Raw genomic sequence first — 53,856 nt, forward strand, 5'->3', positions numbered from 1 at the left:
AGACAAATATATAACCAACAAAAATTAGTAAATTTATAAACCGAAAATCCTCCTTAAGGATTTAAACCAAAATGTCTAAGTTGGTTTGAAGACGTACATTTAATGTACTACTACATTGTTGGTAGTCTCAAAATAACTATTAATGAGAGCGAATTGTTTTTTGAGTGGAAAAAAAAGTTTATGTTTAATTATAATCCTATTAAATCCATTAAAATTAATGATATAAAAACTATTGTTTTAGATGAAGAAAGACTTCTAAGAAAAATAAAGACAGATGATACTGTAATTCATATCAATAATTCTAAAATTAAGTCTGAAGATGCAGAAAAATTTATTAGTAGATTGAAAAATGATATTAAAATAATAGATAGTTGGGATGAATTTGCTGAAAAAGGATATTTAAGGTTAGCATATAGAATAAATTCAATAATACTCATTATATCAATTATCATTACTATAATTTTTACAATGTTAAAAGGTTTTAATCCTGTCTCATTATCTGTTTTGTTATTATTTATACCACAACTGATTTTATATCAAAAACAAATGAAAGATAAAAACTAATAGGTAATTTTTCAAAATGTGATCAAATTTCAAAAATACAATATATAAATTAGAATTAAAATAGATTAAAACTCACTATTCTTTCTAAAAATCAATAATATACTCGAACTTTCAATCATTAAAAGCAACAATTACTCAATTGCCAAAATCAAACACCCGTTAAATAATTATTCTTAACTATTATCATTTTCTATTGAAAACAGAATGTTAATTAACAAATTTTATTACCTCAAACGCAATAATAATCAGAAAATTATTACTAACTTTAAACAGAACTTTAAAACCAATTAACTATGTCACATATATTAGCTGGAGTATTTGGTCATCACAGCGACTACAAAAAACTGGAAAGTGATCTGGAAAATTCAGGATTCGGAACTTCAGATTACATTGTATACCTTAACGATGGTTCCGGTAATTCCCAATATTTGGCAAGTGTTACCGTAAATGATCTTAATCAGATAGACCTTGCACGGACTGCATTTGTTCAGAATGCAGCATTGAAATCCTATTTATTTGAAAACATGAAGATCAATGAAACCAATTATGATACCATCAAAAGGTATATTGACGCAAGAAACAGAGCTGAAATCCACAGCAGTCCCGAAATTAAGATTAAAACGTCAAGTGACGGTATGAATTCTGAAGTGAAATTCTAACGATATAAAATCTAATAGCCGGAGATCCGCAGTGCATACTGCGGATCTTTTATGTTTGAAAAAACTAAAAAATTTCGTATTTTCGTCTTATTATAGGCATGTGCACAAATGAGTTACGATTTAGAACAAGAGAATAAGGAGATCCTTGCAAGATATAAGGATCTGATTTCTAACACATACAGAACACTGGATGAGGAAAATAATAAGCTCATCCGAAAGGCATTCGATATCGCGCTGGATGCCCACAAGGATCAAAGGAGAAAATCCGGCGAGCCTTACATCTACCACCCTATTGCTGTTGCTAAAATTGTAGCAACAGAGATTGGTTTGGGAGCAACTTCTATTGCCTGTGCACTTTTGCATGACGTGATTGAAGATTCTGATTATACCTACGAAGATCTGAAGAAAATCTTCGGTGAAAAGATTGCCAGTATCGTGAATGGATTGACCAAAATATCCATCATGAATCATCAGAATATTTCTGTACAGTCTGAAAATTACAGAAAACTGTTGTTGACGCTATCCGAAGATTTCAGGGTTATTCTGATCAAAATTGCAGACCGCCTTCATAATATGAGAACGCTGGAAAGCATGGCTCCGGATAAGCAGAAAAAAATTGCCTCAGAAACGGTTTATATCTATGCTCCGATGGCTCACCGTCTTGGATTGTACAACATCAAATCTGAGCTGGAAGATCTTTCCTTAAAATATAACAGCCCCGAAGTATACAATGAAATCACGGAAAAATTGGAACTTGCCAAAGAAAATCGTGAAAGATATATTAATGAATTTACCAAAGAAGTATCAGAAAGGCTTAACGAAGAAGGTTTAAACTTTAAGATCAAAGGCCGTGCAAAAGCCATCTCCTCCATTTACAGAAAGATGCTGAAACAGGGAGTTTCCTTTGAGGAAGTTTTTGACAACTACGCCATCAGGATTATTTATAAATCGGATGCAAAAAATGAAAAATTTCTTGCCTGGAAGATCTACTCTATCGTTACGGATGTATACCACAGTAACCCTTCAAGAATGCGTGACTGGATTACACAGCCCCGTTCTACAGGATATGAAAGTTTACACTTAACGGTTTTAGGACCAGACAGAAAATGGATTGAAGTACAGATCCGTTCAGAAAGAATGGACGAAATTGCTGAAAAAGGAGTTGCCGCTCATTATAAATATAAAGAAGGATATAAACAGAGTTCTGATGACAGAAACTTTGAAAGATGGGTAACAGAAATCCGTGAAGTACTGGAGCAGCAGCAAAACCTTTCTACTTCGGAACTTTTGGATAATATTAAGCTTAATTTATATTCCAAAGAAGTATTTGTCTTTACCCCGAAAGGAGAGATTAAAATTCTGCCAACCAATGCTACCGCTCTGGATTTTGCATTCTCTGTCCATTCTGATTTGGGAATGAAATGTCTGGGAGCAAAAATCAACGGAAAATTGGTTCCAATTTCCTATATCCTTCAAAACGGAGATCAGGTAGATATTCTTTCTTCACAGAATCAGAAACCAAAATCTGACTGGCTGGAATTCGTAGTGACTTCGAAAGCCAAATCCAAGATTAAAAGTTATCTGAACTCTCAGAAAAACCAATTGGTTGAAGAAGGAAAAGAAATCCTGCAGAGAAAACTTCGTCATGCAAAAATCAATTTCAATGATGAGGAAATTAATAAACTTCAAAAGTTCTTTAATTTAAAATCTTCACAAGAGCTTTTCCTTAAATTCCAAAGTAACGAATTGGATGTAAGCAGCCTGAGAAAATATATTGAAAGTAAAAACGTATTCAATAACTTACTTTCAAGATTCAGAAAATCACCTAATAAGAGTCAGCATTTCGAAGAACATAAAGAGGAAAACCTTGATATGATTGTCTTTGGAAAAGATGAAGAAAAGCTGAATTACAGCTATGCAAAATGCTGTACAGTGATTCCTGGAGACAAAATTTTTGGATTCATTACCATCTCAGACGGGATTAAAGTTCATAGCGACACCTGTCCGAATGCTATCAATCTGAGAGCACAGTATGACTACCGTGTTATCCCTGCCAAATGGGTAAATGCAGAAAGCTTCAAAAACAGAGTAAAAATTGAAATTGAAGGACTTGACAGAATGGGGATGATTAATGATATCACAACTGTCATCAGTGGAAGTATGGGAATGGATATGAAGAGCATGTCTATTGAATCCAACAATGGTGTTTTCACAGGAAATATCAATCTCGAAGTCAAAAACAAAGGTCAGTTGGAAGAGACCTTTAAAAAACTTAAAAATATTAATGGTGTTTCAAGAGTGAGACGACTACAATCATAAACATGAATTTATCTCTTTATTTTAAAAAATTTTTCAATAACAGCCAGTCCTCAGGAATTATTCTTATTTTCTGTGTGCTTATTTCATTACTAATTGCCAACTCTTCTGCTGCAGAGAATTTTCAGCATTTTTTAGACACAGAAGTGGGCACTCACCTTTTCGGATTGGAATATCCTGTCAGCATCTGGATCAACGATGGATTAATGGCTGTATTTTTCCTTCTGGTGGGTCTTGAAATAAAACGTGAACTTGTAGAAGGTGAGCTTTCATCTTTTAAAAATGCCTCCCTTCCTATTTTTGCTGCGGTAGGCGGAATGCTTGTTCCGGCTGTTATCTACAGTATTTTCAACACAGGTACAGAATACAGCAACGGCTGGGGAATTCCTATGGCTACAGATATTGCTTTCTCGCTCGCTATTATTTCGATGTTGGGTAAAAAAATCCCGAATTCCATCAAAATATTCTTGGCAGCACTGGCTATTGTAGACGATCTGGGTGCTATCCTTGTAATTGCCATTTTTTACACTGAACAAATTCATTGGACCTATCTTTTATTGTCTTTTGGAGTGACTGCCCTGCTGTTTATTTTAAACTTTTTAAAAGTAACCAAAACGATATTTTATATCATTCCGGGATTGTTTCTATGGTATTTCCTTCATCATTCCGGAATTCATGCAACGATAGCTGGCGTTTTATTGGCCTTTTCCATTCCTACCAATGCTTCCAATGTAGAAATTTCGCCATTGGAAAAACTGGAGCATCAGCTTCATATTCCGGTAAGTTTTCTGATCATGCCAATATTTGCTTTAACCAATACCAATATCACTTTTTCCAGTGACATGGTGGCTGGTCTTACCAGTACATTAGGACTGGGTATTATTTGTGGTTTGATATTAGGAAAGCTGATCGGAATCAATCTGTTCTCACTGATCGCTATCAAATTAAAGCTCAGTTCTCTGCCTCAAAACAGCAACTGGCTTCAAATGATTGGGGTTGGTTTGTTGGCCGGAATCGGATTTACGATGTCTATTTTCATTGCATTGCTTTCCTTTAAAGGCGAACTTCATATTCAGGACGAAGCAAAGTTTGCTATTTTGATTGCTTCTTTTGTGGCAGCCATTGCTGGATTTCTCATATTGAGTGCCAGTTCAAAAGAAAACCCTGATCTGGAAGAGAATTAATCTTTCTTCCGGTTTTCAAATTTTCTTCTATGTTCCTCATCGCCATCAAAATCGGGTTCTGCAATCAGAGTGTGATAGTGCATTGTTTCTTTCTGAATTTCATCAGACAGCAGTTTCTCTATTCTGAGTTTTCTGATAGCCATATTGAGTTCGTTTCCGAATAAAAGGAGATATACATTCACATTCACCCAAACCATCAGCAGAATCATACTTCCGATGGATCCATAGAGTACATTATATCTTGCAATATCCTTTACATAAATGGCAAAGATATAAGTAGTCACCACAAACAGAACAGTCGTTAGAATAGCTCCCGGAACGGCCTGACGGAATCTGGTAATTTTTACCGTTCCCAACCAGTAAAATAAACTAAGAAGTATAAAATAAAAAAGAGGAAAAGAAACAAATCCGATGATACTTGAGAGATTATCTACAAGCCATGTAATATCATAAGCCGGCGTAAAGAGTTTCATAACAACCTCAACATAGTATACCCCGAAAAGGGCTAGAAAAACAATGGTAATAAAACCTATTGTAATAAAGAACGAAAGAATAAACTCCTTTACATCGCTCAGCTTTTCATCTGAATTTTCATTAAAACCATTGATCAGGGAAAAAGTACCATTGGTAGCAAAAACAAGCGCCAGAACGATCGTAAGATTGCTGATCCCTCTCATATTCGGGATAATATTGTTCTCGATATACCCTCTTACATCACCCTCCATATTGGAAGGAAAAACATTATGCATCAATACGTCAAAAATATAGAACTGCAGCTTGTCATAATGCGGCATATAAGGCAAAACAGAAAGTAAGAATAGAATAAAAGGAAACAAACTTATGGTAAAGCTCCAGGAAATAGCCGCCGCTTTTCTTCCTATTTTTCCTTTGAAAATACCTGAAATATAGATCTGAAACATCTGCCAAAGCGATATTCCCAAAACAGGAATATGGATGCTGTCAAAAAACTCTTGAATTTTCAAAATAAATCTGGGAACCTTTACACTCATCGATTTGGATGTCTTTATACAAATGTAGGGGAATTAAATTAAATAGGGAAAAGATAGGTGAGAGATGTTAGGTGGCAGATTGTAGGGATTAGGGGTTTTGAGTTTAATGTTCAGGGGTTAAAGTTTAAGGTTATGATTGACTAGGAATAAAAGCCACCCACAATTGATACCTCGCAACTCTCAACCAGAAACTCATAACTAAATAACCTCGCAACTAATATAACTTGCAACTCGAATCCCGAAACCTGCAACTTGCAACAAATAACCTCGCAATTCGCAACAAAAGAAACCAGCAACAAATTAACCGCGAAACCCCTATCTTTGCACTCTGAAACTTCTTACAATGCGAATCAGTTTACTTTGTATCGGTAAAACAGACGATAAGGAAATTACGTCTTTGATCAATTATTATCTCAACCGTTTACCCAAACACTGGAATTTTGAAATTACCGAAATACCGGATGTTAAAAATGCCAAAAACCTATCTTCTGATCTTCTTAAAAAAGAGGAAGCCAAGTTATTCTTAAACCATATTGATAAAAATGATCTGGTCATTATTCTTGATGAAAAAGGAAAACAGTTTACCAGTCGTGAATTTTCTCAAAAAATTGATATCTGGATGAATTCTTCTGTGAAAAAAGTACATATTCTGATTGGAGGAGCTTATGGCTTTTCTGAAGAAATTTACAGCAGAGCGAATGAAAAAATGTCTTTATCCAAAATGACTTTTACCCATCAGATGATCCGCCTTTTTATTGTGGAACAGCTTTACCGAGCTGATCAGATTTTACAGGGGAAACCTTATCATAACGATTAAAAACAAAACCCTTCTGAGCTCAGAAGGGTTTATATTTCTATAGGCTTTCGAGCCTTTTGTTTATCAGAATTGATTATTTCATGCCGATCTGTCTCTTTGCTTCCCCTATTACAAAAGCAACGGAATTGGCAATATTAAAACTCCTGATAAGCTTCGACATAGGAATGGTTAAATGGTTTTCAAAACGATCCAACACCTCTTTACTCAGCCCTACACTCTCCTTTCCGAAAACCAGCCAGTCACCATCCTGAAAATCAGTTTCCAGATATGACTTTTCAGCATGTGAGCTCATTAGAAAAACACGTGACATATCTGGAATGGTATTAACCCATTCATCTACATCTGCATATTCAGTAACATCGAGATGCACCCAATAATCTAATCCGGAACGTTTCAGATTTTTATCATTAATTACAAATCCAAACGGATGAATCAGGTGTAACCTGCTTTCGGTTCCTACACATAATCTTCCGATATTTCCTGTATTATTAGGGATTTCAGGTTCTACAAGAACAATATTCAACATCTTTCTATCTCTTTATTCGTTTTTTTAGTATGGATTTATTTAAATGATCTGGATAGGATTTTTTCAATTTATTTTTTTACACATTTAGCATAAACATCGGTCAACACAGCTTTTTCATACCCCAGGGCTACTGCTTTATCAAGGTTTTCACAACCTTCTTTAAGTTTGGAAGTATCAAATAGAATCATCGCCTTACTCACATAAGATTGTGCAAATTTAGGATCTATAGAAATCGCTTTATTTGCATCTGTAAGTGCTTCCTTATATTTTTTCATTTTAAAATAAACATCTGCCCGGCCATTGTAAAGCAGTGATTCCGGTTTTTCTGCAAGAAGTTGATTATAATCTTTTAAAGCTCCGTCAAGGTCACCATTATTCTTTTTGAGATTGGCCAATCCTGTCTTTGCAAAAAGATTATCAGGAGCAAAAGTTAAAATCTGATTAAGGTCTTTGATAGCAAGTTCTTTTTTTCCCTGACTGTCATAAATTTTGGAACGTGTAAGATATAAATCCGGAGTTTCAGCATTCACCTGAAGTCCTTTTTCTATATATTCCAGCGCTTTTACCTTATTTCCTTTCTGACTGTAAAGCGAAGAAAGATTGGCATAAACGGAAACCGACAATGGATTTGCTTTCAAGGCAGATTCATAGGATTTAAAAGCCTGAGTGGTCTTTCCAAGTCTTCTCTGAGATGTTCCGAGATAATCGTAATACTCTGATTGAAATTTTTGGATCTGTTCTTTTTCTGCCAGTTTTAAATACTGTTCTTCAGCACATTTATAATCGGCTTTGTTAAAACATTCTTCAGCCAGTTTTTTATCCTGGGCATAGAAATTAAGGGAAATACTGAGGGAAATTACTAGTAATACATTTTTTTTCATGAGGTTATAGATTGTTTATTGATCACTTTTTTGGCGAGTGCACCAAATATCACTCCCAATAAAGATCCAACAAACGCCCCCACCAAAATATCTATCGGGAAATGCACTCCTAAATATATTCGGCTGTAGGAAACCACTATAGCCCATACAAATATAGCATATGGAAACCATTTAAGTTTATTTTTCAATAAAATACTTAAAAAAGAAGCCAAAAAGAAGGTATTGGAAGCATGGGCAGAATAAAACCCAAACTGTCCACCGCATTTCACGATTCTCATATGATGTTCCAAAGTAGGATCATGACAAGGTCTCAGCCTTGCCACACCATATTTAAAAACACTAGCCAACTGGTCAGAAACTGTTGCACCAATAGCCAAAAATACAAGGATAAAAACTAAAGATCTTAGTTTATAACTTTTGTATAAAAAATAAAGAAATATAATATAAAGTGGCACCCAGATCCAGGTACTGGAAATCAGCATCCAAAACTGGTCGAAAGATGAATCGCCCAAATTATTAAGGTAAAGAAATACCTTCTTATCTTCCTGAATAATCTCCTCCATGATTATCTGCTTACTGGTCCTTCGTAAGTATCATCATCTGCCGGCTTTGGTTTCGGAGGTTCATTAGAAGCAACGGAAGAAGGCTCCGTAAGAATATCTTTTTTGATATCATTCATTGGGTTGAAATCTTTTGCTGCATCTTTTACCTTTTCAATCTCACGCTTGATTTCGGAAACAGGGTTATCTGTTTCCTTCATGATTTCAGTTTTGATATCTTCTACTGCTCCACGCATTTTTCTTACGCCTGCACCTAAGTCACGCGCAATCTGTGGCAGTTTATCCGGGCCGAATAATACAACGATTGCAATGGCAATGAGTGCCATTTCTCCAATGCTTAATTCCATGGTGTAAAATTACAAAAGTTTATTGCATTTATGGACTGTAAACTAAAAATTTAAACAAATTTTAAGATTTTATAAATGTTGTACAAGTTCAAGAGGTTATTTGTTGCGAGTTGCAAGTTTATTTTACTTCGGAGTAAGTGTTGCAGTTTTATTTTGTTGCGGGTTACCTACAGCCTTAAGCCCTGACCTTGAATCTTAAACTTTAATCCTTAAACTCTCAAACTCACTCCCTAATCTCCATTACCTAATTCCTGCTACCACCTCCTCCTACCTATTAATTAACAAATAATTAATTCAAAATAATGAGAATTACGCAGTAATTTTGTATATTTATAATACACAACCAAATAAATATTAAATATGAAAAGACTTTTGACTACTTTTAAAGTTTTCGCTGTATTATCGGTATTGGCACTCCAAAGCTGTCATGACGAAAACAACGAAATGAATCAACAGGAAACTGCTCAGGCTAAAGTAACTGCAGATGATCTAAAAAAAGAAATTACTCCTCTACCCTCACAGGCTATCCCTGATGCTGTTCAACTTCAACTGAATGAATCCGGAAAAAACCTGGAAGCCTATCTGAAAAATGATTTACAAATTGCCGGAGTAACTGTATTGGGAAAAATTTCAACCCAGAAAGGGATTGAGCTTTCCAAAAGCCTGATTACCGATAAAGATCAATTCATTGCATCCGGAAACATTATGGAGCCTTCTTCCGTAAAAATCGGAAAAATTGGTAATCTGTATACTGGTGAAGACCTTACAACAGCGCAGCAAGGATTAACAGAAGCCATCACTGAAGAAATAAAATCCGGCCCCCATGTTATGGAAATAACATGGAACAGCAAAAACGGGAAATTTACCACTGTATGTTTTTACAGTGATTCAGGAATTATCTGGGATAATATTCTCGGAGGTCTTATTATGATGGATACCCGTGGAAATTCGGAAGCTTCTAACAATCAGGCAGCAAAAGTGGTTTCTACATGGTACAAACAATGGTGGACAGCTAATTGGCTATGGGGATCTAAGAGAGGAGAAGCAGGGTACCAGATTACGATTTATTATTCCGGTTCTACGGTTTCTAACGCCGACGTAAGTGACTGGGGATATATCAGTTTAGGAAAAGCAAAAAGTGAGAGCAAAATCACAAAGAAAACCGGCGCTTACGGACAATGCCGTTATGCATTAGGACTTTGTACTCCTACCGGTTCTTTAAGTTTTAACTCCAGTAATTTCTCTGTGTCATTCTCAGGATTGGGCAGCAATGTTGTAAGTAACGGGACAAAATCCCTATATCCATAATTATTTTCATAAAAATCTGATTTTAAAAGAAACGGGAAGCTCGCTGAGCTTCCCGTTTTTTATTGTTCAAGGTAATATTCTTCGTTAAGCTTTTTCAAATCGCTGCTTTTGATTTCAAGGCTTCGATAGCATTTTCCTTTAATCCAAAAGTGTGCATCAGTATTTCATACAACTGCATATCATTTTCTATCGATATGGATTCTTTTGCACCATTGTCAGACCGGATATTTAAAACACCGTCTGTGTAGGTATATCGGGCATTTTCATCTACTTTTGAAAGAATCAGTTTGTTCTTAAAATGAGAACCAGGATGTGTAGACAAATACCAGTTGGAAATATCAAGATCAATAGGTTCTACATGTTCAGGGATGAAGCGATAGACCGGAAGCCACTGCTCTTTCCACATCCAAAGCGTATAAGTTTCTTCTTTGTGAGAAACTTTAAATATTCCATTAGGTGTTTGCTGCTGGTTTTCCTCATTTAAAAGTATAGGAGCCGTAAGGGTTGCTGTTCCAAATCCGCAGTCTACCAAATATTTTTTTCCTTCAAAATCAACAATTAGCAAGAGATGAGTCTGTGCAGCAATGCTGTCTTCCTGTCTTCCCCACACTACTCTTCCGAGCTGAAGTTTTACATTGAATCCTAACGATTTTAAAACTTCACTTAAAAGCAGGTTTTGTTCATAGCAATATCCGCCTCTGGATTCTGTAACCAGTTTTCTAAAGACATCTTCTACGTTCAAAGAAGGAACCGTTCCTGTATAAGAGTCTATATTTTCAAAAGGAATATATTTGGGATGAAGCTGATGTATTTTTCTCAACGTTTCCATATTCAATTCCGGAGTTCCGGAGAAATGAATCCGTTCGAAATACTTTCCCAGGTCTGATGTATTCATAATTTGTTTTTTGGTTTCAAAAGTGGGTAAAAACTACTTCTGTAAAATTATTGAATAGATTGAACCCGGAACAGCATATATGTTTGGAATAGAACAAATCTATTGTTAATGAAAGTCTTTTTTCGAGGTTATATCCACTACATCTTTTCCTTTTTTCTGAAAAGCAGAATACGTAATCACAACACTGATTGCCATTAAGACAAACGCTAAAAAGAAAGGTGCACCGGAAAACTTGAATGGTGCTTCATCATGCGTAAAATAATAGAACAGGTTCGTCATCATTGGAGGTCCGATAATAGACGTCGCACTCATTAAACTTGTCAACGCTCCCTGAAGCTCTCCCTGCTCATTGGAGGGAACGCTTTTTGTAATAACAGACTGCAACGCCGGACCACAAACTCCCCCTAAACAGTAAGGCACCAAAAACACAAACATCATCCATCCTTCAGATGCAAAAGCAAATAACAGCATTCCTACAGCATACAAAGCCAGTCCATAATAAATACTTTTCTGTTCTCCCAATCTCGGAGTTGTATATCGGATAAGTCCTCCTTGTACAAGGCCTACTAATAATCCTACTACTCCCAATGAGATTCCTACCATTCTTTCCGTCCAGTTGAATTTATACATAGTGAAGAAGCTCCAGTTACTCTGTACAGCATGACCCGCAATATAAATTAATATCAATGAAGCTATCAATCCGGAGATTTCAGGGTGTTTACCTAAAAATTTAAATGAACCTATAGGATTGGCACGTTTCCAATCGAATTCTCTTCTTTTATCTTTATCTAAACTTTCTGGAAGAATGAAATATCCATACAGGAAATTAAGCAAACACAAACCTGCAGCTGCATAGAAAGGAACTCTGGCGCCATAATGCCCAAGAACTCCGCCCAGAACTGGACCTATAATAAATCCAAGACCAAAGGCAGCACCTATCAGTCCGAAATTCTTAGCTCTATCTTCATCTGTGGAAATATCTGCAATATAGGCACTGGCCGTGGTGACACTTGCTCCTGTAATCCCTGCAATGATTCTTCCTAAAAACAGCCACCAGATCGTGGGAGCTAGTGCAAGGAAAATATAATCTACTGCAAATCCGAAAAGAGAAATCAGAATTATGGGTCTTCGTCCGTATTTATCACTCAGGTTTCCAACAAGTGGAGAAAAAATAAATTGTGTAAATGCATAGGCAAATCCCAGCCATCCCCCATATTTTGCAGCTTCACTGATATCTGCATGAATAAGTTCCTCAATTAATTTAGGAACCACAGGAATGATGATTCCCCATCCCGTAATATCGATCAGTAAAGTAATAAATATGAAGCCTATAGCCGCTTTTTTCTTTGAATTTTCCATGATGGTGCAAAATTAATCAAATCTGGAAAATAATGATTCTAAATTGTAGTGTATTAAAGAAGTATAATATGAAATAGTAAATTAAAACATTAAAGAAAATAAAAATCCTGCTTCATACATATTTAGAAACAGGATTTTATAATTAATCGGAAAGCATTTTATTAGTTACTGTTGAGTTTTGTATAAATCATTTTGTTGGTAATAATACACTTGATCAGGCAACTTTGCTTTAAGGTCACTTTAACCACATTACTATATTGGTAAGCAGTCGTATTGCCATTCAATACAGAACGCACTCCTCTACGATAATAAGTAGTCTGAGTAACTGGAGGTGCATCATAGGTAGCAGATGTGGCATTAGTAATATTTGTAAATGTTACATTATCAGGTGAACTTTGCCACTGATATTCTGCAGAACCACTTACCTGAGCCGCCGCAGACTGGCTAAACGCTGCAGGATCATTACTGATATCCATACATACCGTCTGATCTGCTGCAATAGTGCCGGGAACATTTACAGAATTTACAAAAAGCCGTCCTACAGTAGAAATTGCCAGGAAAGAGCAAGTGTGAAAGCTAGAGTTAGCAACTACTCTGTATTGGTTATTATTAAATCCTACGGGAACATTGCTAATGGTAAGGGTGGATGAAGTAACATTGCTGTAATTGGTGCCATTCGTGAGATTAGTCCATGTGCTGCCGTTAAGGATCTGCCATTGGTACGTAATATTATCCGGTGTTTCATCTGTAGTGGTGTTATTAATCACAGCTGTCATTGTTGTAGATCCACCGGCAGCAACAGTTTTATCAGCAGGCTGCGACAGATAAGTCATAGGAGCAAGGTAATATTCTGAAAGGATATTATACACCCTCATCTGGCTGAATGAAAACCCAATACCTATTGCTTCTCCAAAAGCAAGCTGTACTTCATCCCATGCCGCCGTAGGAATCACCTTTATAATCCGGCGCTCCTGATTGTCTCCAAAATCAAAGAAGAAATGCCCGTTAATCCCTGTACGGTAGACTTCCTGACCATTGTTGTAGAACACAAAATTTCCACCATTAAAACTGGGATTAAAATTAAAACCATCGGAAGCAAAGTCAATATAGACGGGTTTATTAGCCTGAAAATCTGCTCCGGTAGTATACGTACTGCAGAAAAGTCCAGCACCAGTACCTGGCTTTAAAGAGGAAAATGAGTTGACATCTGTATCTGTCATATTATTAGGATTAGCCGCTTCTTTTCCCAATCTGAAACAGAGAAAACCACCATCGCTTGCACTTGAAGTATTGGTATCCAGTAATCTTCCACATCCGCCATTAGGCAGAGCTACCATTTCCTGAGCTGTCATTTTGTTGTATACAAAAAACATACTGCTACAAGCAAATATCTTACTATTGAATTTGTTTTCATCATCAATAATTTTTAAAGTTAGTTATACACGGAAGGATATTCATTCTGGGTAAGAATGATCATAATGACGGTATGTCACTTAAAATTATTTGATTACAAATACAATATTCACGAAAGAGCATGCTGTAGCCGTTCCAATTACATCATAGCGTAATATCCCGTTGGCATCAATGCTTACATTGTTTAAGACTGTATTATCAAAATCAGTTACATAATAATACAGATCTGTTGCATTGGCAAAGAAAGGAATTGTACCTGGAGCTCCTGTACTCGATACCTTCGGGGTAGAAAACTGAGCTTTATAAAGCTGGAATAAATCTTTTGTTCTTGCTGTACCGGTAGTAGAAGTATCAATACTAATAGAGGGCATATAAAAGAACTTCACAATATTACCACTGATCGGAATCCAGTTCGGACTGGCAGATGTTCCGATATTTTGAGCTAATGCCTGCCTTTTGAGATCATACACCAACAAACCGTTAGCTGGAGTCGGAATTGTTGTCAGATCAAAAATTCTGGGAATCAGTACACCTTTATTGGTATTGGCAACATCTAATGCGGAACTTTTATCGGGATTAGGAGTTCCGATCCCTACCTAAGAGTAAAGGGAGCTGTCAGCACTTAATGCCACAGCAATGAATAATTTTTCGGCTTTCATTTTTGTTTTGTTTGATATAAATATAAAATAATTTATCACATAAAACTCTTATTTTTTAATAATCTTTAAACAAAACAATCATATTTTAAAAAACTCTCAAAAACCCTTTATTATTCAATAATTACACACAATAAATTATTCTCCAAAATTAGACTTATTATACATAACTCTACTTTATAATAATTTTAAAAAAAATATAATTCATAAAAATATATAAGAATAATTATTACTAAACACGGCAATAAATAATTACAAATAAAAAATATATAATATAACAAGAAACTAAATATAAATCTATTCATTTAAGCCAAAAACATACAAATACATGTATGCAGATCCAAAATTTGCTTTTAAAAATTAAGATTTATCAAAAAAAAATGCTGCGGGATAAAAAAAGACCGCTTCTTTCGAAACGGTCTTTATTAATTTATTGTAGTATGTATTACTTTGAAGCAAGTTCTTCTTTCGCAGAAGTGGATTTTCCATGTACTTCTTCTTCTTTCCCTGTTTTAAGGAAATCATAAGCAATTGCAGAAGCCACAAAGATGGATGAATAAGTACCGAATCCAATACCTATTAACATCGCAAACATAAACCCTCTCAAGTTATCACCTCCGAAGATGAAAATCGCAAGGATAACCAAAATCGTAGTGAATGAGGTGTTGAATGTTCTACCCAATGTACTTGAGATAGAATCATCAAACAGACCTGCTAATGTTAAAGATTTTTTCTCTCTCAGGTATTCTCTAATTCTGTCGAAGATAATTACTGTATCGTTGATTGAGTACCCTAATACTGTAAGGATCGCAGCAATGAAATCCTGATTGATCTCCATATTGAACGGCATATACTTATGAAGCAATGAATATGCTCCTAAGATAATAACTGCATCATGGAATAGAGCAGCAACCGCTCCAAGAGAGAACTGCCATTTTCTAAATCTTATCAAAATATAGATAAAGATCATTGCTAATGCAGCTAATACGGCATAGATACCGTGAGTCTGGATATCGTCAGCAACAGAAGGTCCTACTTTCTCAGAAGAAACAATTCCCGCATGATCTTTATCAGCAGATTTGAAATCTTTCAAAGTAGTTCCTGCCGGTAGATTTGTCTTTAAACCATCGAATAATTTCTGTTCGATAATCTGGTCAGCTTTTAAAGATTCATCCTCGATAAGGTAATCTGTAGAGATCTTTAATTGTCTGTTGTTTCCGAAAGTTTTAGCTTCTACAGAAGAGTTTTTACCATCTTCTGTTTTGAATAATGCTACTAATTTATCTTCAACGTCTTCAGCTTTTACATCTTTATCAAATCTTACCACATAGTTTCTACCTCCGGTAAAGTCGATACCATATTTGAAACCGTGAGTTGCGATTGAAATGATACACACTACTGTAAGAACAGCAGAAATGATGTATGCATATTTTCTCTTTCCGATGAAATCAATCCAGGTATTTCTGAATAGGTTCTTCGTAGCCGGAGTCCAAACAGAAAGTCCTTTTCCTTTATTTAATCTTGAGAAGATCATTACTCTGGAAAGCAATACTGAAGTAAATAATGTCATTAAAATACCGATCATCAACGTCAATGCAAAACCTTTAATAGGTCCTGTTCCGAAGAAGAACAATACAACTGCCGTTAGGAAAGTCGTAGTGTGACCATCGATAATCGCATTCAATGCATGTTTGAAACCGTCTTTGTAAGCTTCAAGAATACTTTTCCCAGCGAATAATTCTTCTTTAGTTCTTTCATAAATGATAACATTCGTATCCACCGCTACTGCCATGGTAAGAACGATACCCGCGATACCTGGAAGTGTAAGCGTAAAGTCTCCCGAATCCATAATACCGAAAATATAGAATAAGTTGATCACCATTGCAATTACCGCATATACACCAGCTCCACCATAGTAGAAAATGATATAAACAATAATAATAGCAAATGCAATAATGAACGACATTAATCCTGAATCAATAGCCTCCTGGCCTAAAGATGGACCTACAACGGTAGCCTGAACTACTTTTGCACCTGCAGGCAATTTACCAGCACCTAATACGTCTACCAATTCTTTAGCTTCTTCCTGAGAGAAGTTACCAGAGATTTGAGTTCTACCGTTAGGGATAGCGTTTACAACGTTTGGAGCTGTGTACACTCTGTTATCAAGAGTTACTGCCACTGGCTTTCCAACGTTTTTCTCCGTTAAGGTTTTCCATTCTTTAGCTCCTTTAGAGTCCATCTGCATGTCTACTACTACTCTGCTTAGTTCATCGTAGCTGATATTTGCAGTTTCCACAGCACCGTCTACCGGAGCTTTTTGGTTGATGTTACCTCTGATAGCGTATAATACTAAGCTTTCAGCATCTGTAGCTTCAGGCTTGTACCCCCACATGAACTGTGTATATTTAATGTTTGACGGACGTAAAGACTGCCCAACTTTGCTGTTTAAGATTTTGTTTACAACTGCAGTATCAGATAGTTTTACGTTGGCAACACCATTTGTTCTTAATTTGTCAAGCTGTAAAAGGTTCATGAAGTTCACATTCTTTGCAACTCCCATAGAATCTCCTTTTGCAGCAACCATCGTTGTCAAAGTCTGGAAATAAGGCGCAATTTCAGGAACCTGCTGTACTTCCCAGAACTGAAGTTTTGCGGAAGTCTGAAGCATTTTCTTCACTTTATCGATGTCCTTCATACCAGGCATTTCCACAGAAATTCTAGCAGTTCCAGGTACTCTCTGAACGTTTGGCTGGATGGCTCCAAGCTTGTCAATTCTCGTTCTGATTACCTCGAAAGCTGTTCCTACAGACGCATCAATTTTTCTTTTAACAATGCTTTTCACCTGCTCATCAGGCGTGTTGTACTTCACCTCAGTAAGGGTTGTATTTCCGAAAATTTCCGGATCTGCCAACTTAAGGTTTGTTCCTTTAGCTTTGTTAACTACATCGAACTGGTCAAAAAAGTTGTCGATGTAAGGTCTTGTAGAATTCTTCTGTGCTTCATCAGTTTTGTTTAAAGCCTCAATAAGAACAGGGTTTGTAGAATAATTGGTTAAATCATTCACAAGATCTCTTTGGTTAATTTCCAAAAGAACATTGATCCCTCCTTTCAAGTCAAGACCAAGTTTCATTTCCTTGTCTTTGGCTTTAGTGTAATAAAGTTTTGTGAATCCTAAATTCAAAGTATCCTTAGAAAGTCTTGCGATTTCTTTTTGATACTTCTCCGGATTGTCTCCTGCAATAGCAGTTGCCTGCTTTTCAATTTTGCTGGCGTACCATGTTGGTAATAGCTCGTTTAAGCAAATCAACCCTAGTACAATAGCGACAATTGTAATAAGTCCTTTTCCTTGCATTTTGTTATAACTACGTTAAATTAAGTCGGCAAATATAATGATTTTCTTGTATTTTATGAATTTTTAACAACAGAAATGGTTTATTTTCAGATATATTGGTATTGTGATTTCTATTTAAGATTTAACAATTTTTTCATACTATCATAGTGAAGTCTTCAAAATATGATTGGTATAAAATTTTCATTCACTTTTCCAACACACTAAACCTCAAAATATTATGAGAAAACTACTTTTTAGCATCAGTATTTTTTCTTCCTTAATTGTTAATTCTCAAAGCATTAATTTGGAAGAATTTGTTACAGGACTTACCAGCCCTGTAGAGATTACGAATGCCAATGACAGCCGGCTTTTTGTTGTACAGCAGAACGGTATCATTAAAATTATTCAACCCAACGGGACAATTAACGCAACAAATTTTCTGAACATTAGTTCGAAAATCATTTTTGGAGGTGAAAGAGGCCTTTTAGGATTGGCATTTCACCCACAATACACTACTAATGGATATTTTTTTGTGTATTATAACAATCCTGCAGGAAATATTATCGTTGCCAGGTACAGCGTAAGCTCAACAGATCCCAATGTGGCAGATCCTAATTCCGAAAAAATCCTGTTGAACATTCCCAAACCATTCGATAACCACAACGGAGGAAGTATTCATTTTGCTCCTGACGGAAAACTATGGATTATCACCGGAGACGGAGGAAGTGGCGGAGACCCGAATAATAATGCACAAAACAAAAATTCTTTGCTGGGAAAAATGCTGAGAATTGATGTAGATGCTACCGGACCTTACAATATTCCTCCCGACAATCCCTTTGCCGGAGCCGGTGTGGATGGTGCTGACGAAATTTGGGCCTATGGCCTCAGAAACGGATGGAAATTTTCTTTTGACCTTACTACAGGAAATGCCATGATAGCAGATGTAGGGCAAGGGGCGATAGAAGAAATCAACAAAATGCCTATTACGACTGCCGGATTAAACTATGGCTGGCGCTGCTACGAAGGAAATAATCCTTACAATACAACAGGCTGTGCAGCGCAAGCAACAATGACATTTCCCATTGCGGTATATGATCACTCTGGCGGCAAATGCTCCATCACAGGCGGCTATGTATACCGGGGAACACAGTATCCGTCTCTTCAGGGAAAATATTTCTTTGCTGATTACTGCTCTACCCAAATCGGGATTCTGGATACTAACAATGCCATCACCTGGATGCCTCCCTCTTCCGGAAACAACTTTTCTACTTTTGGAGAAGACTATCAAAAAGGATTGTATGTAGCCGCTGTAAATAGTGGAAAGATTTTTAAAATATCCACAGGAACTTTAGGGATTCAGGAAAATACTTTAGGAACTATAAAAATTTATCCTAATCCTGCTTCAAAAGAAATCTTTATTGATGGGGTTAAAGATAAAAAAGCAAGTCTGGAGATCATCAGTGCAGAGGGAAGAAAAGTGTTGGAAACTGATCAGATCATTAATGGTAAAGGAATTAATATTTCAGGGATTCCAGCCGGAGTTTATTTTATCAATCTGAAATCCGGAGAATTAAAATCTTTTAGCCAGAAATTAATTATTAAATAGTAATCATTTATTATAAACGCAACGAAACGCTAAGATATTTAAATTCTGTGAAAAGGATCGCGAAGGTGTTTCACTAAGCAAAAAACTTGCTAACACAATAGCTTTCCGAACAAAAAAGATAAAACAGCATTATAAAATCTTTGCGAACCTTGCGTTTAATTATTTTTAAATAAAGGAGTTGTTTAAACGATCAAAAAATATTGGATATTTCTTAAACCATTAAGAAGGATTTAAGCAGTAAAGCGTAGTTAAGTTAAGATAAATCATTCTGATTTTTAAGCTTAAAGCGAAACTCATCTTAATACTCTAAACACCTTAATACAATCTTAATGTTTCAAAAAAGTTTAAACAAGTTCAAAATAAGCCCATAGATCAATAAAAAAGCGGTTCAGATTTGAACCGCTTTTATTTTATATTGTCATTGAGAAAATTCTCGTTTCCGGTTTATTTCTCATCATTCTCAGGTCAAAAACCATGGCGACATTTCTTGTGAAAGCTCTTCCTTCTTCTGTAATTTTAATTTCAGTTCCGTTGATTTCAACCAAACCATCATTTTCCATTTCCTGCAGCATTTCCAATGCATTATCAAGCTCAGGGAAAGAATTATTAACGTCAAAAGTGGTTTCAAGCTGGCACATCAGATTTAGAATATGTCGTCTTACAATAAGATCTTCTTTATTCAGAACGTGTCCTTTTACAACGGGAATTTCGCCTTCTTCAACCATTTTCTGATATTCTTCCACTGTTTTTACATTCTGAGCAAATGCATACCAGGAATCTGAGATAGCAGACATCCCAAGACCTACCATCAGCTGAGTATTGCTGGAAGTATAGCCCATGAAGTTTCTGTGAAGTTTTTTATGGAGTAAAGACTGATATAGATCATCATGCTCAAGAGAGAAGTGATCCATCCCTACTTCAATATATCCTAAATCCTGAAGGAGTCTTTTACCATCTTCATACAAACGGCGTTTTTCTTCTCCACTTGGAAGGTCATTTTCATCAAAACCTCTCTGTCCAACTCCTTTCACCCATGGAACGTGCGCATAAGAATAGAATGCCAGTCTGTCTGGCTTCAGTTCCATTGTTTTTCTGATCGTGTGTTCCATTGCCTCCCAATTCTGGTGTGGCAATCCGAAAACAAGATCATGACTGATTCCTCTATAACCAATTTCTTTTGCCCATTCTGTAACATTTTTTACATTTTCAAAAGGCTGGATTCTGTTGATCGCTTTCTGAACTTTAGGATCGTAATCCTGAACTCCGAAGCTTACTCTTCTGAAGCCAAGGTCATATAAAGTCTGAAGATGTTCTTTTGTGGTATTGTTTGGATGCCCTTCAAAAGAAAATTCCGGATGTTCCGCAATGTCTACCGACGAAAAAATACCTTCCAACAATGTTCTTAAATTTTCAGGAGAAAAAAACGTAGGAGTTCCCCCTCCAAGGTGCAATTCTTTAAGTTTAGGTTTTTCGTTGAAAAGGTCAAGATAAAGTTTCCATTCTTTCAAAACACTTTCCAGATAAGGTATTTCAACGCTATGTTGTTTGGTAATACGCTTATGACATGCACAAAATGTACACAACGCCTCACAGAAAGGCAAATGGATATAAATAGAAATCCCCTCCTCTGCATTACTCTCATGAAAAGACCTGATTACGGTTTCCTTCCACTTTTCCGGTGAAAATGTAGATTCATCCCAATATGGAACGGTAGGATAAGAAGTGTAACGCGGCCCGGGAATATTATACTTATCTATTAAAGAGTTCATTTTGAAAATTAAATTTTATAAGGGTATGAAATTTAACATCATTCAAATTTCATCTTACAAAATTAACCATTAGTTATGAATTTTAACCTATGAATTATATTAGGTTCTATTTTATAATGAGTCTAAATACGCTTATTACTGAGTTTTAGGATATAATGATAAATTCTATTTCTTCTATTCAAAATTATAATTTCTTCAAACAGATAGAGCACTCCATGACTGAAGATCAGCAGTATCGCAATAAAAAACACCGAAGGAACTGCCTTCAGTGTTTTTGTATACTTTAATAGATTCAATGTATGAGTAAAGCCTTAAAATTCAAATATTTTTGCTCTCGAAAAATTATCATCCCACATAATAAAGTCATGTCCGGAAGGTGCAATTTCCGTGTCCTTAACAAGAGATGGATTAGAAGGGTATTTACCTGTTTTGGCATCCCATTTCAAATGTTTATACTTTTCATTGCCACTTATCAAAATCAAGTCATTCCACCCTGAAGTAATTCCTGCACTTCTGAAAACCGGAGGGTTCATTACTGTAAATCTGTTAATAAGCTTCAGATCATTGCTTAACAATAAAAAAGTACAGCCCCCACTTCCACAAAATGCTCTTCCGGAAAGCGAAATCAAATATTCATCTTTTTTATCATTATTAAGATCTACTGCATAAAAAGAAAACTTACGATCCTGTGCTTCAAGCGACGGCAGATCTGTTTTCAGATAATCCTGTAGATATAGCTTCAGCTTTTCAGCGGTTGCATTGTCTGTTGTTTCGGACTGGTAATCGGATTGTTCAGCAACTGTCTTTACAGAATCCTTAGTACTTCCTTCTTGAGAAGCAGCTAAGCTGTCTATTTTTACGGTTGCCTTTTCACTTTCTTTTTTGCAGGCAGAAAGCATAAGTACTACTGCAACAAAACCTGCCATCAGATGTTTATTTTTTATCATAACTAAGTATTTAAATTTACCATGATAAAGGTAATACCTTTTGCTAAATAATCTGCTTTGGATTAAAATTTTAATTTCAGGACTGCAATTCTGCTGTTTCCGGCAAAAACCACGGTACTGGCATCTGCCCATTCACAAACAAAAAAGCCTTTTTCATCAGAAATTTTCTTCCATGTCTTTCCAAAATCTGAAGAATAACTGATATGCCTGTCCCCTACCGCTATAATTTCTTTCCCTTTTGATCCTGGTTTAATTTTCACACAGGTTGTATAGCCTGCATTTTGGCCTGAAGCCTGAATCTGCCAGGTTTCACCACCGTCATGAGTAGTTGCGATATTATTGACGTTAGCTTCCTGTTTTGTATAATCACCTCCTGCTGCAATTCCAAAGTGGTCATCATAAAAATCTACAGAATACATTCCCTGAGAAGACTCTCCCTGTATAATGGGTGTATTAAAAACCTCTATTTTTCATCTTTCAGATTCATCCTCAAGATCCTTGAAGCTTTTCCTCCGGTTGCAATCCACATATATTTTTTAGTGGAGGAAATATTGGTATTACTGGCAGCAAAAGCGGCTTCGCCTTCGTTTAATCTTATATTATTCTTAAACATGTTCCATTTACCATTTTTGTAAACAGCCAACTTCAAAAGAAGGTCTTTATCGGAATCACTAAAGGTATAGGCCAATTGATCATTCACAAAATGTAAAGCATCATAAAAAGCTGTTTTGGCAGTATCTCTAAAAACAACCTGAGATTTCAGATCTTTTTTATCAATTTTAAAAAAACGTGCCGGACTTTCAATATTGATCGCATAAAAAGAGGTTTTATCCTGTGCTAATGTTCTGAACTGAAGTTTCTCTTCGGACAGCTTTATCTGCTTTTGATTCTTACTATCTTTAAAATCTACAAAGCCAAATTTGGAATCCGTCCCAGTGTACCAGACTTTATTATCATATAATTCAAGTGCTCTGATGCTGATCTTATCATTCAAAATTGTTTCAATACTTTCTACCTGTTGGGAAAATGCTGTAATTCCTAAAGACAGAGATAAAATGGAAAAAATCTTTTTCATATACATATTTTAAGACAAAAAAAACCGCCGAAGCGGTTTATATTGTTATTAATCTTGGTTTTGATATTTTTCAGGATTATTAAGTTTACTATTTGATTTTCCATAAAGGAAATATACTAAACCACCTAAAAATAGCCATACAGCTGAAAGTTCCAATGCATGAGCACTTAAGTTGAATATCAAATAAATATTGATAAATACTCCCAGTGCAACCACTATTTTGTAAGCCGGAACTTTGAAAGGTCTGATCAAATTAGGTTCTTTTTTTCTCATTACCCAAACAGCAATACAAACCAGTGTAAATGCAAACAGGGTTCCGAAACTTGTCATATCTGCCAATGTTGAAATTGGGGTAAATGCTGCAATTAACGCCACTACAATTCCTAACAAAATGATTCCTTTGTAAGGTGTTTTTGTTTTTGGGTGAAGCTGTCCGAAGAATCCAGGAATCAACCCGTCTTTTGCCATTCCGATGAAGATTCTTGACTGTCCCATCATCATTACCATTACTACAGAAATCAATCCTACAGTAGCTGCAATGGTTACTACATTACTCGCCCAGTGTTTTCCTGCAATTTCGAAAGCATAGGCTACAGGAGCTTTAATAGCATCCGGATATTTTCCTTCAGGATTAAAGTCTGTATAATGCATCATTCCTGTTAATACAAGAGATACACAGATATATAAAGCAGTACAGATCAATAGAGAAGCAATGATCGCGAAAGGCACATCTTTTTAGGATTAATAGCTTCACCAGCCTGTGTAGAAACAGCATCGAAACCGATATAAGCAAAGAAAATAGCTGCTGCTCCGGAAATAATCCCTTTAATACCATAAGCGGAAACCATATCCCCTTCAGAATTTTTGATCTTTATCGGATCCGGAATAAATGGCTTCCAGTTTTTCACTCCGTCTACGGCATTATATAGATCAGTATTAGAGAAAATGATATATACTCCTGCAATAATTACAAAGATAACAGCAGACGTTTTCATCAAAACAATCAGGTTATTAGCTCCTGCTGCTTCTTTCGTTCCCTTTACCAATAATGCAGTAATCAAAAGAACAAGAATAAATGCAGGCAGGTTCATAGAAAAACCGTCTCCGGTATAACTTGCCGGATCTGATGTAAGATAAGCAGGCAAATGAATATTAAAAATTTTCAAAAATTTGTTAAAATATCCGGACCAACTCACGGAAACAGCCATACTCGCCATGGCATACTCGAGGATGAGACACCATCCCATGGCCCATGCAAAAATTTCTCCTACCGTTCCATATGCATAAGCATAAGCGGAACCTTCTACAGGAATAATGGATGCAAACTCTGCATAGCACAATGCAGCAAAAACGCAGGCAATACCTGCTATAATAAAGGAAATTGCAAGTGCTGGTCCTGCATGATAATAGGCTCCTGTTCCGGTAAGAACAAAGATTCCACCACCGATTATAGCACCCACTCCAATTGCTGTTAAACTCCATTTTCCAAGGACTTTTTTCAGCTCACTTTTCTTCATATCTGCCTCATAGGCACTTAGTGGCTTCTTAACCCAAATTTTCGACATGTTTTTTTATTTATTAAGGATTTACGAAAATATAAAAAATTTAGAAACTCACACGTTAATCGTTAAACTTTCCTCATTTATTTTACATTAAAGGTTTAAAAAACTGAGCAACACATTATATAATCCATTTTAAAAAGTCCATATTTTTGCTTATTTTTGATTGCATGAATTTATATGATCTTTTTGTAAAGCCTTATGAAAGCTATGATTCTTTACAAATTACGTTGGAAGCATCAGGTGCAATTTTCGGAATACTGAGCGTATTTTTTCCATTAAGAAAAATATATGGGTATACCCTACCGGCATTATTTCAACGCTGATCTATGTATACCTTCTTTTCAATGCCGGGCTTCTGGGAGACTGTATGATTAACGTCTACTATACTGTCATGAGTATTTATGGCTGGGTTCTATGGGCAAGAAATTCTGAAGATAGCATTCATGTGGATGTTAATTGGGCTACCAAAAAGGAATGGATTTATGCCAGCATACTTTTTATATTAAGCCTCGCAATGGTTACTCTTATTTATTATTATAAACCTTATATTGATCATAAGTTTTCTATGGAAGGAACCAATTTAGGTTTGTATCATCTCGACTGGGCAAACTGGATGGATGTTTTTACCACTTCAATATTTTTAGCAGGAATGTGGTTTATGGCCAAACAGCGCATTGAAAGCTGGGTTTTCTGGATTATTGGGGATCTTATTTGCATCCCTATGATGATTTTTAAGGGACTTGGTATCACTTCGGTTCAATATTTGGTATTTACTATAATGGCTATCTTAGGGTACGTCAATTGGAAAAAAAGTTTTAAAGAAAAAAAAGTACAATAAAGTCATGAAAAATTTATTTAAAATAGCAGTCAGTATTTTTGCTATTACCAGTTTAACATCTTGTTTAGCATATACCGATGGATACGGAAGCAATAGCGGAGGTTATGGATATGGTGATCCCTATTATAACAACGGATATTACTATGCTCCTTCCGGATATTACGGAAGCGGAGGATATTATGGTAATGACGGCTATTATTACAGAAATAATGTTAATTACTACTATGATAGCGGTGTGCCTTATTATTATGACACCTACAACAACTCCAGAAGAAAAGTATATGTAGAAAGGAGATCTTCCAGTTCTTCAAGACCTGAGAACGGATTCCAGAATACACGTACTACCAACAGCAATGGTTCTTACAACAATGGAGGTGGCTTCAATAATGGTACCCGAAACAACAATGGCGGATTCAGAAACCAAAACAGCGGTTATCAGAATAACCAGGGAAATCAGAATAACCAAAGCGGTGGATTCAGAAACCAGAACAGCGGCGGATTCAGAAATCAAAGCAGCGGTTCTCAGAATACTCAGGGAAGCCAGGGTACACAGAACAACAGTGGATTCAGAAACCAAAACAGCAGCGGCGGTTTCAGAAATTCTGAAAGCAGTACAAGATCAGAGTCTTCCAGCGGTGGATTCAGAAACAGTTCAAGCAGCCAAAGCAGTGGTTCTACAAGACAACAGAGCAGCGGAGGCGGCTTTAGATAAAACGATTATAAATAAGGAAACGAACAGCTAACACTGTTCGTTTTTCATTTAAAATATAGTAATTTTGCTTCTTCATTTAACAAAAAAATATGGAATTTTATAAATATCAGGGAACAGGGAATGATTTTGTAATGGTGGACAACCGTGATCTGCAATTTACTAAAGATAAAGACAGTATTGAAAAACTATGTGACAGACGTTTTGGGATAGGAGCTGATGGTCTGATTCTATTGGAAAACGAGTCAAACTATGATTTTAAAATGGTCTACTACAATTCTGACGGTGGAGAAAGCACGATGTGTGGAAACGGAGGAAGATGTCTTGTAGCTTTTGCTTTTTTCCTTGACCTATTTGAAGATAAATGCAAATTCATAGCAACAGATGGTGAACATGAAGCAGAAATTCACAACGGGATCATTAAATTAAAAATGATCAATGTAGACACTGTTTCCCATGATGGAAATGATTTTGTTTTGAACACCGGGTCTCCCCACTATGTAAAATATGTAGACAACCTGAAAGATTATCACGTTTATGACGAAGGATATGGAATCAGAAATTCTGAAACTTACAAAGAAAAAGGAATCAATGTGAACTTTGTAGAAAAAATTTCTGATGATGAAATTTTTGTAAGAACCTATGAACGAGGCGTTGAGGATGAAACTTACAGTTGCGGAACAGGAGTTACAGCTTCTGCTTTAACTTTTCTACAAAAACATAATCTAACCTCTGTAAAAGTTAAAACTTTAGGCGGAAATCTTAAGGTATATGCTGAAAAAAGCGGAGACGCATTCCAGAATATATGGCTGGAAGGTCCTGCAAAGCAAGTTTTTAGAGGTAAAACAGATCTTCTTTAAAAACAAGAAACTTTTAATCAACATTTATATAGAATGAAAAAAGCTATTCTCATTATCATTCTGCTGGTTTTTGTAGTGGCAGGATTTTTTGGTTTGAGATTTTATAATAAATATTTAGGAAACAACGTAGAAAAGGAAGGGTATGTTCTGATTCCTCATAGAGCAGGTTTTAAACAGATCATGGATTCTATTGCTCCTTATATTAAAGACAAAGAATCTTTTGAAGCGGTGGCTAAGGAAAAAGGTCTTGATACCAATTTTAAAGCAGGACGGTATTACATCCAGAGCGGAACAGGGAATAAAAACCTTGTCAATATGATCAAAGCTGGTAATCAGACCGCAAATTCTTATAGAATCGGAGATTTTGGAGATATGTATCAGATGATTGGGAAGGTTTCCAAAAAACGGAAATTGATTCATTACATTTTGTAAAAGATCTGGATGCTGTGGCACAGGAGAAAGGCTATAAAAATGTTGAAGATTTAAAAAAGTATTTTTTCATCGATACTTATAATTTTTTCTGGACGGTAAGTCCGAGAGAATTTTTTGCCAAGTTCGAAAATCAGTATAATGATTTCTGGACGAGTGAAAGAAAAAATAAAGAACAGCAGTCTGGCCTTACAAGAGATCAGATTTATGCCCTTGCTTCTATTGTTTATAAAGAATCCGGAGGAAAAAAAGATGAAATGAAAACAATTGCAGGATTATATTTAAACCGTTACAGAAAAGGAATGAAACTTCAGTCTGATCCTACGGTAATTTATGCAATTAATAAACAGACTAATTTTAAAGAACCTATAAAAAGAGTATTATATAAGCATTTATCTACACCATCACCTTACAATACTTACGCCAATGCAGGTATTCCTCCGGGACCGATCTGTGTAGTGGATAAGAATTCAATAGATGCTGTTTTAAATGCTGAAAACAACAATTATATATTTATGTGTGCTGATCCGACAAGATTTGGATACCACAAGTTTACGGCAAGTGCTGAAGAACATGCTGTGAATGCAAAGGCTTACCAAGACTGGCTCAACTCAAAAAATATAAAATAGGCATAGAAAGCACCTGAAAATTTAAACAGTTATAAAAAAACATACAACCATAATGTTTTGAAGATCAAATTGATATGGATATTCAAAATATTAAGGGTTATTCTTTCACGATCTTATACAAAAAAATAACCTATGAAGAATAAGACAGAAATTGTCAATATTTTCACCAGAAAAACTTTAGGACTTACGTTTGTACTTTCAGCGGCAGCATTGGCTTTTGCACAGGAGAAAGCTGGAGTTTCAGGGACTATTGTCAACAAAAAAAATCAGCCGGTTCCTTATGCTTCTGTAACTTTCAGTAACAAAACCAACAAAACATTAAGTGATGCTGTATTGACAGATGAAAAGGGACAGTACAAGCTTCAGCTGATGCCGGGAGATTATGATATTACAGTAGAAGCTATTGATTACAAAAAAAGTGTAGTCAGTAAAAATATTGCAGCAGCAGGTAATATCGGAGCTTTATCTATTGAAGCAGAGGCTACCTCTACTGTTGATGGTAAAACAAAAGAAATACAAGGTGTTGTCATCACAGCCGCAGCTACTAAAGCTTATAAAGTTGAGCTTGATAAGAAAACATATGATCCTTCCCAGGACATCGTGAGTAAAGGAGGAAATCTTCAGGATGTTTTAACCAATGTTCCTTCGGTTTCTGTAGATACAGACGGAACGGTTTCTATGAGAGGAAATTCCAATGTGAAATTTTTGATCAACGGAAAGCCATCTTCCCTTCTTGGAATAGATGATGGGGCCAATGCCCTGCAAAGTATTCCGGCAGATCAGATTGAAAGAATTGAAGTCATTACCAATCCTTCTTCTAAATTTGAAGCAAGCGGAACAGCAGGGATACTGAATATTATTCTTAAAAAGGATAAAAAAATGGGATTCAATGGTACTGTAACCGGTACGTTAGGCTATCTTCCAAGAACCAATTTAAATGCTAATCTTAACTGGAGAAAAGGTAACTGGACCTGGTTTTTAAATGGCGGCGGCGGTTATCAGAAGAATGAAAGTACCATGAAGAATACCACTACCAGAAAGGATGATATTGGCAGTCTTTCTTCTGAGGCATTCCCTTTTACACAGTATTCCCAACAAAATGGTAAAACGACAAGAGAAAGTGACACCTACAATGTTACTGCAGGTTTTACACATGATTTCAGTGATAAGACTTCCATCAATTTCTCCGGAATGATCAGAAGTTTTGATACGGATCAGACAGGTCTTAATGCTTATAATGAAAGGCTATACACTAGTCCAACTTCTGGTGTAATGAATGTTTTAAGAGATAGGAACAGCTATGGAAACAATAAAAACCTGGCTACCCAGTTTGATTTTGGAATTGATCAGAAAATTGGAGATAACGGGCAGCTAATATCAGCATCTGCAAGTTACCAGACAAATAAAACTGATGGAACCAACCAAATTGTTCAAAAAACATTTTTTAACAATATTTTACAGCCAAACGGTGTTATTAATAATGTAATTACAGACTCCAAAACTGATACATTCATCGGAAAAATAGATTATGAACTTCCCATAGGAGAAAAATCTAAATTAGAAGCTGGAGCACGTTATGATTATAATAGAAATACCTATAATTATTTTGTAGATCAAAGTGATAACGGACAGCCTGCTTACACAAGATATGATTTTACAAGTAACACAGTATATTCTGAAAAGATTTTAGGTGTTTATGCACAATTTAAAAGTAAAATCGGAGAAAAATTTGCTTATCAGTTAGGATTAAGAAGTGAAACCTCAAAAATTGATGTGAACTTCCAGAATTATGATGTAAACGGAAACCCTGCAAACACCCCGGAAGTCAATAAAAACTATACTAAATTCTTCCCTTCTGTATTTTTAAGCTATGACCTGGCTAAGAATAACCAGATTTTGTTAAATTATTCAAGAAGAATCAATCGTCCCAGAGCTTTTTCTTTGATTCCTTTCATGTCTTTTGATGATGACAGAAACTATTTCAGAGGAAATCCTAACCTAAACCCAACCTACGAAAACTCTTTTGAGTTAGGATATAACCTTTCGAATAAAAAGATTACATTCAACCCTACTTTGTATTTCAGGAAATCTGAAGACGAACAAAACAGATATCAGTACATAGATCAGACAGGAGCTGTGAACACAATTCCTTTCAACGTAGGTACAGAAACCAACTACGGTTTAGATTTGAATGGAACTTATGATCCTTTCAACTGGTGGAAAATAATGCTTTCTGCTGACCTTTATGGATATAAAAACACAGGAAGCTATAACTTATTCCCTGATAATCCAAAAACCTTAAATGACTTTTCAGGTTCCGGTTTCTCATATAGACTCCGTTTTAATAATACCTTCAAGCCTACAAAGAATTTAAGTTTCCAAATTCAAAGTTTCTATAGAGCTGCTGAGAAAACAGCTATGAACAACCGTAAAGCCATGTATGGTGTAGATTTAGGTGTAAGCCAGACCATCTGGAAAGGAAACGGAATTATCGGATTCAATATCAGAGATATCTTTAATACAAGAAAGATGAAAAACTACTCTGATAACGCTCAGTTTACCAGAGAAATGGAGATGCAGTGGCAGCCGAGACAATTCGCATTGTCTTTCACTTACAAATTTAAACAAGGTGAAAAGGTTGATACTAAACCAAAAACTAAAAAAGATATTAACTCCAATACTAAAGGAGACGAAGAACAGGGCGGTGGTCCAATGTAATATGCGGTACAATAAAAATCCCGAAAAGTACTTTTCGGGATTTTTTATGATTGTTATTTTACAGGTTCTGCTTTGGCATCTTTTTCTTTTTCAGCTTCATAGATCCTTCTTCTCAGATCGCTGGTAGAAAACCTATGATCTCTTTTGTTGTAAAAGATTTCAATTCCTTTTTCTTCACAGTATTGTTTACCTGTAAAGTCTCTGTCCATATAATCATCCCCGATGATTCTTACATCAATCACAAATGATTTTAAAATATCCAGCAGGTCTTCTTCTGTATAATAAGGGATGATCTCATCTACCGCATTCACTGCTTTCAGTTGAATATACCTTTCAACAATAGTCTGGCTTGGCTTATTTTTGTTGGGACGATCGTGAGACGGGTCGATCTGAAGCCCGACGATTAAATAGTCACATACAGTTTTAGCTTCTTCAAGCATTTTGATATGCCCTGCATGCAATAAGTCAAATGAGGAAAATGTAATACCTATTCTTTGTGTCTTCATATTAATTTAAAATTAAAACTTCACTGAAATGCATAATCTTTTAAAAGGATAAAAGACAGAAAATTCAGGGAAGATGTGTTTTGTAATTTGTTTATAAAATCATTTTAAAAATTGTTCTTTCATATACCAGGAATATCATCACTGAAACTAAGAGTTCCTTGTATTCAGATATTTCTGCCATTCCCAAACTGTTTTTAAAGATTCTTCCAGAGGCGTTTCAGACTTCCAGTTAAGCTCTTTCTCTGCTTTTTCAGGATTGGCATAAGCAATTGTAATATCTCCTTCCCTTCTGTCGCAAATCTGATAAGGCACTTCTACGTTATTTGCCTTTTCAAAAGCTTTTACTACTTCCAGTACAGATGAGCCTTTTCCTGTTCCCAAATTGTAAATATCTATAACGGTCTCAGATGAAGAATCTCCTATCAGTTTCTTTAATGCTGCAACATGCGCTTTTGCGAGGTCAACCACATAAATATAATCACGAACTGCTGTTCCGTCCTGTGTTGGATAATCATCTCCCCAAACACTTAATTTCTCACGTATTCCTGCAGCAGTCTGCATCACATAAGGTACCAGATTATCAGGAACCCCTATTGGTAATTCTCCCAATTTTGCAGATGGATGGGCACCAATTGGATTAAAATATCTTAATACCGAAATTTTACGGTGATACGCTGTTGCAAAATCAATCAGGATCTGCTCCCCCATTTGCTTTGTCTTCCCATACACGCTTTCAGGCATTTTCAACGGTGCGTTTTCATCTATAGGCATTACATCAGCCTGTCCGTATACGGTACATGATGAGCTGAAAATAAAGTTGGAGATTTCTCTTGTTTTAAACTCCTGAAGAATATTAATCAATGAGAACAAATTATTTTCATAATAATCTACAGGCTTCAGCTGGCTCTCTCCTACTGCTTTTGAAGCTGCAAAATTGATACAGCCATCAATCTGATGGGCATCAAAAACCTGGGTAAGAAGCTCTTTTCTTCTTAAATCAAAAGGATAAAAAACAGGTTTCTTTCCTGTAATTTCTTCAATATTTTTTAATATAAACCTCTCTGAATTGGATAAATCATCTACAATAACAACTTCAAAGCCATTATTAAGGAGTTCTACAACAGTGTGAGAACCAATATACCCAAGACCTCCGGTAACAAGTATTGTCATTCTTTCTATTTTAATTCTTTGTGTTTTTCTTAATCTTTGTGTTTTCCTATATCATCTAATTCTAGGAACTGTACTTTTTTATTTCTGAAGACATTTGTTATCAAAAGAAAAAATGATATGATGGAAAAAGTGAAAAAAAATTTAAAAGTATCACCCTCCTCAAACGATTTTTCAATCAAAATTTTAATAAATCCTAAAACAAAAAAGAATAGAATCAGAATATAACTAATATTTAAATAAAGAATAGCTTTTCTGTTTCTAAATAAAAGTAAAATTAAGCTTAAAAATGTGCTTATAAATATTGACACAGCAAAGAGAAAAATAAAATTCTGTACGGAGAATATCTGCTCAAAGCCTATTTCAATAAATGAGTCATAAGTACCATAGCCAAATAAAAACAGTAAAAACAGTTCAAATAGAAATATCACTATTCCAACTATTCTATATTTAAATATCCTATTTTTCATTACCCCATAAACTCAAGCACTGCATCCGTAATATACTTCAGCTGCTCTTCGTCTAATTCTGTATGCATTGGTAAAGAAATTACCTGATCCAAAAGCTTATCTGTATTCACAAAGTCTGCAGCATTACTTTCCTGGAAGTACGCTTTTTGCTTTCTCAATGCTACCGGATAATAGATCATTGCAGGAATTTCTTTTTCAGTTAAAAACTTCTGAAGTTCATTGCGTTTTCCGTTCAGGATTCTTAAAGTATACTGGTGGAATACATGAGTAGAATTCTCTGCTCTTTTGGGAGTAAGAATATTCGGGTTTCCTTCGAATGCTTCATCATAAAAATCTGCAGCTCTTCTTCTTGCTTCGTTGTAAGAATCAAGATGAGGAAGTTTTTTTCTTAAAACGGCAGCCTGAATACTATCCAGACGGGAGTTTACCCCTACCTCATCGTGATAGTATCTTTCATACATTCCATGGTTTACAATTCCTCTTAAACGGTGTGCAAGCTCGTCATTATTGGTAAAAATAGCTCCTCCGTCTCCGTAGCATCCCAAATTTTTGGAAGGGAAGAAAGAAGTTGTTCCTACCGTAGACATTGTTCCTGCCTGCTTTACAGTTCCGTCAGAGAATGTATATTCTGAACCGATAGCCTGAGCGTTGTCTTCAATAACATATAAATTGTGCTCTTCAGCAATTTTCAAAATCTCTTCCATATTCGCACACTGTCCGAAAATGTGTACCGGAATAATCGCTTTTGTTCTTGGTGTAATTGCTTTTTTAATCTGCTCTGTAGAAATCGTGAAAGTATCGTAATCCACATCTACCAATACAGATTTTAATTTAAGCAGATGAATTACTTCTACTGTTGCCGCAAAAGTAAAATCAGCTGTAATAATTTCGTCTCCTTCTTTCAGATCTAAAGCCATCAGGGCAATCTGTAATGCATCTGTACCATTGGCACATGGAATCACATGTTTTACTTCTAAATAAGACTCCAATTCATTCTGGAAAGACTTTACTTCAGGACCGTTAATAAATGCCGCAGAATCCATTACATTCAAAACCGCATTGTCTACATCATTCTTTATTTTGTAATACTGACTCTGCAAGTCAACCATCTGAATTTTTTTCATATAATAAATATTTCTGTAAAAATAAGGAATTTAATATCCGATCAAAAATTTTATTGATTTTGTTTTTATCTTTATAGAAATTATTCTTATGAAAAAACTTTTACTCTTTTGTTTCCTAACGGGTTATCTTCATGTTTCTGCCCAAACAGAACTTGTTTTTGTTTACTTTACGGATAAGCCTAATAAAGCGGCGTTTTATGCCAATCCGTTGTCTGAACTCAGCCAAAAATCACTCAACAGGCGTACTACACTGGGAATTCCGCTTAATGATCAGGATGCCCCTATTGAACAGGCTTATCTTCAGAATCTTCAAAATTTAGGATTTACAGTTACAGATTATTCAAAATGGCTTAATGGAGCAGCGGTAAATGCTACTCCTGCTCAAAAAACATTGCTGCAGGCACAGCCTTTTGTTTTGTCCATAGAAAGTTTTGCAAGAAACAGTTCAACTACTGTAAAAGTAACACCCGGAAAATGGAAAGACGATGCTAGTATCAATAAAATCCTTACCACTTTTAATTATGGTTCCGGTGCAGGACAGATTGATCAGGTTAATATACGGCCTCTTCACCTTGCAGGTTTTACCGGAACAGGAATTTCCATTGCCGTGATTGATTCAGGATTTCCAACAGTAAATACAGGAACAGCCTTTTCGAGATTATGGACGGGCAACCATATTAAAGCTACTTATGATTTTGTTACCAAAACCGGAGACGTATACAATACTTCCCTCAATGGTCATGGCTCTGTTGTTTTAGGGGCTATCGGAGGGTATCTTGAAGATACTTTGTAGGTGCTGCACCTGATGCTGATTTCTATTTGTACCGTAGTGAGAACGCAGCTGTAGAAGTTCCTGAAGAAGAGTTATACTGGATTGAAGCAGCCGAAGAAGCAGACCGAAAAGGGGTGGAAATCATTACCTCATCATTGGGGTACAATGTTTTTGATGACAGCCGTTACAATTATACTTATGCCAATATGAATGGAAATACTTCTTTCATTGCCCGCGGAGCAGGTATTGCTGCTGAAAAAGGAATTTTTGTTCTTGCCGCTGCGGGTAATTCAGGACAACAGCCATGGCATTACCTTATGACACCCTCTGATAATGCTAAAGTATTTTCTATCGGATCTGTAGATTCTGCAGGAACGGCATCCGGATTTTCTTCTTTCGGACCGAATTCTCTTGGTGTGGTAAAGCCTGATGGAAGTACTCAGGGTACTGGTACCACAACGGTCTATGATAATGCAACTCTTATCGTAAACGGAACCTCCATTGCTACTCCTATTGCTGCCGGAGGTGTAGCATGTCTTATCCAGGCATTCCCAACAATGAACAGAGAGCAGATGAGAACAAGGTTGAGACAGACTGCTTCTCTTTATCCTGCTTCTTCAGATCAGATAGGATATGGAATTCTTAATTTCGGGAGCTTATATAATCTCGTTCTGAACACTTCTGAAATGGTGAAAAAAGAAAAGTTCTCTATCTTTCCCAATCCTGCTAAAAACATTCTGAATGTAGCATCGGAACAAGAGATTCAGTCATTGGAAGTTTATGATAATCTGGGAAGATCCATCAGAAAAAGCAGCAACCAAAAATCTATCAAAGTGGAGGATTTTGCAAAAGGAACTTATTATCTGAAAATTCAGACGAAGGATAAGGTTTTGTACGAAAAATTCTTAAAAGAATAATTTTTTATTTCCCGCTGATTATTCAGATTGAGCAGATTTATTACAACATAAACATCTGTGTGATCTGCGTAATCTGCGTGAGATATTCTTGTAAAACTGGTTGCAACCTATTTTGGCTAAAGCCTGTGGATGGGTCAATAAAAAAGAATGGGCTAAAGCCCATTCCTATTGATATCATATTGTACGAAACTTTCGTATTAACTTAAGCTGAGTTTCTGCTCGCATTGATATTCCCGAATAAAGAACGGGTCACCAGCTTTTCATACGCTTCTTTATTTCCTTCTCCTTTCTGGATTTTCATCAAAGCATACTGCTGAATACTCAATAACGGAAGGACAATTTTTTCACGGATCTTCACCGATTTTCTGGATAAAGGATCTTCTTCCTGAAGCATTTTAAATCCTGTCAGTTCCAGCATAATGTCTCTTGAAAGCTGATATTCAACGAAAAGGACATTCCAGAATGCACCGAACTTCGGATTGTTTTTAATGTAGTAAGTCAAAGGGAAATAAGATTTGTTCATACTCATCATCGAGTTCAAAACTAAGGTTTTAAAGAAATCTGAACCTTTGTACAATTCTCTTACTTCTTCAAATCTTCCCTGCTCTTTCATTTTCTCCATTGCATATCCAAAACCGAAGAAACCTGGCACGTTTTGCTTCAGCTGTGACCAAGATCCAACAAATGGTATCGCTCTCAGATCTTCAAACTTCAATTCATTCCCGTTTCCTCTTTTTGAAGGACGGCTTCCGATATTGGTTTTCCCGTAATATTCAAGGGTACTCATTTCCTGAAGATAAGGTACAAACATTGGATGTGCCTTTAAATCTGAATATTTTTGATAGCTGATATCTGCCAATTCAATAATCAAAGCTCTCTCTTTCTCTGTAAGTTCTTTTTTGGCATTTTTGAATACATCATTTTCTACACCAGCCGTCAGAAGCTGTTCAAAGTTGTATTTTGCCTGTTCTTTATTTCCAAAAATACTGGTAATAGTCTGCCCCTGAATCGTTAGTTCAATTTTATTATTGGCAATCGTTTTTCCCTGAGAAGCATAGAAATCGTGGGTTTTCCCACCTCCTCTTGCTGGTGGACCACCTCTACCGTCAAAGAATACGACTTTAATATTATTCTGTTCAGAAAGTTTAGTCAGTACTTCTTTTGCTTTATAAATTTCCCAGTTGGCTTTTAAATATCCTCCATCTTTGGTTCCATCCGAGAATCCAAGCATAATCGTCTGTTGGTTTCCTCTTTTTTCAAGGTGTTTCTTATAAACAGGATTATGGTACAGCTCATTCATCACATTCTCTGCATTGGCGAGACCTTCCATGGTTTCAAACAGCGGAACAATATCCATGTTGATATCCTCATCTTTATAACCGCAAACTTTAAAGAATGCATAGACATTCATAACGTCTTTTACAGCATCGGAATTGGAAATAATATAACGGTTCATTCCTCGCAGTCCATTCAGGTTTTGAATATCTGTAACCTGCGAAACTGTTAATAATGTATCTTTTACAATATCTTCAAAATCATCGACATATACTTTCTCTGACATATGAATCAACTTATTGAATTTCTGATTGTAATCAGCGTCTCCATTTCCGTACACTTTTGTATACACCTCATCAATAACTTGTTGGTGAATTCTGCTGTCCTGACGGACATCCAGGGTTGCAAAGTGAGTCCCGAAAATCATCACACGATCCCTGAAATTAACCAAAAGATCCAGAAATAAAGAATTATGTTCGTTGATTAATATTTTTTCTGCTTCAGCAGCCTTCTTTAAAATATCTTCTGCTTTAATGCTTTTTCCATCAAAAATTGCGTCATACAGCTCTTCACTTAATTGGGTCAATACTTCGGAAACCCCTCTGAAACTCAACCTTCTTCTGATGAATTTCAAATGGCTGTAATAGGATTTCAGAATGGCTGAGCGAAGTTCTTCTGCTACTCTTTTCGTTACCTCTGCAGTTACAAAAGGATTTCCGTCTCTGTCACCTCCCGGCCAGAAACCAAGTTGGATAATATCTTCATGGAGATGAAAATGTCCGTTTTCAAAAGTCTTTTTGATCTTAGTAAATAATTCGCCAATGGTATCATAGTATACATACCTCAAATAAGAAATAATGCTCAGTGCTTCATCTATTGGAGTGGGTTTCTCTTTGTTGACGAAAGGTGTCTTCCCCAACTGCTGCAGAAGCATATCAATCTGTGTTACAGAGTCTCCGGTAATAGCCCCTCTCAAATCCTGAATAATTCTTTGTACCGAACTTGGATAAAACTGAGTAGGGTGAGCCGTAAATACGACCTTTACACTAAAATCTTTTAGTTTTTCGCGCACTTTTTCAATCTTATGATCCTGAAAAGAACGTTCAAAGAGATTCGTCACTGTACCGTTATCACTTTCAGAATGGAGACTGGGAAATGCAGCATCTTCAATACTGTCAAATAAAACGACCTGTCTTTCTATATACTGAATGATCTTGAAAAGAAGCTCCAGCTTCTGCTCTTCGTTCTGGAGATCGGTATGGTTTTTAAAGAATTCTTCGACGATATCTTCAGGAGTTTTTCCTGCTTCATAACCGGTTCTGCTTTCTTCATAAAGAAACGGAAGCAGCATTCCGATATTCGTCATTTTATCATAAGGCAGGCTCATAAATAATGAATTGTAGATCTGGAACTTATTTTCCACAATCTGCCTGAATTTTTCTGCGCGTTGGTCATGTATCATATTAACAAATGTAAGCGATTTTGAAATTAATATAATTGACAAATGGCAAAAATTATGGTCGAAATACAAAAAAAATAATATTAATTTTTGTTTAAAATTTGATTAGTTTTGTCCTCCATGTAAACTCTCTTAATGATTAAATTCAACTTCAACGCTAATGTAAATATCAAATCAAACGGAACAAAGGTTGATAAAAAGGGAATTAAAACCATGCTTATCATATTTGGTGTGTTTATATTTATTTGCATTTCCATGTTTATAGGGTTTAGTTCTTTTGTTTTCAACAGTATTAATTCCATGCAGGATGCAGTAAAAGATCACAATGACCAACTTGACAAAATTGCTTCTTTACCAGTTCTGAAATGTAAAATATATGCCGACAAAACAGTGAGTTCACCGATGGCAGGAAAAGAATCCGCTTTATATCTTCTGCGTATCGGAACCGCTGAAAGAAAAAAACGTCCTATAAGAATTGATGAAAATTTTGATTATAGTGTCATTGCAGGATATTCAGAAGGAACTCAACTTTCTATTAATGGACAATTATATACTATTGATTTTAAATTAGCGATCCCCGATTATCTGGTCAGTATGGGACATTTCACTCAAGACACTTATGGTACCAATTACAAAACTCCTTCTTATTTAAAAGACTATAAACCCATAGAGAATCATAAGATATCAATTATAAAAGATCAGCATCCATGGGTGAATTCATTTCTTGAACCGTATGGTCTTACCAATCTTCTGGTGAAAGAATATGTATTCAATAATGGGGATTCTATTTATATCAAAGGGAAAATTGAAAATGGACGAATTGTTCCGTTTGTGGAGCATATAGTGAATTAATTCAGATTACATTATTTTGAAAATATAAAAAGCTTGTTTTAATAATTCAGTTTTACTATAATTTTGATTACAAAATATTTATGATTAATTTTACTTTCCACACCATCCATAATCCATGAAAAAAATATTAATCTTCATAATAATATCCCTTCTATTCATTTCTTGTGAAAAAGATTGTTACAATGCTCCCTTACCCATCGTTTTTAAGTTTGTGGATTCTAATGATGAAAATCTTATTGCCAATGGCACATTGACAAGCTATTCTATTCAGGACGAAAATAATGTCAGTGTACAAGTAAGCAAAACATCCGATAATATGATTATTTTGGAAAATGTAGGTGCCTATAATGGTACAAAAAAGTATCATTTTTCTTCTAATGTTAAACCTTTTGATTTTTCCATACAGTCATCAGAGTTTAAAGGTGCTTGTGACGGATATCAAATTAATAAAATAACATTTACAGGCATAGGTATTGATGTAACTGATGAAAAAGGATATTATAAAATTATATTGCAATAATTCTCTTTACATTTGCACCGGAAACACATTCCCTATGAAAATAATCATCGCATTTTCCCTGATCTTCTCCAATCTGCTTTACAGCCAGATCAAAGTTCCTGATGATTATAAGAAAATCCCTGATATCCTTGACAATGTAGAATATCTCTACCCGTTCATTGTACCTGATAAAGACTATACTTATTGGCGCGTACTCAGTAATGATACAGATTATGAAAAAGCAGTGATTTATGAAAGCCAGGCTCCTGACTTTATGACGATCAATGAACCTGTTCCTGAACGAGGTTTTTTCCAGAAATGTATTGGGAATAACTGCTTTTCTTACATTCTGGCATGCAAAGACGAAAAATCTGTTTATTTTTCCAATGAGCAGCAGTTGAGAGATTTTATAGGAACAGTAGACAATCTTCCGGAGGCTATTTTACTGGCAAAAACGTATGGGTTTTCTGTGGATACAACTAACCGTTTTACCGGAGCTTATAAAATTGAAGACCGCCATATTTCTATGTATCTAATGCGGTCTAAGGGTTGTCCGGCCGTGAAAGAATCTTTTCTCATCAAAATCAATAGAAAAACAGGAAAGCTGGAAGCGAAAAGTAATGGGATGTATGCGAAGGATGAAAACTGTTCTTCTTTGTAAATGATCCTTTAAAAAGTACTACAATTTAAAATCTTATATTTTAAACCATTAAGATTTTTTAAGATGATAAGATTAGTTAAGGGAATAGCTAAAGCTATTTTGTTTAGCACTTCGCTTAATTTTTCCATCAAAGATGGAGCTTAATTTTTCTTAAATTCTTCAAAAATCTTAATGGTTTAATTTTGAATATTACTTCTTTATATATTAATAGCTCCTTGTCCAGATGCTATCAGGTAAGTTTCTTTCAGAGTTTCTGAATAGGTTGGATGAGCATAAGAAATACGGAACATATCTTCTGCGGTCACTTCATATTCCTGAGCAATAACTCCTTGAGCAATCAAATCTGCTGCTCTGGCACCAATGATGTGAACACCCAGAATTTCTCCATATTTCGGATCTACTAATACTTTCGCAAAACCTTCCATATCCATTGAAGCTCTGGCTCTCGCACTAGCAGAAAACGGGAATTTTCCTACATTATATGCCATATTATTTTGTTTCAGATATTCTTCTGTATACCCTACTGAAGCTACTTCCGGCCATGTATAGACTACTGACGGAATACGGTTGTAATGAATATGACGTTTTTGTCCATTAATGGTTTCTACAACAAACACACCTTCTTCCTCTGCCTTATGAGCAAGCATTGCTCCACCAATAACATCTCCAATTGCATAAATATTGGATACTGAAGTTTGATTATTTTCATTCACTTTAATGAAACCTCTCTCATCCAGCTGTACATCTGTATTTTCAAGACCAAGACCTTTTACATAAGGACTTCTTCCTACGGCTACTAAAATATAATCTGCTTCCAGTTCAACTTCTGCTCCGTTTTTATCCTTAAAAAATACTTTAGCTGCAGAACCTGTATTTTCGGTTTTATAAACAGCATGATTAAGACGAATATCAATTCCTTCTTTTTTCAGGATTTTCTGAAGGTTTTTTCCCAATTCATGATCCATATTCGCAATAAGATGATCGGCATATTCCAGAATAGTTACTTTGGTTCCGAGACGATTAAAGATTGAGGCCATTTCTACCCCTATTACTCCACCGCCGATGATTACCATAGATTCCGGTTTTTCCTGCAAAGACAATGCTTCTGTGGAAGTAATTATTCTTTTCTTATCAATCTCTACTCCCGGAATAGTCGAAGGCTTTGAACCTGTAGCAATGATATAATGTTGAGCAGTGATCTCTGTAACCTCAGATTCGTTGACAATTTTTATGGTAGAATTATTAACAAAGGTTGCTGTCCCTTTTAACCTTGTAATGTTGTTCTTATTCATTAAAAAGTCTAGTCCTCCGGTATTTTTTGAAACTACCTCTGCTTTTCTTCTGTACATTTGGGGAAAATCAAGTTCTATATTCTCCAGCTTAATCCCATGTTCATTGAATTTATGTTGTGCTTCTGCATAATGATGGGTACTGTCCAATAAAGCTTTGGTAGGAATACAGCCCACATTAGTGCATGTTCCTCCTAAAGTATCGTACTTTTCTATAATCACTGTTTTATAACCCAGCTGAGCGCTTCTAATAGCCGCTACATATCCTCCGGGTCCTGAGCCAATTACGGCAATGTCATAATGATCCATTTGATTTATTAATTTTTTATGATTAAATTTACTTGCAAAATAAAAGCAAAATTAAAACAATAACTTTCAATTTGCAAGTGTTATTTTTAAATTAAAAAAAATGAATAAAAAAAGATCAGACTGCCCCATCAGTTGTTCACTGGAAATGTGGGGCGACAAATGGTCGCTGCTCATTATAAGAGATCTTATGCTGAAAAAAGAATGTACATATGGGGACTTCCTGAAAGCAGATGAAAAAATAGCCACCAATATTCTGGCTGCAAGGCTTCAGAACCTTTTAGACAACGGAATAATTAATAAAAAAGACCATCCGGACAGCAAGTTGAAAATTCTTTATTTTCTGACTCAAAAAGGGATTGATCTTATTCCCGTAATTGTAGAAATCAACCTTTGGGGAGATCAATATCTTACTATTCCTGATGACAGGAAAAAACTATTGGAAGAGATCAACAAAGATAAAGAAGCTTTTATAAAAAGAGCAAAAGCCTATCTTTCATCTGAAGAATAGTATTTAAATTAGATCGGAATAAAAAAAGAGGAATAGAAGCAGCTCAAAGCAATAGCTTTCATAAAAATGAATTATAGCAATTTTAAAATTTCATTAACTCAATTTTCCTTTTCCATTCCGTAAATTTGACCTAAAATAAATATAGAACAATGCTTAATTTCGAGTTTAAAAACCCAACAAAAATACTTTTCGGGAAAGGTGAAATCGCTAAAATTTCTAACGAGGTTCCCAAAGACGCAAAAATATTAATGATCTATGGTGGCGGAAGCATCAAAAATAACGGTGTTTACGATCAGGTAAAAGAGGCTTTGAAAGATCATGAAGTGTATGAATTTGGTGGAGTTCCTGCAAATCCGGAATATGAGGTCTTGATCAATGCACTAAACTTTATTAAAGAAAAAAACATCACTTACCTTCTTGCTGTTGGCGGAGGATCTGTGATAGACGGAACAAAATTCCTTTCTGCAGCAGCCCATTATGATGGTGAACCATGGGATATCCTGAGAAAATCGGTAAGAACATTTGAAGGGCAGGGAATGCCTTTCGGAAGTATTTTAACACTACCTGCAACGGGTTCGGAAATGAATTCTGGATATGTAATCTCAAGAAGAGAAACCAATGAGAAATTGTCTTCAGGAGGACCTGGGCTTTTCCCTCAGTTTTCTGTACTGGATCCGGAAGTGATCAGATCTATTCCCAAAAATCAAATCGTGAATGGAATCACTGATGCCTATACTCACGTTTTGGAACAATATATGACAGCCCCTTCTTCTGCTGATCTTCAGGAAAGAATTGCAGAAAGTATTCTGATCAGTCTGCAGGAAACAGCTCCAAAGGTATTGGCTGATGACTTCAACTATGATGCTGCCGGAAACTTTATGTGGTGCTGTACTATGGCTCTGAACGGATTAATCCAGAAAGGAGTGATTACAGACTGGGCCGTACACGCTATGGGTCATGAGTTGACAGCTTATTTTGGAATTGATCATGCAAGAACGCTGGCTATTATCGCTCCATCTCATTACCGCTACAATTTTGAAGATAAAAAAGGAAAATTGGCTCAATATGCTGAGAGAGTTTGGGGAATTAAAGATGGAACTTTAGAAGAAAAAGCAGAGCTGGGAATCAAAAAAATGGAGGAATTCTTCCACAGTCTTCACATCAAAACCAGATTATCCGAGTATACAGAAGATTTTAACGGAACTGCTGAAAAGGTTGAAAAAGCCTTTACAGAAAGAAACTGGCTAGGTCTTGGAGAATATAAAAAACTGACTCCGCAGGATGCTTATAAGATTGTAGAGATGAGTTATTAGTGGATCGGGTTGCGAGTTTCGGAGTACAGGCAAAAGATTTGAGCTACGCTATTTCGAGATTCGGATGAAAGTGTTTATTAATTTTCATGTTGAAAATATATAACCCAAAACTCGCATCTCGTATCGCAGTATTCATAAAATTATTTAATTTACAAACATTCGTTTAAAAAATCGTTATTTCATTATAGATATTTCAAATTTATTTATATTTTAGCATATTCTTAAATTTGTGAAAATGAAAAAACAGCTACTTTTATTTGCCTTTTCTGCCCTGGCGCTTACTTCTTGTAAAGATGATAATCTCGAAGCTTATGATATGGATATCATGAAGGGAGACTGGAAGGAAGTTAAAAGAGAAATTATTTCCGGAAAAGATAATAAAACAGTGCTTCAATCGTATCCAAACACCGGATGTGCAGCTAAAAATACTCTTTTCTTCAGAACAGATTATTATGTAAGCTATACAGCATATACAGGAACAGGTGCAGACTGTCAAATGGATCAAAAAACTGAAGGAAGATACACCTATGATGCTGACTCTAAAGTCTTGGGAATTAAACTTGACAATGAAGAAACATCAAATTACAGAGTGGATATGCTTACTAGCAAAGATTTGAGACTTGCCCAGCAGTTTGGAAACTTTGATTTGGATGGAGATAAAATTCCTGAAGTCACTTACGTTACCTACAAAAGATAAATCATAAAACTCCCGATAATCGGGAGTTTTTTATTATTTTTATATCTAATTTAAAACTGAATATAATGAAGAAGATTTTAACAGCATTCTTACTGCTGTGTTTTACTATTGCCTTTTCTCAGGAAAATAAACCCATGTTCTGGCAGGACATTCAGGAGTTCAAAAAACAGGATCAGCAAAACCCGCCACAAAAGGATGCTATCCTATTTCTGGGAAGCTCATCATTCACCAAATGGACTGATATAGCAGATTATTTTCCGGGTAAAACAATTATCAACAGAGGATTCGGGGGGTCAAGGCTTACAGATCTTAATGATTTTTCGAATGATCTTTTAGCACCTTATCAGCCGAAACAGATTATTATTTACTGTGGTGAAAATGACTTTGCAGACAATCATCAGCTAAAAGCAAAAGTAGTCGTAGACCGATATAAAGCTTTCTACAAAAAAATACGTGAGCGATTTCCTAATATTGAAATAGACTATATCTCAATTAAATATTCGCCAAGCAGAGAAGTGATCTGGCCGCAAATGAAAATTGCCAATAAAAAGATCGCTGCTTTTATGAAAAAAGAACCGAACGCTGAATTCATTGATGTTACAAAAGCAATGGAAGACCCTAGCGGAAATGTAAGAAAAGATATTTTTGTGGAAGACATGCTTCACTTTAAGCCGGAGGGATATAAAATCTGGGCGAAAGTGATTACGCCTTACCTGAAATAAACTACAACCCATGATACAAAAAACAATAACCATTTTATGCTCTGTTTTACTGTATTCTCTTTCATTTTCTCAGGAAAAACCGAATGAAAAAACAGTTCTTCAGGAACTTTCGGAAAACGCCTGCAAATGTGCTGATTCTATTTCTCTGTCTAACAGAAAGAAAGAAGATATCATTAAAGATGTTCACGGATGTATAGACAAGTACACGGGAGCACTTCAGATCTCAACCCTTTTGAAAGGAGCAGAAAAACAGTCTGAAAACGTAAAAGAAGTAAACGGGAAAAAGCAGGTTAACCTGACTTTTAATACCAATAAGGATTCAAAGCAGTATAAGGACAGCTATAATGAAATTGAGCGTTATCTGATGCAACACTGTGAGAGCGTAAAAAGAGCTACCACCACATCAGAAACCAGCTATGATAAGTTCTCAAAAAATCAAACAGCTCTTGATTTCTACCAGAAAGCGGTAGATGCCTCCAAACAGGAAAACTGGAAGGACGCCATTCAGAATTATGAGCAGGCTGTAAAGGCTGATCCGAAATTTATTTATGCATGGGATAATCTGGGAATCTGCTACAGAAGAGTTGGAGAATATGATAAGGCTTTGAATGCTTATAAACAATCATTAAATGTAGATCCTAAAGGTAAAATGCCTTTACAGAATATTGCAATAGCCTATATTTACAAAAAAGAATATCAGAAAGCTATTGATGCCTATCATGATTTTGATAAAGTATATCCCAATGATCCGGAAGTTTATTATGGAATAGGACAAATCTACTTCACTCATTTGAAAGATAATGAAAAAGACTTGACTATATCTGCAAAGCATACAGAATCTACAATGAACAGAAATCTCCTTACCGATCTGACGCAGAAGCTGTAATAAGCCGTATCTACAAGGGCATGAAAGAGGAGGGCAAAACAGATAAGTTTAAAGAAATTTTAAAGAGCAATAACATTCAATCTGATTAAAAATAAAAACTCCCGGACAATCCGGGAGTTTTCGTTTTATTTCTTTCTTTTCGATTTCGAAATGGCTTTCTGCTGAGCTCTGTTGGCTCCAAACTTCTTAGGTGCCTTTCTTTTCGAAGGTCCACCCCAGTTTTCTTTTGTATTTTTAGCTTTCTTCTCGTGGAATGCGCCTCCTCCCTCATTCAGTTTTACCTGTGCAGGATTTTTCATGACCACCTGATCTTCTTCAGCGGCGATCTTTTTAGGATTAATCTTAACTTCCTCCGGGAATTCATTAAACTTCAAATCTTTATCCATCAACAGCTCAATATCGAGGATCAAAGGTTCTTCTTTTTTAGTAACAAAAGTAACTGCCTTTCCTTCTTTATCTGCTCTACCTGTTCTACCAATTCTGTGAATATACTGCTCCGGGATATCAGGTGTTTCAAAATTGATTACATGGGTAATGTTTGAAATATCAAGACCTCTTGCCATTACATCCGTTGTAATCAAACCTCTGATCTCTTCATTTTCAAAGCTTTTCATAGCTTTCAATCTGTAATTCTGAGATTTGTTCGAGTGAATCACATCAAATTGTTCAGGGAAAAGCTCATCAATTTTAGTAAAAAGCAGATCTGCGTGTTTTTTATTATTGTTAAAAATCAACACTTTAGACATATCTGCATTATTTTTCAGCAAATGCTCCAATAAGTTGATCTTAGTATTGAAGTTTTCAACTTTATAACCCGTCTGCTCAATTTTTTCAAGCGGTGTTCCGGATTTTGCCAATGAAATTTCAATTGGATTGGCGAAATAGACATCCAGCATTTCATCCACGGCTTCTGTCATGGTGGCTGAGAAAAGAATATTCTGTCTCTTCTCTTTCATCATTTCAAAAATATGGGTAAGCTGTGGTCTGAAACCTAAGTTAAGCATCTCATCAAATTCATCAATAATCAGCTTCTGAACTTCTTTCAGGGAAATCGCATTGTCTATGGCAAGATCCATCACTCTTCCCGGTGTTCCTACCAAAATATCGCAACCATCATTAAATAATAGCTTTTGCGTATTGATATTTTTCCCACCATATATTCCAATTACTCTTGCAGTAATATTTTCTGTCAGTTTCTCAAGGATTTCAGTTACCTGCACCACCAATTCTCTTGTAGGAACAAGTACCAAAACAGTTGGATTTCCTGTTTTGCTGTATTTCCATGTTTTTAGAACGGGTAAAAGATAAGCTAATGTTTTCCCAGTTCCGGTTTGTGCAATTCCCATTACATCTCTTCCCGAAAGAATAGGTTTTAAGCTCTTCTCCTGAATCGGTGTAGGTTCAAATAATTCCAAATCCGCTAAAACATCAAGAATTTTAACCGGAAGGTCAAAATCTGCAAAAGTGAGTTTTTCCATTTTGCAAAGATAGGTATTTAATTAGAAGTTGAAAATTAGAGGTAAGGAATTGATCAATAGTGAATGTTGCTTCGCAAGTGAATTGTCAATTTTTCTGAAGATAAAAAAACAAAAAACTCTAGTTATCCGGAAAATAAATGATTAACCAGCAACCAGCAACAAATTAACTCTTTAATTTACTTTTACGCTATTGACTTTGATTTTAATATCATCATCTTCCCATTTGCTGGAAGTAACAATAACATATCCTTTCTTTTTCGGATCTTTTTTGATAGGGAATTTATCCTCTTCCCATTGATTACAATGAGTTGAAATAGACGGCAATAAGGGTTTCCAGCCTGTTTTACTCAAAGTATACACGTAAAATGGATGCCAGCAGCTGGTGCACCAATTGGGATAAAAGCCGACCTCCTCCTTTCCATCACCATTAAGATCTCCCAAATTATACAAACTTCCCTGATTTGCAGGTGTAATCGTTATAGGCTTTATATTTTTATCGCTAAAATAAATGGTTGTTTCACACTTTCCTTCACACTCATCATCACAGTCAGTGACTTTTGTGTAAGCGTATTCTTTTGTTCCGTTTCCGTCAAAATCTCCCTGGAGCTTCTCTCCATTTCCCTGTTGAGCCATACAATATGAGCTGAACAAGGTGATTGTCGTTATAATAAGTGTTTTCATTGGGTTCGGGTTATGGGTTATGGGGTTCGGGTACGAGTTATAAGTTAAAAATTAAATGAAAGTTTTACAATTTTACATACTGCATTATAACCTAAAATATGAATATGAACTTGAATCACGAATCACGTAACCCGTGTATCATTTTCTGGTTACTCTCAATAGAAGGATTATGACTAAAAGGATTGAAAAGATAAAACCTAAGACCGCTACTAAAGATAATTCTCCTATTCTGGGACCGGATTCTGAAGTGAAAACAATAGAAGTGGCAATGATATTAGCTCCTAAAATCATGGCCAGAATGAGATTAACCACGCTGGATTTGATCAGCTGGTTCGTTTTTTCTATATTTTTGATCTCACTGGAAACGGTGAACTTGTTTTCATCCAGTTTTTGAAGAACAGAACGAAGCTCTTTCGGGATTTCATCCACGTTATCTGTGAAATTCATCATTCGATCCATTCCTGTTTTTAAAAGATTTTTAGGGCTGATCTTTCTGGTGAAAATTTTCTTTGTGTAGGGATGAAGACTTTTTACAATATCCAGATCCGGATTGATATTTCTCCCAACGCCTTCTATCAGGCTGATTCCTTTAAATAAAAGATAAAAATAATCCGGCATATAAAGCCTGTTGTCTTTTAAAATGTCCTTCATCTTATTGATGATCACCTGTACATTAATATCCTGTAATGATGAGCTGTGAACGAAATTCAGAATATCATCCACATCATTTTCAAATCTTCTTTCATCAGGGATTTCATAGCTTACCGCCATTTTCTTGAGATAGCGAACAATTTTATGGGAGTTTTTAGCGACAAAACTTACGATAAGATTTTCAAGAATTTCTTTATCATTAGGTTGAATTTTTCCTACCGCACCAAAATCAATGAAAACAATTTTACCATCTTTTTTCACTAAGATATTTCCGGCATGAGGATCGGCATGAAAAAATCCATAGTCTAAAATCTGCGATACAAAAAGCCTTAATCCTGTTTCAGAAACTTTTACCGGATCAATACCATTAGCCAGGAGAACAGATTTGTCCGTTACTTTTATCCCGTCAATAAACTCCATACAAAGAATATTATTATTGGAAAACTCCTCATAAACATTTGGAACGTAGGTTTCTTTATTATTTTTAAAATTAAGACGGAACTGCAGAATATTATTTCTTTCATTCGTTAAGGAAACTTCCTCCAGCAATGATTTTTCAAAGGTAGAGATGGCCTGTTTCATATTAAGCTTCTCTCCTATCTCCGAATAGGCAGATATCAGCTTTTCAATATCTTTGATTAAAAGCAAATCATCTTCAATGACTGACTGTACATCTGGTTTTCTGAGCTTTAAAATAACCGGGCTGCCATCTTTTAAAACCGCTTTATACACCTGAGCAATGGAAGCCGTAGCTAAAGGCTCTTTCTGAATTTCAAGAAAATAATCTTTAACGGAAATATTAAATTCACTTTCCAATGCTTCTTCTACATCCATATCTACTGTTTCCACTTTGTCCTGAAGTTTCTGCAGCTCCTGAATGAGTTCCGGTGGCAAAAGGTCTTCCCTATTGCTGAATGACTGTCCAAGCTTCACAAAAGTAGGTCCCAGCTCTTCAAGAGCCAGTCTTATTCTTTCGTAAACCGTTCCTTTTGAAATAATTTCATCAGAATTGGATGTATCTTCCTGCTTATTTCCTCCGTTCATTCTTGCCAGCATATCTTTAAATCCATATTTACTCAATACGGAAATCAATCTGGCGGATCTTTTCAGTTTTCTTTGCTGCTTGTCAAACATAGTGTATCAATAGTAGGTGCAATTTACTCCAAAAATTGTTCCTTTATGAAAAGAATAATTATAACAACATCAACACATGAAATTAAAAACAACAACACATAATTAGCTTTTTAAAGCATTAAATTCATCATAAAAACAAAAAACCATCATATGTTGTAAAAATTAATATATTTACAGCGTACAAATAAAACCAACCAAAAGTATTAGAACATGAAAAATTTACGTAACAACAAACTTTCAAGAGCGCAATTAAAAGGGATTGCAGGAAGCGGAATCATTATCGGAAACTGCTCCAACCAATGCTGCCCAACAGACGGAAGACCAAGATGTCCAAGACTGATCTGCCCTGCTGTAGTATGTCCTGAGTACATGTAATCCACTCAAAGAAATTTTAGGTAAAATAAAAACAGAATGCTTTCGCATTCTGTTTTGTTATTTAAGATAGGTTTCATACAGATCTTTTCTGCGGTCTTTCATGACTTGAACAGAGCCGTTGTGGTGAAGATCTTTTAACAGATTAAGGTCTACATCCACAATCAGTGTCATTTCTGTATTGGGAGTAGCTTCACCTTTCACAGCATTGGACGGGAAAGCAAAATCTGAAGGGGTAAATACTGCGGCTTGTCCAAACTGGATATCCATATTATTGACCTTCGGAAGGTTTCCTACGCAACCAGCGATCGCTACATAACATTCATTTTCTATGGCTCTTGCAGCGGCACAGTGGCGAACTCTCATGTAGGCGTTTTGAGTGTCTGTCAGATACGGTACAAACAGGATTTTCATCCCCTGATCGGCCAGAATTCTTGGTAATTCCGGGAATTCTACGTCATAGCAGATAACAAGTCCTATTTTCCCGCAGTCGGTATCAAAAACTTTGATTTCATTTCCGCCTTTCATTCCATAATATCTCTTTTCGTTTGGCGTAATGTGAATTTTCCTGTATTCATCCATACGGCCGTCACGGTGAAGAAGATAGCTTACGTTGTACAAATCATTATTTTCGTTATCAAAAACAGGCATACTTCCGGAAATAATATTCACGTTGTAGCTGATCGCCAGCTCAGAAATCTTTAGTTTGATCTGCTCTGTAAGCTTGGCCAGTTCTATCATACTGTCTCTTTCGGAAAGATTGTTGAAAGGAGCCAACAGCGGCGTGTTGAAGAGCTCAGGGAAAAGGACAAAATCAGATTTGTAATCTCCCATCACATTCACGAAGAATTCTACCTGCTCATAAAAGGCTTCTATGTCTTTAAAAGTTCTCATCTGCCATTGTACCAATCCAAGGCGGATAATGCTGTCTTGCATGGTATTGGGCTTTCTGCTGTAATAGATGTTGTTCCATTGCAAAAGAACTGCATTTTCCCTTGAAGCTTCATCTTCCGGAAGGTATTTTTTCAGGATTCTTATCGGAAGAAAGTTATTGGAAAGCTGGAAAGACAATACCGGATCATAAATCTCTTTATCTCTTACTTTTCGGATATATTCTCTTGGAGAAAACTCATGGCTGTATTTATGGTAATTCGGTATTCTTCCGCCTAGGACAATAGATTTTAGATTTAATAATTCACAAAGTTCTTTCCTTGCATCATACAGCCTTCTTCCCAAACGCAGTTCACGAAACTCCGGATCTACAAAGACTTCTATTCCATAAAGGACGTTTCCTGTGGAAGTATGGGTATTGAATGTATAATTTCCCGTAATATCACTATAGGTATGATCATCCCCGAATTCATCGTAATTCACAATGATAGAAAGCGCTACAGCAGCCAGCTTTCCATCTACGGTAATACAGATCTGTCCGTTCGGGAACATTTTTGTAAGCTTATCTATACTTTTTTTGGACCAAATGGACTCCGACATTTGCGGGTAGGCCCTTTTCATCGTTTCCGCCAGCTCATTATAATCCTGAAGGGTCAGGTTTCTTGTTTCTATTTGCATTTGATGTAATTTTACTTAAATTTAGTGAAAATATTTTACTTCAATCCTTATAGAAAAGTACTTCCCAATCATTTATACAAAATTTAACAGTGGATATCTCTAAAATTTTACAAACAGCTGTTCATTCAGATAATTACTGGAAACATTCTAATTTTAGCTTTATAATGGAAACACTTAAACCCCATTATAATATTAATATAGAAATGGATACAGAAAAAGTTGTTGTTCTGCTCTTAGGAGATAAAACCATCGGATACATCTGTTTGAATTATCCTCTGATTTTTATAGAAAGTCAATATGCTTTAGAAGTAAAAAATATTCGGCATACATTTCATGATATAGAATACATTATGGTCGATATGCTATCTAATCCCTATCTGTCTGTAGATCCTGATTTTTATAATGCTTATTTTGATTTTATGGAAAACCTGAATGCTTTTTCTGCTGAAGATTTTTACTTTTACAATGTAAATTAAAAATCATTCTTGTCCGATTAAATTAAAGCGTAATTAACAGGTCGCTCCTCTAGAGCTTTGTTTTGTATGGGAACATCTTTTTTTCTACTAACAGCAGATCCCGACGGGATCAAATCCAGCTCCACTGGGAGCTAACTGTTAATAGGACATATTTGTTTTAAAATTATAGCTCCGGAGGAGCGGCCTGTTAATTCATGATGTACCATTATTTTTATTTTAAGAATCTTTTATGCTATACATCAGCCAATGTTTCGCATAATTTAAACTTGTTTTCAGCATCTGAAATTTAAGACAGGATTGGTAACAAAAAAATCCCACCCAAAAATAGACTGCACCCAAAAGTTTAGACAAAATTAAACAATATTATTATATGAAAGAGTTCTGTACTGTACCGGACTCTTTCCTTTTAGATTAAGTCTTATCCTGTCGTTATTATAGTAATTGATATACTTCTTTATTTCTTTTTTGAGCTCATCAATGGTTTTAAATTTCTTAGTATAGAACATTTCAGATTTTAAAGTTCCAAAGAAGTTTTCTATTACCGCATTATCCAGGCAGTTTCCTTTGCGGGACATACTTTGTATAATGCCTTTTTCTTTTAACAGATGCTGATAGGCTTTCATCTGATATTGCCAGCCTTGATCAGAGTGTATAATGAGGTTTTCAGTATCCTTGATTTTTCTGAACCCTTTTTTGAGCATGTTCATAACCTGCGAAAAGACAGGTCTTTCCGAGAGATCGTAACTGATAATCTCGCCATTGTAAAGGTCAATTATCGGCGAAAGATACAATTTACTGCCCGAGACGTTAAATTCTGTCACATCAGTGGCCCACTTCCTGTTGGGCTGATCTGCCTTAAAGTTCCTCTCCAGAATATTTGGTGCTATTCTGCCTTGCTCTCCCTGGTAAGATCTGTATTTTTGAACCCTAATGATACTTTTCAATCCCAGGATATTCATCAATCTTAAGACCGTTTTATGATTAATTACAATTCCTTGCTGTTTCATAATCAAAGTAATACGACGGTATCCAAACCGACCTTTATGCCTATGATAAATCTGTTTTATCAAAGTTTTTACTTCTCCATATTTATCTGTT

The 53,856-nt window shown here is 35.7% G+C and carries 47 protein-coding genes and 3 pseudogenes; 25 read left to right on the forward strand and 25 right to left on the reverse strand.

Annotated elements, in window-relative coordinates; all coding sequences use genetic code 11:
• Window positions 1-102: 102 nt before the first annotated feature.
• From BOQ62_RS02160 to nhaA, 4 genes are all read left to right on the forward strand, one after another.
• Window positions 103-564, forward strand: coding sequence for a hypothetical protein (locus BOQ62_RS02160; protein ID WP_129036772.1), 462 nt, complete (start codon window positions 103-105; stop codon window positions 562-564).
• Window positions 565-857: 293 nt separating this feature from the next.
• On the forward strand, window positions 858-1,223 hold the full coding sequence (locus tag BOQ62_RS02165; RefSeq protein WP_129036773.1) for a hypothetical protein: 366 nt from the start codon (window positions 858-860) through the stop codon (window positions 1,221-1,223).
• A 108-nt stretch (window positions 1,224-1,331) separates the two neighbouring features.
• Window positions 1,332-3,542, forward strand: a complete 2,211-nt coding sequence (locus BOQ62_RS02170) for a RelA/SpoT family protein (protein ID WP_129036774.1) — start codon at window positions 1,332-1,334, stop codon at window positions 3,540-3,542.
• A gap of 2 nt (window positions 3,543-3,544) precedes the next feature.
• A complete protein-coding gene (nhaA, locus tag BOQ62_RS02175) occupies window positions 3,545-4,723 on the forward strand; it encodes a Na+/H+ antiporter NhaA (protein ID WP_129036775.1) in 1,179 nt (392 codons plus the stop codon).
• Here the strand turns inward: nhaA and BOQ62_RS02180 are convergent.
• Complete coding sequence (locus BOQ62_RS02180) at window positions 4,720-5,733, reverse strand: YihY/virulence factor BrkB family protein (RefSeq protein WP_129036776.1); 1,014 nt, start codon at window positions 5,731-5,733, stop codon at window positions 4,720-4,722. The two genes, nhaA and BOQ62_RS02180, sit on opposite strands and share 4 nt — an antisense overlap.
• A gap of 343 nt (window positions 5,734-6,076) precedes the next feature.
• On the opposite strand from BOQ62_RS02180, the gene BOQ62_RS02185 reads away from it, so the two are divergent.
• Complete coding sequence (locus BOQ62_RS02185) at window positions 6,077-6,550, forward strand: 23S rRNA (pseudouridine(1915)-N(3))-methyltransferase RlmH (RefSeq protein ID WP_129036777.1); 474 nt, start codon at window positions 6,077-6,079, stop codon at window positions 6,548-6,550.
• Between the two features lie 73 nt (window positions 6,551-6,623).
• Here the strand turns inward: BOQ62_RS02185 and BOQ62_RS02190 are convergent, their stop codons facing one another.
• The 4 genes from BOQ62_RS02190 to BOQ62_RS02205 all read right to left on the reverse strand — a co-directional run bounded on the left by BOQ62_RS02190 (window position 6,624) and on the right by BOQ62_RS02205 (window position 8,864).
• On the reverse strand, window positions 6,624-7,076 hold the full coding sequence (locus BOQ62_RS02190; protein WP_129036778.1) for a tRNA (cytidine(34)-2'-O)-methyltransferase: 453 nt from the start codon (window positions 7,074-7,076) through the stop codon (window positions 6,624-6,626).
• Window positions 7,077-7,144: 68 nt separating this feature from the next.
• A complete protein-coding gene (locus BOQ62_RS02195; RefSeq protein WP_129036779.1) occupies window positions 7,145-7,957 on the reverse strand; it encodes a tetratricopeptide repeat protein in 813 nt (270 codons plus the stop codon).
• Window positions 7,954-8,520, reverse strand: a complete 567-nt coding sequence (locus BOQ62_RS02200; RefSeq protein ID WP_129036780.1) for a phosphatase PAP2 family protein — start codon at window positions 8,518-8,520, stop codon at window positions 7,954-7,956. The genes BOQ62_RS02195 and BOQ62_RS02200 overlap by 4 nt, the downstream gene beginning before the upstream one ends.
• A 2-nt stretch (window positions 8,521-8,522) precedes the next feature.
• Complete coding sequence (locus BOQ62_RS02205) at window positions 8,523-8,864, reverse strand: twin-arginine translocase TatA/TatE family subunit (RefSeq protein WP_105701607.1); 342 nt, start codon at window positions 8,862-8,864, stop codon at window positions 8,523-8,525.
• Between the two features lie 360 nt (window positions 8,865-9,224).
• Here BOQ62_RS02205 and BOQ62_RS02210 point away from each other — a divergent pair, with 360 nt between their 5' ends.
• On the forward strand, window positions 9,225-10,172 hold the full coding sequence (locus tag BOQ62_RS02210; protein ID WP_129036781.1) for a hypothetical protein: 948 nt from the start codon (window positions 9,225-9,227) through the stop codon (window positions 10,170-10,172).
• Window positions 10,173-10,266: 94 nt separating this feature from the next.
• Here the strand turns inward: BOQ62_RS02210 and BOQ62_RS02215 are convergent, their stop codons facing one another.
• The 4 genes from BOQ62_RS02215 to BOQ62_RS02230 form a co-directional block, all read right to left on the reverse strand.
• Window positions 10,267-11,067, reverse strand: coding sequence for an arylamine N-acetyltransferase family protein (locus BOQ62_RS02215; RefSeq protein ID WP_129036782.1), 801 nt, complete (start codon window positions 11,065-11,067; stop codon window positions 10,267-10,269).
• Window positions 11,068-11,172: 105 nt separating this feature from the next.
• Window positions 11,173-12,426: a TCR/Tet family MFS transporter gene (locus tag BOQ62_RS02220; RefSeq protein WP_129036783.1), complete on the reverse strand. Its 1,254-nt coding sequence runs from the start codon at window positions 12,424-12,426 to the stop codon at window positions 11,173-11,175.
• A gap of 161 nt (window positions 12,427-12,587) precedes the next feature.
• A complete protein-coding gene (locus tag BOQ62_RS02225; RefSeq protein WP_129036784.1) occupies window positions 12,588-13,778 on the reverse strand; it encodes a hypothetical protein in 1,191 nt (396 codons plus the stop codon).
• 147 nt (window positions 13,779-13,925) lie between these two features.
• A complete protein-coding gene (locus tag BOQ62_RS02230) occupies window positions 13,926-14,309 on the reverse strand; it encodes a hypothetical protein (protein ID WP_129036785.1) in 384 nt (127 codons plus the stop codon).
• Here BOQ62_RS02230 and BOQ62_RS22315 point away from each other — a divergent pair.
• Window positions 14,296-14,439, forward strand: a complete 144-nt coding sequence (locus tag BOQ62_RS22315) for a hypothetical protein (RefSeq protein ID WP_164976660.1) — start codon at window positions 14,296-14,298, stop codon at window positions 14,437-14,439. The two genes, BOQ62_RS02230 and BOQ62_RS22315, sit on opposite strands and share 14 nt — an antisense overlap.
• A 501-nt stretch (window positions 14,440-14,940) precedes the next feature.
• Here the strand turns inward: BOQ62_RS22315 and secD are convergent.
• Window positions 14,941-17,850, reverse strand: a complete 2,910-nt coding sequence (gene secD / locus BOQ62_RS02235) for a protein translocase subunit SecD (protein ID WP_129036786.1) — start codon at window positions 17,848-17,850, stop codon at window positions 14,941-14,943.
• 217 nt (window positions 17,851-18,067) lie between these two features.
• Here secD and BOQ62_RS02240 point away from each other — a divergent pair, with 217 nt between their 5' ends.
• On the forward strand, window positions 18,068-19,435 hold the full coding sequence (locus tag BOQ62_RS02240; protein ID WP_129036787.1) for a PQQ-dependent sugar dehydrogenase: 1,368 nt from the start codon (window positions 18,068-18,070) through the stop codon (window positions 19,433-19,435).
• A 410-nt stretch (window positions 19,436-19,845) separates the two neighbouring features.
• Here the strand turns inward: BOQ62_RS02240 and hemN are convergent, their stop codons facing one another.
• From hemN to BOQ62_RS02260, 5 genes and pseudogenes are all read right to left on the reverse strand, one after another.
• Complete coding sequence (hemN, locus tag BOQ62_RS02245) at window positions 19,846-21,204, reverse strand: oxygen-independent coproporphyrinogen III oxidase (protein ID WP_129036788.1); 1,359 nt, start codon at window positions 21,202-21,204, stop codon at window positions 19,846-19,848.
• Window positions 21,205-21,515: 311 nt separating this feature from the next.
• Window positions 21,516-22,151 carry a hypothetical protein gene (locus tag BOQ62_RS02250; protein ID WP_129036789.1) on the reverse strand — a complete coding sequence of 212 codons (636 nt, stop codon included), beginning with the start codon at window positions 22,149-22,151 and terminating at the stop codon, window positions 21,516-21,518.
• A gap of 62 nt (window positions 22,152-22,213) precedes the next feature.
• Entirely contained in the window at window positions 22,214-22,570 is a 357-nt protein-coding gene (locus BOQ62_RS22835) for a sialidase family protein (RefSeq protein ID WP_228413583.1), read from the reverse strand.
• Window positions 22,571-22,614: 44 nt separating this feature from the next.
• Window positions 22,615-23,226, reverse strand: a complete 612-nt coding sequence (locus BOQ62_RS22840; RefSeq protein WP_228413585.1) for a hypothetical protein — start codon at window positions 23,224-23,226, stop codon at window positions 22,615-22,617.
• A 48-nt stretch (window positions 23,227-23,274) separates the two neighbouring features.
• Window positions 23,275-24,791 (reverse strand): annotated as a pseudogene (locus tag BOQ62_RS02260) (amino acid permease).
• Between the two features lie 164 nt (window positions 24,792-24,955).
• Here BOQ62_RS02260 and pnuC point away from each other — a divergent pair.
• The 5 genes and pseudogenes from pnuC to BOQ62_RS02285 all read left to right on the forward strand — a co-directional run bounded on the left by pnuC (window position 24,956) and on the right by BOQ62_RS02285 (window position 30,971).
• Window positions 24,956-25,626, forward strand: a pseudogene (gene pnuC / locus BOQ62_RS02265) (nicotinamide riboside transporter PnuC).
• Window positions 25,627-25,630: 4 nt separating this feature from the next.
• Complete coding sequence (locus BOQ62_RS02270; RefSeq protein ID WP_129036790.1) at window positions 25,631-26,338, forward strand: hypothetical protein; 708 nt, start codon at window positions 25,631-25,633, stop codon at window positions 26,336-26,338.
• An 89-nt stretch (window positions 26,339-26,427) separates the two neighbouring features.
• A complete protein-coding gene (dapF, locus tag BOQ62_RS02275) occupies window positions 26,428-27,195 on the forward strand; it encodes a diaminopimelate epimerase (protein WP_129036791.1) in 768 nt (255 codons plus the stop codon).
• A 33-nt stretch (window positions 27,196-27,228) separates the two neighbouring features.
• Window positions 27,229-28,253: pseudogene (gene mltG / locus BOQ62_RS24040) on the forward strand (endolytic transglycosylase MltG).
• Window positions 28,254-28,385: 132 nt separating this feature from the next.
• Window positions 28,386-30,971, forward strand: coding sequence for a TonB-dependent receptor domain-containing protein (locus BOQ62_RS02285; protein ID WP_129036792.1), 2,586 nt, complete (start codon window positions 28,386-28,388; stop codon window positions 30,969-30,971).
• Window positions 30,972-31,024: 53 nt separating this feature from the next.
• Here BOQ62_RS02285 and BOQ62_RS02290 read toward each other — a convergent pair whose 3' ends face one another.
• The 3 genes from BOQ62_RS02290 to BOQ62_RS02300 all read right to left on the reverse strand — a co-directional run bounded on the left by BOQ62_RS02290 (window position 31,025) and on the right by BOQ62_RS02300 (window position 34,238).
• Window positions 31,025-31,477, reverse strand: a complete 453-nt coding sequence (locus BOQ62_RS02290; protein WP_129036793.1) for an adenylyltransferase/cytidyltransferase family protein — start codon at window positions 31,475-31,477, stop codon at window positions 31,025-31,027.
• Window positions 31,478-31,624: 147 nt separating this feature from the next.
• On the reverse strand, window positions 31,625-32,647 hold the full coding sequence (gene galE / locus BOQ62_RS02295; protein ID WP_129036794.1) for a UDP-glucose 4-epimerase GalE: 1,023 nt from the start codon (window positions 32,645-32,647) through the stop codon (window positions 31,625-31,627).
• 466 nt (window positions 32,648-33,113) lie between these two features.
• On the reverse strand, window positions 33,114-34,238 hold the full coding sequence (locus tag BOQ62_RS02300) for a DegT/DnrJ/EryC1/StrS family aminotransferase (protein ID WP_105701586.1): 1,125 nt from the start codon (window positions 34,236-34,238) through the stop codon (window positions 33,114-33,116).
• A gap of 88 nt (window positions 34,239-34,326) precedes the next feature.
• Between BOQ62_RS02300 and BOQ62_RS22855 the strand changes: the two genes are divergently transcribed.
• Both BOQ62_RS22855 and BOQ62_RS22860 read left to right on the forward strand, forming a co-directional pair.
• Complete coding sequence (locus tag BOQ62_RS22855; protein WP_228413591.1) at window positions 34,327-35,031, forward strand: hypothetical protein; 705 nt, start codon at window positions 34,327-34,329, stop codon at window positions 35,029-35,031.
• A 26-nt stretch (window positions 35,032-35,057) separates the two neighbouring features.
• On the forward strand, window positions 35,058-35,927 hold the full coding sequence (locus BOQ62_RS22860) for a S8/S53 family peptidase (protein ID WP_228413593.1): 870 nt from the start codon (window positions 35,058-35,060) through the stop codon (window positions 35,925-35,927).
• A 202-nt stretch (window positions 35,928-36,129) separates the two neighbouring features.
• Here BOQ62_RS22860 and BOQ62_RS02310 read toward each other — a convergent pair whose 3' ends face one another.
• The gene (locus BOQ62_RS02310) at window positions 36,130-38,664 is read right to left on the reverse strand and encodes a phosphoenolpyruvate carboxylase (RefSeq protein WP_129036795.1); all 2,535 of its coding nucleotides are present in this window, start codon (window positions 38,662-38,664) and stop codon (window positions 36,130-36,132) included.
• Window positions 38,665-38,796: 132 nt separating this feature from the next.
• On the opposite strand from BOQ62_RS02310, the gene BOQ62_RS02315 reads away from it, so the two are divergent.
• The 3 genes from BOQ62_RS02315 to BOQ62_RS02325 all read left to right on the forward strand — a co-directional run bounded on the left by BOQ62_RS02315 (window position 38,797) and on the right by BOQ62_RS02325 (window position 40,673).
• Window positions 38,797-39,513, forward strand: coding sequence for a hypothetical protein (locus BOQ62_RS02315; RefSeq protein ID WP_129036796.1), 717 nt, complete (start codon window positions 38,797-38,799; stop codon window positions 39,511-39,513).
• A 115-nt stretch (window positions 39,514-39,628) separates the two neighbouring features.
• On the forward strand, window positions 39,629-40,033 hold the full coding sequence (locus BOQ62_RS02320; RefSeq protein ID WP_129036797.1) for a hypothetical protein: 405 nt from the start codon (window positions 39,629-39,631) through the stop codon (window positions 40,031-40,033).
• Window positions 40,034-40,067: 34 nt separating this feature from the next.
• On the forward strand, window positions 40,068-40,673 hold the full coding sequence (locus BOQ62_RS02325; RefSeq protein ID WP_164976661.1) for a hypothetical protein: 606 nt from the start codon (window positions 40,068-40,070) through the stop codon (window positions 40,671-40,673).
• Window positions 40,674-40,870: 197 nt separating this feature from the next.
• Here BOQ62_RS02325 and lpdA read toward each other — a convergent pair whose 3' ends face one another.
• Window positions 40,871-42,271 (reverse strand): dihydrolipoyl dehydrogenase, encoded by a 1,401-nt coding sequence (lpdA, locus tag BOQ62_RS02330; protein WP_129036799.1) that lies wholly within the window; start codon window positions 42,269-42,271, stop codon window positions 40,871-40,873.
• Window positions 42,272-42,371: 100 nt separating this feature from the next.
• Here lpdA and BOQ62_RS02335 point away from each other — a divergent pair, with 100 nt between their 5' ends.
• From BOQ62_RS02335 to BOQ62_RS02355, 5 genes are all read left to right on the forward strand, one after another.
• Window positions 42,372-42,779, forward strand: a complete 408-nt coding sequence (locus BOQ62_RS02335; protein ID WP_129036800.1) for a winged helix-turn-helix transcriptional regulator — start codon at window positions 42,372-42,374, stop codon at window positions 42,777-42,779.
• 149 nt (window positions 42,780-42,928) lie between these two features.
• Window positions 42,929-44,092: an iron-containing alcohol dehydrogenase gene (locus BOQ62_RS02340; RefSeq protein WP_129036801.1), complete on the forward strand. Its 1,164-nt coding sequence runs from the start codon at window positions 42,929-42,931 to the stop codon at window positions 44,090-44,092.
• A 235-nt stretch (window positions 44,093-44,327) separates the two neighbouring features.
• Complete coding sequence (locus BOQ62_RS02345; RefSeq protein WP_129036802.1) at window positions 44,328-44,789, forward strand: lipocalin family protein; 462 nt, start codon at window positions 44,328-44,330, stop codon at window positions 44,787-44,789.
• 65 nt (window positions 44,790-44,854) lie between these two features.
• Window positions 44,855-45,511 carry a GDSL-type esterase/lipase family protein gene (locus BOQ62_RS02350; protein WP_129036803.1) on the forward strand — a complete coding sequence of 219 codons (657 nt, stop codon included), beginning with the start codon at window positions 44,855-44,857 and terminating at the stop codon, window positions 45,509-45,511.
• A gap of 10 nt (window positions 45,512-45,521) precedes the next feature.
• Window positions 45,522-46,397, forward strand: coding sequence for a tetratricopeptide repeat protein (locus tag BOQ62_RS02355; protein WP_129036804.1), 876 nt, complete (start codon window positions 45,522-45,524; stop codon window positions 46,395-46,397).
• 125 nt (window positions 46,398-46,522) lie between these two features.
• Here BOQ62_RS02355 and BOQ62_RS02360 read toward each other — a convergent pair whose 3' ends face one another.
• The 3 genes from BOQ62_RS02360 to BOQ62_RS02370 all read right to left on the reverse strand — a co-directional run bounded on the left by BOQ62_RS02360 (window position 46,523) and on the right by BOQ62_RS02370 (window position 50,341).
• Window positions 46,523-47,875 carry a DEAD/DEAH box helicase gene (locus BOQ62_RS02360; RefSeq protein WP_129036805.1) on the reverse strand — a complete coding sequence of 451 codons (1,353 nt, stop codon included), beginning with the start codon at window positions 47,873-47,875 and terminating at the stop codon, window positions 46,523-46,525.
• Window positions 47,876-48,046: 171 nt separating this feature from the next.
• The gene (locus BOQ62_RS02365; RefSeq protein ID WP_228413595.1) at window positions 48,047-48,556 is read right to left on the reverse strand and encodes a hypothetical protein; all 510 of its coding nucleotides are present in this window, start codon (window positions 48,554-48,556) and stop codon (window positions 48,047-48,049) included.
• A 138-nt stretch (window positions 48,557-48,694) separates the two neighbouring features.
• Window positions 48,695-50,341, reverse strand: a complete 1,647-nt coding sequence (locus BOQ62_RS02370; protein WP_129036806.1) for an ABC1 kinase family protein — start codon at window positions 50,339-50,341, stop codon at window positions 48,695-48,697.
• A gap of 210 nt (window positions 50,342-50,551) precedes the next feature.
• On the opposite strand from BOQ62_RS02370, the gene BOQ62_RS22320 reads away from it, so the two are divergent.
• Complete coding sequence (locus tag BOQ62_RS22320) at window positions 50,552-50,716, forward strand: hypothetical protein (RefSeq protein WP_164976662.1); 165 nt, start codon at window positions 50,552-50,554, stop codon at window positions 50,714-50,716.
• Window positions 50,717-50,773: 57 nt separating this feature from the next.
• Here BOQ62_RS22320 and BOQ62_RS02375 read toward each other — a convergent pair whose 3' ends face one another.
• Window positions 50,774-52,282, reverse strand: a complete 1,509-nt coding sequence (locus tag BOQ62_RS02375; RefSeq protein WP_129036807.1) for a carbon-nitrogen hydrolase family protein — start codon at window positions 52,280-52,282, stop codon at window positions 50,774-50,776.
• A gap of 164 nt (window positions 52,283-52,446) precedes the next feature.
• On the opposite strand from BOQ62_RS02375, the gene BOQ62_RS02380 reads away from it, so the two are divergent.
• Window positions 52,447-52,758: a hypothetical protein gene (locus BOQ62_RS02380; RefSeq protein ID WP_129036808.1), complete on the forward strand. Its 312-nt coding sequence runs from the start codon at window positions 52,447-52,449 to the stop codon at window positions 52,756-52,758.
• A gap of 353 nt (window positions 52,759-53,111) precedes the next feature.
• Here the strand turns inward: BOQ62_RS02380 and BOQ62_RS02385 are convergent.
• The coding region (locus BOQ62_RS02385; RefSeq protein ID WP_129036809.1) for an IS3 family transposase at window positions 53,112-53,856 on the reverse strand (745 nt) is incomplete at its 5' end.

This window comes from Chryseobacterium sp. CH21, assembly GCF_004119445.1.
Taxonomy (GTDB): domain Bacteria; phylum Bacteroidota; class Bacteroidia; order Flavobacteriales; family Weeksellaceae; genus Chryseobacterium.

Excerpts from the sequence above, each read along its gene's own strand:
- BOQ62_RS02195 (WP_129036779.1), bottom strand. The coding sequence starts at position 7,957 with ATGAAAAAAAATGTATTACTAGTAATTTCCCTCAGTATTTCCCTTAAT.
- BOQ62_RS02345 (WP_129036802.1), top strand. The coding sequence starts at position 44,328 with ATGAAAAAACAGCTACTTTTATTTGCCTTTTCTGCCCTGGCGCTTACT.
- BOQ62_RS02185 (WP_129036777.1), top strand. The coding sequence starts at position 6,077 with ATGCGAATCAGTTTACTTTGTATCGGTAAAACAGACGATAAGGAAATT.
- BOQ62_RS02325 (WP_164976661.1), top strand. The coding sequence starts at position 40,068 with ATGAAAATAATCATCGCATTTTCCCTGATCTTCTCCAATCTGCTTTAC.
- BOQ62_RS22855 (WP_228413591.1), top strand. The coding sequence starts at position 34,327 with ATGAAAAAACTTTTACTCTTTTGTTTCCTAACGGGTTATCTTCATGTT.
- BOQ62_RS02290 (WP_129036793.1), bottom strand. The coding sequence starts at position 31,477 with ATGAAGACACAAAGAATAGGTATTACATTTTCCTCATTTGACTTATTG.
- BOQ62_RS02180 (WP_129036776.1), bottom strand. The coding sequence starts at position 5,733 with ATGAGTGTAAAGGTTCCCAGATTTATTTTGAAAATTCAAGAGTTTTTT.
- BOQ62_RS02340 (WP_129036801.1), top strand. The coding sequence starts at position 42,929 with ATGCTTAATTTCGAGTTTAAAAACCCAACAAAAATACTTTTCGGGAAA.
- BOQ62_RS02365 (WP_228413595.1), bottom strand. The coding sequence starts at position 48,556 with ATGAAAACACTTATTATAACGACAATCACCTTGTTCAGCTCATATTGT.
- BOQ62_RS02380 (WP_129036808.1), top strand. The coding sequence starts at position 52,447 with ATGGAAACACTTAAACCCCATTATAATATTAATATAGAAATGGATACA.
- hemN (WP_129036788.1), bottom strand. The coding sequence starts at position 21,204 with ATGAACTCTTTAATAGATAAGTATAATATTCCCGGGCCGCGTTACACT.
- BOQ62_RS02360 (WP_129036805.1), bottom strand. The coding sequence starts at position 47,875 with ATGGAAAAACTCACTTTTGCAGATTTTGACCTTCCGGTTAAAATTCTT.
- BOQ62_RS02285 (WP_129036792.1), top strand. The coding sequence starts at position 28,386 with ATGAAGAATAAGACAGAAATTGTCAATATTTTCACCAGAAAAACTTTA.
- BOQ62_RS02215 (WP_129036782.1), bottom strand. The coding sequence starts at position 11,067 with ATGAATACATCAGACCTGGGAAAGTATTTCGAACGGATTCATTTCTCC.
- BOQ62_RS02370 (WP_129036806.1), bottom strand. The coding sequence starts at position 50,341 with ATGTTTGACAAGCAGCAAAGAAAACTGAAAAGATCCGCCAGATTGATT.
- dapF (WP_129036791.1), top strand. The coding sequence starts at position 26,428 with ATGGAATTTTATAAATATCAGGGAACAGGGAATGATTTTGTAATGGTG.
- BOQ62_RS22835 (WP_228413583.1), bottom strand. The coding sequence starts at position 22,570 with ATGTATTCTGTAGATTTTTATGATGACCACTTTGGAATTGCAGCAGGA.
- BOQ62_RS02250 (WP_129036789.1), bottom strand. The coding sequence starts at position 22,151 with ATGATAAAAAATAAACATCTGATGGCAGGTTTTGTTGCAGTAGTACTT.
- BOQ62_RS02300 (WP_105701586.1), bottom strand. The coding sequence starts at position 34,238 with ATGAAAAAAATTCAGATGGTTGACTTGCAGAGTCAGTATTACAAAATA.
- BOQ62_RS02190 (WP_129036778.1), bottom strand. The coding sequence starts at position 7,076 with ATGTTGAATATTGTTCTTGTAGAACCTGAAATCCCTAATAATACAGGA.
- BOQ62_RS02375 (WP_129036807.1), bottom strand. The coding sequence starts at position 52,282 with ATGCAAATAGAAACAAGAAACCTGACCCTTCAGGATTATAATGAGCTG.
- BOQ62_RS02220 (WP_129036783.1), bottom strand. The coding sequence starts at position 12,426 with ATGGAAAATTCAAAGAAAAAAGCGGCTATAGGCTTCATATTTATTACT.
- BOQ62_RS02170 (WP_129036774.1), top strand. The coding sequence starts at position 1,332 with ATGAGTTACGATTTAGAACAAGAGAATAAGGAGATCCTTGCAAGATAT.
- lpdA (WP_129036799.1), bottom strand. The coding sequence starts at position 42,271 with ATGGATCATTATGACATTGCCGTAATTGGCTCAGGACCCGGAGGATAT.
- BOQ62_RS02335 (WP_129036800.1), top strand. The coding sequence starts at position 42,372 with ATGAATAAAAAAAGATCAGACTGCCCCATCAGTTGTTCACTGGAAATG.
- BOQ62_RS22840 (WP_228413585.1), bottom strand. The coding sequence starts at position 23,226 with ATGAAAAAGATTTTTTCCATTTTATCTCTGTCTTTAGGAATTACAGCA.
- BOQ62_RS02310 (WP_129036795.1), bottom strand. The coding sequence starts at position 38,664 with ATGATACATGACCAACGCGCAGAAAAATTCAGGCAGATTGTGGAAAAT.
- galE (WP_129036794.1), bottom strand. The coding sequence starts at position 32,647 with ATGACAATACTTGTTACCGGAGGTCTTGGGTATATTGGTTCTCACACT.
- nhaA (WP_129036775.1), top strand. The coding sequence starts at position 3,545 with ATGAATTTATCTCTTTATTTTAAAAAATTTTTCAATAACAGCCAGTCC.
- BOQ62_RS02200 (WP_129036780.1), bottom strand. The coding sequence starts at position 8,520 with ATGGAGGAGATTATTCAGGAAGATAAGAAGGTATTTCTTTACCTTAAT.
- BOQ62_RS02240 (WP_129036787.1), top strand. The coding sequence starts at position 18,068 with ATGAGAAAACTACTTTTTAGCATCAGTATTTTTTCTTCCTTAATTGTT.
- BOQ62_RS02225 (WP_129036784.1), bottom strand. The coding sequence starts at position 13,778 with ATGACAGCTCAGGAAATGGTAGCTCTGCCTAATGGCGGATGTGGAAGA.
- BOQ62_RS22320 (WP_164976662.1), top strand. The coding sequence starts at position 50,552 with ATGAAAAATTTACGTAACAACAAACTTTCAAGAGCGCAATTAAAAGGG.
- BOQ62_RS02355 (WP_129036804.1), top strand. The coding sequence starts at position 45,522 with ATGATACAAAAAACAATAACCATTTTATGCTCTGTTTTACTGTATTCT.
- BOQ62_RS02165 (WP_129036773.1), top strand. The coding sequence starts at position 858 with ATGTCACATATATTAGCTGGAGTATTTGGTCATCACAGCGACTACAAA.
- BOQ62_RS02210 (WP_129036781.1), top strand. The coding sequence starts at position 9,225 with ATGAAAAGACTTTTGACTACTTTTAAAGTTTTCGCTGTATTATCGGTA.
- BOQ62_RS02160 (WP_129036772.1), top strand. The coding sequence starts at position 103 with ATGTACTACTACATTGTTGGTAGTCTCAAAATAACTATTAATGAGAGC.
- secD (WP_129036786.1), bottom strand. The coding sequence starts at position 17,850 with ATGCAAGGAAAAGGACTTATTACAATTGTCGCTATTGTACTAGGGTTG.
- BOQ62_RS02315 (WP_129036796.1), top strand. The coding sequence starts at position 38,797 with ATGATTAAATTCAACTTCAACGCTAATGTAAATATCAAATCAAACGGA.
- BOQ62_RS02270 (WP_129036790.1), top strand. The coding sequence starts at position 25,631 with ATGAAAAATTTATTTAAAATAGCAGTCAGTATTTTTGCTATTACCAGT.
- BOQ62_RS02350 (WP_129036803.1), top strand. The coding sequence starts at position 44,855 with ATGAAGAAGATTTTAACAGCATTCTTACTGCTGTGTTTTACTATTGCC.
- BOQ62_RS02205 (WP_105701607.1), bottom strand. The coding sequence starts at position 8,864 with ATGGAATTAAGCATTGGAGAAATGGCACTCATTGCCATTGCAATCGTT.
- BOQ62_RS02320 (WP_129036797.1), top strand. The coding sequence starts at position 39,629 with ATGAAAAAAATATTAATCTTCATAATAATATCCCTTCTATTCATTTCT.